Below are 56,482 nucleotides of genomic sequence, written 5' to 3'. Positions count from 1 at the left end.
TGCTCGAAGCCATTCGTCACCGCGTCGAATTGCACGAACTGGCCCCCGCCCAGCACAAAGCCGTGCTCGACGTGGCATTGGAAACCGGCCTGCCCACCTTTGATGCTGCGTACCTGTGGCTGGCGCGCTCGCTGCGCCTGCCTCTGGCCACCTTTGATTCTCACCAGATCGCTGCCGCCCAGCGCAGCGGCGTCCCGCTTCTTGATCTCTCCAGCCTCTGACGGACCACCACCATGCAACACCAGAAAATCCTCATCCTCGATTTCGGCTCGCAAGTCACCCAGCTCATCGCCCGGCGCGTGCGCGAGGCCCATGTGTACTGCGAGGTGCACCCCTGCGACGTGACCGACGAGTGGATCCGCGACTATGCCAAGGACGGCTCGCTCAAGGGCGTGATCCTGTCGGGCAGCCACGCCAGCGTGTACGAGGTGGATGACAAGGCGCCGGATGCGGTGTTTGAACTCGGCATCCCCGTGCTGGGCATCTGCTACGGCATGCAGACCATGGCCCAGCAGTTGGGCGGCAAGGTCGAGGGTTCCAACACCCGCGAATTTGGCTACGCCGAAGTGCGCGCCCATGGCCACACCGAACTGCTCAAGGGCATCGAAGACTTCGCCACGCCCGAAGGCCACGGCATGCTCAAGGTTTGGATGAGCCACGGCGACAAGGTCACTGCCTTGCCCCCGGGCTTCAAGGTGATGTGCTCCACACCCTCATGCCCCATCGCTGGCATGGCCGACGAAAGCCGCCACTACTACGCCGTGCAGTTCCACCCTGAAGTCACACACACCGTGCAGGGCCGCGCTTTGCTGGAGCGTTTTGTGCTGGGCATCTGCGGCACCCGTGCCGACTGGGTCATGGGCGACTACATCGAAGAGGCTGTGCAAAAGATCCGCGAGCAGGTGGGCGATGAGGAGGTGATCCTCGGCCTGTCGGGCGGCGTGGATTCGTCCGTGGCTGCCGCGCTGATCCACCGCGCCATTGGTGACCAGCTCACCTGCGTGTTTGTGGACCACGGCCTGCTGCGCCTGAACGAAGGCGACATGGTCATGGACATGTTCGAGGGCAAGCTGCACGCCAAGGTCATCCGCGTGGACGCCAGTGACCTGTTCCTGGGCAAGCTGGCCGGGGTGAGCGAGCCCGAGCAAAAACGCAAGATCATCGGCGGCCTGTTTGTGGACGTGTTCAAGGCCGAAGCCGCGAAGCTCAAGGCCGGCACCGGTGGCCACAAGGGCGCCACCTTTTTGGCCCAGGGCACGATCTACCCCGACGTGATCGAATCCGGCGGCGCGAAGAGCAAGAAGGCCGTCACCATCAAGAGCCACCACAACGTGGGCGGCCTGCCCGAGCAGTTGGGCCTGAAGCTGCTGGAACCCCTGCGCGATTTGTTCAAGGACGAAGTGCGCGAACTGGGCGTGGCCCTGGGCCTGCCGCCCGACATGGTCTACCGCCACCCCTTCCCCGGCCCCGGCCTGGGCGTGCGCATCCTGGGCGAGGTGAAGAAGGAATACGCCGACCTGCTGAGCCGTGCCGACGCGATCTTTATCGAAGAGCTACGCAACTTCCGTGACGAAGCCACCGGCAAGACCTGGTACGACCTCACCAGCCAGGCCTTCACCGTGTTCTTGCCCGTCAAGAGCGTGGGTGTGATGGGCGACGGCCGCACCTATGACTACGTGGTGGCTCTGCGCGCCGTGCAGACTAGCGACTTCATGACCGCCGACTGGGCTGAACTGCCTTATGCGCTGCTCAAGAAGGTGTCCGGCCGCATCATCAACGAAGTGCGCGGCATCAACCGCGTGACATACGACGTGAGCAGCAAGCCGCCAGCTACCATTGAGTGGGAATAAGCGTTCTCTGACGCCGTTAACCTGCTTGCCTTGACCCACAGGGGTGACAGGGAGACAAACGACACAGGCATTCTTGGCGGTGCATGCCCTCAAGGCCTGCCGTCATCTGATGGTGGCGCTTTTGGGCCTATTGGCTTCGGGTGACGAGCGGCGGTCCGCTCGCTCAGGCCCGGGCCTCACCGGTCACGGGGTCGTAAGCAACGCCCTCGTGGTCGATGATGCTGTTGGTGGTCGCGTCGTAGGTGGTTCTGCGATAGGTATCGGCGCCTTTGCCATCCAGGCCGATATAAGGGGCATGGGCGAAGACGGTGCGATTGTCTTGGGCCACGATGCCGTTGGCAGTCCACTTGTTGCTCATCAGCCAGTTTGAGGGATTGGCGCCTTCAGGGATCTCCACTTTTCCTTCCATCCGCATTTTGGCGAGCGTGGGGTCCATGTTGAAACCCTCGGCTGCCAATAGTTCGGCGGTATGTCCCTTGTAGTACGCCGCAGTCTCTGTGGGCATAGTGGACAGGTCGCTTTTGACCAGTGTGGAACCATCCGTGGGGAATTTCGACAATTCGCCGCTGCGGATCGCCGCGTAGTCGGCGGCGAACTCCGGGTTGTTCTTGAAGAACATGTAGCGGCTCACGACAGCCTCATCGCCTCCACCGAGTGAGGTCGAAATCATCCGTACGTAGTCTGGAACCTCGTAGTCTTCTGCCAGTGTGTCTCCCAGACCCTTTTCCCAGGCACGGAACTCCGTGAGGTTGTTGAAGGGCGCCTTGGCGGTGGATTCGGTGGCTTCGCCAGTCTCCGTGCCTGTCTTGTACAGGGCTGAGGTGGATTGATAGGGTTTGGTTGACGCCGTCGTTGTAGACGTGGCGCTCGCTGTACTGCTGCCAGCCGCACTCTCGGAGGAGAACTCTTTCAACGTGGTCTGGAGTTCTTTGAGGAACGCGAGAGCGTCGGTACCTCCCTGGCTTTGTGCCGTTCGCTCGGCAACCTTGGCCGCCAGTGTGCTGGAGACACCCAGCGAAGTCAGCATGTTGGTAGCTTTTGAGATATCGAGCATTGTGCGACTCCTTCTGAGGAACGATCATTCATCCGCTGGCAACGTGCCAGGGTGGTTATGCGGTTATTGGCCCTATGGTCCTCCAGCTGCCGTTCGCTGTCTTTTCAGTAAGCGCCATAAAACCGGGCCTGTTTGGCTTTTAGGGATGACATCTGGTGTGCACGCCTGCGTGCCGTGAATTGACGCCCCTGCGCGCAGGGCTTTGACATTGCGGTTCGCGCGTCGTGTGGAGCCGGGCAAAATATGCGGATTGGTGGGTGATGTTTTTAGCCAGGGGCGGCACCCATTGCGGCCTGGGAGCTTTTTCACTCCCTCGCGCCGACGGTCCGGCCTCCTTCCCTCGATTCCTGGCGCCTCCTTCCTGCCTCATCAACGCTGCTTTGCCGTGCGCGCGAGCTCTCATTCCATGAACATGACTTCCACAGATTTCTGGCCTGGTTGCGGGTTTTCTGCCCTGTTGCGCGATACGCGGGGATGGTTGGTACCGACCGATGAATACTTGTGTTGGCTGCTGGCCCGCCCAGAGTTGGCGTTGGTGCCCGAGTCCTGCGCGGCGGAGCGGGCATTGAACGCATCACTGGGTGTTACCCCTGCACGCAAGGTATCTGGAGAAGAACTTGCTGCTCTGCAGGACAGTGATGCCCGCGAGAACTACACCGTGTTCCTGCGCTTCCGAGATGGCTTGCTCGCTGCTGGCACGCTGGAGGCCTACTACCTGCAGCTCATGCGCAGTGGCTCGGTGAACGTGCCCGTCGTGTTCATTGACGCTGTGGTGCAGGCCCTGCTGCGCAACGTGCTGGACGACTGCAGCGACGCCTTCGAAGCCCGCGCTGCCGAGATGCTGTTTCGGCCGCAGCGCATCACCTTGCAAGACGGGCAAATGCTGGCAGGCGACCGGGCGACGCTCGACATGCTCAACGAGACCGCGGGCCTGGGCGAGGTGGGACGCTTGCTGTTGCAAAGCGGTGCACTGCAGCCCACGGCGCAGGTCAAGGTGCTGTCGGCCGACAATGCGGCGCAATATTGGCAGGAGAGTGACCGCCACCACTTTCTGCTCGACCTGACCCATGAGCTGACACAGGACCTGAGCCATGGCCTGACCTTCAAGATGACCCGCGCCCGCTCGGGCCTCAAGGCGCTGGCGCGGGTGCTGGAGCGCTGGGTCGCCCACCTGCTGGGTGTGCAGGTGTTGATCGAGCCTGTGCACGAGGTCACCGACAGCGCCTGGCGCTGGCATGTGGGGCTGGATGTGGAGTCCACCGCCATCCTCAACGACCTGTACCAGGACCGGCCCGTGGAGCCTGAGCGCATGGCGCGGCTGGTGAGCCTGTTCACGCTGACCTTTGCCAACCCGGCCGAGATGCGCGCCGATGTGGCGGGCAAGCCGGTGTATATGGGGTTGGCGACCAACGTCGAGGGTGTGGTGCGCATCAAGCCGCAGAATCTCTTGCTCAATCTGCCGCTGGCATCGCCTTCTTGATTGCTATTGAATCAATAGCTGCTAGCGCATGAAAAATATGCGCTAGCAGCTAATTTGATTCAAATTTCTCCCTGACGGATGACAACCAAGTGCCGTGCGCTCATCCAATGGTCATCAGGCTCGCATTGCCCCCTGCCGCCGCCGTGTTCACGCTCAACGCGCGTTCGATGAGCAGGCGCTCCAGTGGGATATCGGTCGCGCCGGGCTGGAGCGCAGTCACGCCCACGATGGGTCCGGTGCGGCGGGCCAGGGCGGTGCACACCGCATGCAGGGATGGGGCGTCGCCATGGTGCAGCACGGCGTCCAGCGCCTGCGTGCCGTCGTTCAGTGTGTTGTCCTGTAGCAGAACCTGCGCCTGCACCAGCGTGGGTAGCTGTGTGCGGAGGTGGGCCTGGGCCGTGGGCCACAGGGCGGTGCCGCCGCTGGCAAGCACGGCAGCCGTCTGTACCAGCAGGTCGTCCGTGCTTTGCGCCAGACACAGAACGCGGGCACGGGGCGCCAGGGTGTAGACGTTGCGTTCTCCGGTGGGGCCGGGCAGGGTGCGAGCGGTGCCGCTTTGAGTTTGCTGGGCGAAGCGCTGGCAGGTGGCGGTCAGCGCGGTATTGCCTTGTTCCAGCGCCCATTGCTCCAGCGTGGTCAGCGGTGCCAGCAGGCGCTCGCGCCGCTCAGTATCGGGTGTGCTGGTGCGGTCGGCCTCGGCAAAGGTGCGGGCCAGCGCATCGGCCGGGCGTTGCGACAGCAGGCGCAGCAGGTACAGCGGCCCGCCTGCCTTGGGCCCCGTGCCCGACAGGCCTTCGCCGCCAAAGGGCTGCACGCCCACCACGGCGCCGACCATGTTGCGGTTGACGTACACGTTGCCAGCATGGGCCCGGTTCACCACGCGGGCAATGGTTTCGTCGATGCGGGTGTGCACACCTTGCGTCAGGCCGTAGCCGGTGGCGTTGATCTGGTCGAGCAGGCGATCCAGGTCGTCGCGCGCGTAGCGCACCAGGTGCAGCACGGGGCCGAAGACTTCGCGCTCCAGCTCACCGATGTGGTTCAGTTCGATCAATGTGGGGGGAACGAAGGTGCCTTGTACGCCGGCGGCCGACACATGGTTCGGGTGCTGGAACACCCGATGGCCCTTGGCCTTGAAGTTCTCGATGTGTCGGACGATGCCCGCTTGTGCTTCGGCATCGATGACGGGGCCCACGTCCACATGCAGCGCTCCGGGGTTGCCCACGCGCAGTTCGCCCATGGCGCCCTGCAGCATCTCCACCACGCGGTCCGCAGCTTCTTCTTGCACGCACAGCACGCGCAGGGCGGAGCAGCGCTGGCCTGCGCTGTCAAAGGCGGACGACACCGCGTCGCCAACCACCTGCTCGACCAATGCGGATGAGTCCACGATCATCGCGTTCTGCCCACCGGTTTCTGCAATCAGCGGGATGGGGCGGCCTGCGGTATCCAAGCGCCCGGCCACGGTGCGCAGCAGGATGCGCGCCACTTCGGTGGAGCCGGTGAACATCACGCCCATCACGCGGGCGTCGCCAATCAGGCGGGCACCCACGGTCTCGCCCTGGCCGGGCAGCAGTTGCACGGCGGCACGGGGCACACCGGCCTGCCACAGCAGGCGCACTGCCTCGGCGGCGATCAGCGGGGTTTGTTCGGCGGGCTTGGCCAGCACGGGGTTGCCTGCGGCCAGCGCGGCCGCCACCTGGCCCATGAAGATGGCGAGCGGGAAGTTCCAGGGGCTGATGCAGGCCACGGGGCCAAGCGGGATATGGGTGGTGTTGTCGAAGGTGCTTTGCACCTGGGCCGCGTAGTAGCGCAGAAAGTCCACGGCCTCGCGCACCTCGGCCACGGCATTGCTGGCGCTTTTGCCCGCTTCGCGCATCAGCAAACCCAGCAGGGGCTGGATGCGCGCTTCCAGCAGGTGGGCGGTGCGCAGCAGGGCGGCGGCGCGCTCGGCGGGCGGCGTGGCGGCCCAAGGGGCTGTGGCGGCCTGGGCGTGCGCCAGGGCCTGGTCTACGTCGGCGGTGGTGGCTTCTTGCACCTGGCCCACCACATCGCTGTGGTCAGCAGGATTGCGCACGGGCTGGGTGGTGCCTGCGGGCAAGTCAGTAGCCAGCAGAGGCGCTGCCGTCCAGGCGTGGCTTGCCGTGGCTTGCAGGGTGGTGGCCAGCTCGGTCAGCGTGTTTTCGTTCGACAGATCCAGCCCGCGCGAGTTGCTGCGGTGCGCGCCATACAGGCCCTGGGGCGTGGCAATGCGGGGGTGGGGCAGGCCCGCGGTGCCTTCTGCCGCGGCTTGCTGGTCGACCACTTGCACGGGGCTGCGTACCAGCTCATCCAGCGCAATCGTTTCATCGGCAATGCGGTTCACAAACGAGGTGTTGGCGCCGTTTTCGAGCAAACGGCGCACCAGGTAGGCCAGCAGGGTTTCGTGGGTGCCCACAGGGGCGTAGATGCGGCAGGGGCGGCCGAGCTTGCCCGCGGTGATGGCACCCACCACCTGCTCGTACAGCGGCTCGCCCATGCCGTGTAGGCACTGAAATTCGTACTGCCCTGCGTAGTAGTTGCTGCCTGCCAGTTGGTAGATGGTGGCCACCGTCTCGGCGTTGTGCGTGGCGAACTGGGGGTACACGGCCTCGGGCGCGGCCAGCAGCTTCTTGGCGCAGGCGATGTACGAAATGTCGGTGTGCACCTTGCGGGTGTAGACGGGGTAGTCCTCCAGCCCATCGACCTGGGCGCGCTTGATTTCGCTGTCCCAGTAGGCGCCTTTGACCAGGCGTACCATCAGGCGGCGCTGGGAGCGGCGGGCCAGGTCGACCACGTAGTCGATGACGAAGGGGCAGCGCTTTTGGTAGGCCTGGATGACGAAGCCAATGCCGTTCCAGCCCGCCAGCGTGGGCTCGTGGCACAGGCGCTCCAGCAGGTCCAGCGACAGCTCCAGGCGGTCGGTTTCTTCGGCGTCGATGTTCAGGCCAATGTCGTACTGCTTGGCCAGCGCGGTCAGGCGCAACACCAGCGGGTACAGCTCGTCCATCACGCGGCCAAATTGCGCACGGCTGTAGCGCGGGTGCAAGGCCGAGAGCTTGATGGAGATGCCGGGCCCTTCGTAGATGCCGCGACCGGCAGAGGCCTTGCCAATGGCGTGGATGGCTTGCTCGTACGAGGCGTAGTAGTGCTTGGCGTCTTCGCTGGTCAGCGCGGCCTCACCCAGCATGTCGTACGAATAGCGAAAGCCCTCGGACTCCATCGTGCGGGCGTTGCGCAGCGCTTCGTCGATGGTTTCACCGGTCACAAACTGCTCGCCCATCATGCGCATGGCCATGTCCACGCCCTTGCGGATCAGGGGCTCGCCGCCCTTGCCGATCAGGCGGCTGAGCGAGTTGCCGAGGCTGCCTTCGCTGTGCGTGGCCACCAGCTTGCCGGTGATGAGCAGGCCCCAGGTGGCGGCGTTGACGAACAGCGACGGGCTCTTGCCCAGGTGGGCATCCCACTGGCCGTGGCTGATCTTGTCGCGGATCAGCGCATCGCGTGTGGCCTTGTCGGGGATGCGCAGCAGCGCCTCGGCCAGGCACATCAACGCCACGCCTTCTTGCGACGACAGAGAAAACTCCTGCAGCAGCCCCTGCACGATGCCTGCGCGCCCGGCGCTGGCCTTGCGTTCGCGCAGCGCCTTGGCAATGCGCAGCGCCAGTTGCTCGGCGGACGCCGCTTGATCGGCAGGCAGGCGGGCCTGGGCCAGCAGCGGGGCCAGGGCCTCGGGCTCGGGGCGGCGGGTGGCGGCGGTGATGGCGGCGCGCAGCGGGTTGTTCAGCGGTGTGCGGGGCGCGAAGTCTGCAAACGGGGCGGAGGGCTGCGTCATGGCGGTGTCTTTCAGGGATTTGGCGGGGCCCAACACGGTGGGAAGTGTTGGTTGGGCGTGTTATTGGCGATGATCCTTGGGTTGGTGGTGAATAAATGGTCGAAAATTGGCATATGTGCCGAATAAATCGCTAACAAAAATGCAAACAGAACCCGATCTGGACCGGATTGACCGCAAGATACTGTCAATCCTGCAGGAGGACGGCCGCATTGCCAACCTCAAGCTGGCCGAGGCGGTGGCCCTGTCGCCCACGGCCGTGCTGGCGCGGGTGCAGCGCCTCACGCGCGATGGCTTCATCCTGAGCTACGAGGCGCGCCTGAACCCTCTGAAGCTGGGCGCGGGCATGTTGGTGTTTGTGGAGGTGCTGCTGGACCGCACCACGCCCAACGTGTTCGACCAGTTCAAGGCCGCCGTGCAGGTGCACCCCGAGATCATGGAATGCCACATGGTGGCGGGCGGGTTTGACTACCTCCTCAAGACGCGATCGGCCGACATGAATGCCTACCGCGTGTTTGCGGGCAATGTGCTGTGGCAACTGCCCGGCGTGCGCGAGACGCGGACCTATGCGGTGATGGAAGAGGTCAAGCACACCAACCACCTGTACCTGCGCTGACTCCACACCATGCGCGTACACCCACCGGATTGGCGGTGCTGGCAGAAGCCCGCATAATTCTCGGCAGATCTGCTTGCATGAGGAGCCATACCATGACGACCGCTTTCCCCTATGCCGCCGCAGCCCTGGTGGCTGCCCTGTTCAGCCAGACGGCCGCTGCATCCTGCTACGTCGTCTATGGCCCTGACAAGGACATCGTGTACCGTGCTCCGGTGCCGCCGGTGGACATGTCACGGCAGATCCACGAAACCCTGCCCCTGGTGGCCCCGGGCTCGACCCTCGTGTTTTCGCCCGACAACTTTGGCTGCGAGCTCACCATCAACAAGCTGCCACTCACGGCCGTGTCCGCGCCCGGGGGCATGCGGCCTGCGCGCGCTGACCGGGGCTGAAACGGACAGTTCGCAGGTGTGCGGCCAGTGGGCGTGCCGCGCCTGAGACAATCGGGGGATGAGCGAACCGAAAGAACTATCCCCCTCGTTTGAACCCACCGAGCAGAATTCCCAAAGCGACCTGCCCGAAGGCTGGCTGCACGTGCAGTCCATGGACCTGGACGCCCAGGGCGTTGCCCGCAAGCCCGACGGCAAGGTGGTCTTTATCGATGGTGCCTTGCCATTCGAGCTGGTCACCGCCAACACCCACCGCAAGAAGAACAACTGGGAGCAGGCCAGCCTGGTAGCGATCCACCGCGAGTCGTCCCAGCGCGTGCGGCCGGATTGCCCCCACTTTGGCCTGCACGCAGGCGCCTGTGGCGGCTGCAAGATGCAGCACTTGCACGTGGGCGCCCAGGTGGCCGTCAAGCAGCGGGTGCTGGAAGACAACCTCTGGCACCTGGGCAAGGTCAAGGCCGAGACCATGCTGCGTCCCATCGAGGGGCCCGCCTGGGGCTACCGTTACCGCGCCCGCCTGGCGGTGCGCCACGTGATCAAGAAGGGCCAGGTCCTGGTGGGCTTTCATGAGCGCAAGAGCCGCTACATCGCCGACATGCAGACCTGCAAGATCTTGCCCCCGCATGTCGATGCCATGCTGATGCCCCTGCGCGCACTGATTGCCAGCCTGGATGCCCGCGACACCTGCCCACAGATCGAGCTGGCCTGCGGTGACACCGTGACTGCGCTGGTGCTGCGCCACCTGGAGCCGCTGAGCACCGATGACATCGCCCGGCTGCGCGCCTTTGCGGCGGAGCACCATGTGCAATGGTGGCTGCAGCCCAAGGGCCCGGACACGGTGAAGCTGCTGGACGAGGGCGGCGAGCAGCTGTCGTACGCACTGCCGGACTTCGGCATCACCATGCCTTTCAAGCCCACGGACTTCACCCAGGTGAACCCGCACATCAACCGCGTGCTGGTGAGCCGCGCGCTGCGCCTGCTGGATGTGCAACCGCACGAACGCGTGATCGACTGGTTCTGTGGCCTGGGCAACTTCACGCTGCCCCTGGCCACGCAGGCGCGCGAGGTGCTGGGCATCGAGGGCAGCGAGGCCCTGGTGGCCCGCTCGCGTGAGAACTATGCATTGAATCAGGCCCAAGCGCCGGACCACAAAGCGCTGGCAGCTACTGATTTTGTAGCGCGCAACCTGTTCGAGATGACACCGGAGATGCTGGTGGCCGACGGCGCTGCCGACAAGTGGCTGGTGGACCCGCCACGCGAAGGGGCGTTTGCGCTGGCCAAGGCGCTGGCGGACATTGAACAGGCCCGCATTGGCGCCGAGGGCGCTGGCCCCTTGCCTGCAGGGGCCGAAGGCTGGACGCCCCCGAAGCGCATTGTGTACGTGAGCTGCAACCCAGCCACCCTGGCGCGCGATGCCGGGCTGCTGGTGCATCTGGCCGGCTACCGGTGCACGGCGGCGGGCATGATCAACATGTTCCCGCACACGGCCCATGTGGAGAGCATGGCGGTGTTCGAGCGGGTCTGAGTCCGGTTGCCAGAAAGAGGCTTCAGGAAGGGGAGGGCGCAGCCCTCCGTCCCGCGGCCTTACCTCCACCGCGCAATATCAGCTGCGGTTGCGGCTGGCTGCGGGGTCGCGGGGTTCGGTTTCGATGTCGGGTGCGCGTTCGCTGCGTTCGGGCTTTTCCACCTTGCCCAGCACCGAGGGCGTGCCCTCGATCTTGTTCTCACGCATGTAGGCGTCCATGTCCTTCCAGCCCGCAAACACTGAGGCCTTGGAGGCCTTGGGGTTGAGGGTGTAGCAGTCTTCCAGCCCCCGCAGTGCGTGTCGGCAGGCACCGCCGATGGCCTTGGCCTCGGCATCGCGTTGGGCCACGCGCGGGTCGGGGCCCAGGCCCGGGATCTTGTCGCAGCCTGCAAGCAGCAACAGGCCCGCCAGAACCATCAGGCGCAATGCGGTGGAAGGGCTTTGTGGATACATGTACTTGCATTATCGGCACACTGGCCGCGCTATTGAGGCTTGATCCTGGGGCGCGACCCACAAAAAAGGCTCCCGAGGGAGCCTTTTGATGGAGGTCAAGGGACTGGCAGGGCTCAGTCGCGCTCGCCACCCATGATGCCCAGCAGGGCCAGCAGGCTCTGGAACACGTTGAAGATGTCCAGGTACAGGGCCAGCGTGGCGCTGATGTAGTTGGTTTCGCCGCCGTCCAGGATCTGCTTCAGGTCATACAGCATGTAGGCGCTGAAGATGCCGATGGCCAGCATCGAGATCACCATCATGCCCACACCAGAGCCGACGAACACGTTGATGATGCCGCCGACCATGAGCACCAGCGCGCCCACCATCAGCCACTTGCCCATGCCCGAGAGGTCGCGCTTGATGACGCTGGCCAGGCTGGCCATCACGAAGAACACACCGGCCGTGCCGGCAAAGGCCGTCATGATGAGGTCGGTGCCGTTCTTGAAGCCCAGCACCATGCCGATCATGCGCGACAGCATCAGGCCCATGAAGAACGTGAAAGCCAGCAGCACCGGCACGCCTGCGGCCGAGCGCTTGGTCTTTTCGATGGCGAACATGAAGCCGAACGCGCCGCCCAGGAACACGATCAGGCCCAGGCCGCCAGTCAGCGAGCGGGTGATGCCGGTGGCCACGCCGATCCAGGCGCCCAGCACCGTGGGGATCATGCTCAGGGCCAGCAGCCAGTAAGTATTGCGAAGCACCTTGTGGCGCTCTTCCTGCGAGATGCCATAGCCCGCAGAGTGGCCCAGGGTGGTGACTTGGTCATTCATCTTGTGTCTCTCCTTGTTGGCCTGCACGACGCAGACATCACAAATTCTAGTTGGTGATGCTTTTTTGCTTTGCAATGACCGCACCCGGTCACCTACTTTTGGTAAGGATACTTTCACCCTGGCTGAGGGCAACGGCGCCGGGGATGCCGGTATGCTCGGTTCTCTTTGCGTGCCGGGGCGGCCTGTGCGGCCCGGTTTCCTCTCCCACTTTCGGATCCTTTCATGAAAACCAAGCACGAACTCGAACTGGCCGACGTCAAGGCCGTGGCCGCCGCCGCTGAAGCCGAGGCCCTCAAGAACAACTGGGCCGTGACCATCGCCATCGTGGACGATGGCGGCCACCTGCTGTGGCTGCAGCGCCTGGACGGTGCCGCAGCCGTGTCATCGCACATCTCCCCTTCCAAGGCCCGCACGGCCGCTCTGGGCCGCCGCGAAAGCAAGGTCTACGAGGACGTGATCAACGGCGGCCGTACCTCGTTCCTGAGCGCGCCCACCATTGACGGCCTGCTCGAAGGCGGCGTGCCGATCATGAAGGACGGCCAGTGCCTGGGTGCCGTGGGCGTGAGCGGCGTGAAGTCCACCGAAGATGCACAGATCGCCCGCGCGGGCATTGCAGCCCTGGGCCTCTGATTCGGGGGCTCCCGGCAGGGAGTGTGGTTGCTATTATTTTGATAGCTTCGAGCGCATGTTCCACTAGCGCATGGGGCTGAAAACGCTTCAAAAGCCCTCTGGGAGCATGAAAAAACCGGCCTGTGGGCCGGTTTTTTGTTGGCAGGGTCGGGGGCGGCAAAAAAAGCCTGGCTACGCGGGAGCAAACCCGTTGGCTGGCAAAAACGACCCTTGCGAGCTTGTTGCAAGCCCGGGAGTCGCCCCACGATGAAACTATTTGGTCAGGATGAGCTTGCCCAGCTTGGTGGCCTGCAGGCGGTACACCGAGCCGTTGTGGCTGATGGCGACGGTCTTGTGCCCTTGCAGCAGCACGCTGCTGTCCAGCGCAGCAGTGGCGCAATGCGCGCCGGACGACGGGGCCTCGCCCGATGCAGAGGCATCTGCGGAGTCAGCCGGCGCAGCGCGGCGGAGCGGGGCGGAGGTCAGGGAGGCTTGCATGGAGTTTTCCTGGGTCATTGCAGTGCGTTTTGTTAATGATAACGATTCGCAATTACAAGTCAAGCGAACGGTGTGTTTCTTTTTGTTCTTGGTTCCGCCCTGCATCAGGTGCAAGGGCGAGGCTTTGAGCAGCGCCCTGGGCGCGGGGCAAAGGTCCGTGCGCCCTGGGCGCAGTGCAGGGGGCTGCGAGCCCGCTGCACGGGCCCTGCGTTCCCTGGCGCCCGCCAGCGCGCCCAAGACGGGTGGGCTGGCCAAGATGCGCAGGGACCGGGCCGGTGACTTTCGCCGTGTCTTTACTGGCCCTGCGGGTCGGTCACAAACCCGATCTTGCGCACGCCAGCGCGTTGCGCGGCCGCCATGGCCTGGGCCACGAATTCGTAGCGCACGTTCTTGTCGCCACGGATGTGGAGGTCCGGCTGGGGCTCCTTGGCGGCCTCGGCCTGCAGGCGGGGGAAGAGTTCTTCTTCCGACACCTGGGACTCGTTCCAGAAGAACTTGCCATCGGCCGACACCGACAGGCGCACGGTCTCGGGCTTGACGTTCTCGGGCTGGTTGGTGGCGCGGGGCAGGTCCACGTTCACCGCGTGTTTCATCACCGGCACGGTGATGATGAAGATGATGAGCAGCACCAGCATGACGTCCACCAGGGGCGTCATGTTGATCTCGTTCATCACGTCATCGGTGTCGTCTTGGGTTCCAAAGGCCATGGCTTAGCCGCCTTTCTTCATGGGCAGCACCTTGCCGGGCTCGCCAGCGTTCACGCGGGCGCCGGTCACAAAGTAGGCGTGCAGGTCATGGGCAAAGCTGTTCAGGCCATTCAGGATGGACTTGTTGCCGCGCACCAGCGCGTTGTAGCCCAGCACCGCCGGGATGGCCACGGCCAGGCCCAGGGCGGTCATGATCAGCGCCTCGCCGATGGGGCCGGCCACCTTGTCGATGGTGGACTGGCCCGAGGTGCCGATGGCCAGCAGCGCATGGTAGATGCCCCACACGGTGCCGAACAGGCCGATGAACGGGGCGGTGGAGCCCACCGACGCCAGGATGGCCAGGCCCGAGGACAGGCGGGCGGTGAACTCGTCGATGCAGTTGCGCAGGCAGCGGGTCACCCAGTCACTCACGTCCAGGCTGTCGTGCAGGTGGGCCTTGGTGTTGCGGTGGTGGGCGGTGGCTTCGCGGCCTTCCAGCGCCAGGTGGCGGAAGGGGTTGGTCGGGTCGGCGCCCAGCTTGGTCAGGCCCGCGGCAAAGTCCTCGCTGTGCCAGAAGTCCTGGGCGGCGCGGGCGTGTTTTTTGAACTTGATGATGTCCAGTGCCTTGATGAGGATGACGATCCACGAGGCCAGCGACATGGCCAGCAGCAGGATGGCGACGGCGCGGGTGACAAAGTCACCCTGGATCCAGACGTTGGCGATGCCGAATTGCGATTCCATGAAAACTCCCTGAGCGGTGATTGGTTTATTCGAGAACAAAGTTGACGGGGACGAGGTTCCACATGGCCTCGGGCACGCCGTTGCGTTTGCCGGGCACAAAGCGCCAGCGCATCACGGCGTCCTGGGCCTGGCGGTCCAGCCGGTCAAAGCCGCTGGACTTGTTGACTTCGACCTTTTGCGGCACGCCATCGGTGCCGATGAGCACCCTGAGCACCACCTTGCCTTGCTCGCCCATGCGTTTGCTGATGGCGGGGTAGCTGGGCTTGGGGTTGTTGAGATAGGCCGCGTCGCTGGACGGCAGCTCGATCTTGGGTGGTGCGGGTGGTGCCGGTGGCGCAGGCGCGGGGGCCGGGGGCGCCACAGGGGCCTCGATGGGCGGTGCGGGCGGCTGGGGCGTGGTGATGCCGGTGGGGGCATTGGGCGCTGGCGTGGGGTCGGCAATGGCGACGGGCATCGGTGCCGGGCGCGGCGCGGCCTTGGGCGCTGGCTTGGGAGGGGGTGGTGGTGCCGGTGGCGGCGGGGTGACCTTGGGCGGGGCGGGCGGCGCGATGAATTCGCTGAGCAGTTCGGCCGGCACGATCACCTCGGCCGCTTTGCGCACCAGGCCGGACTGCAGGGCCCAGATGCCCGCCACATGCAGCGCCACCACGGAGCCGACGATCACGGCATTGCGGCTCACACCGCCAGGGGGGGCGAAACGATCAGGGTGAGACATAAATAGAAAGGAAGGGCAGCGCCGCCCCTTGCATAGGGCGGACGTTGCCGGGTAAACCCGGATTATTTGCGAAAGATCCACCAGGCCGAACCTGCGACCAGGATCAGGCTGCCTGCGAGGGTAGAGAGGAGTTCCATGACTTGCTTTCCAGGATGGAGCTGGCAAGCTGGATCGTCTGCGGCGCCGCATCGTTGCGCAAGGCGGCTACCGGGTTCGAGACACTGCACTGCGCCACCACGTCGCGGGCGCAGCTTTCGCAGCATCCGCATTGGGTGGCCACGCCCAGTTCGAACTGGATCTCATCGAAGCTCATGCCGGCACGGGCATGGCGGGCAATCTCACGGTCCGAAACCCGGCGGCAAACACAGACGATCATGGCGGCAGGCAGTGTGGCTGGCTGTTGAAAGGATGATTGAGATTATAAATACGAATCTATCGCATTTGCAATAAATCATTCCCGCCGACAGGGGGAAGGCACACCTGCCCGTGTGGAGCTGCCGACACCCCGGGCCTCAGATCGCGCCCGCTGCGGGCTCGTCGTGGCCGTCCAACAGCGCGGAAGTCGCTTCGGCAAGGGTGGCGCAGCCGGTCAAGGCCATGGCAACCTCCAATTCGTCGCGCAGCAGGCGCAGCACATGGGCCACGCCCGCAGCGCCTGCATTGGCCAGGCCCCACACGGCGGGGCGCCCCACCAGCACGGCGGAGGCGCCCTGCGCCATGGCCTTGAGCACATCGGTGCCGCGCCGGATGCCGCCGTCCACCAGCACCGGCACCTTGCCCTGCACAGCCTTCACCACACGAGGCAGCGCGGTGGCGGTGGCAGGGGCCGTGTCCAGCGTGCGCCCGCCATGGTTGGACACGATAAGGCCCGCAGCGCCCAGCGACACGGCCTGGCGCGCGTCGGCGGGGTGCAGCACACCCTTGAGCAGCACCGGCAGCCGGGTGATGGACTGCAGCCACGCGATGTCGTCCCACGTGGGCGCATGGTGGAGCAGGCCGTCGAACAGGGCGCTCTGGCCGGGGCCCAATGCGGAAGGGGCGGGTGCCTGCAGGCCTGCCAGGTTGACCGGGCCCACGCTGGGCGGCAGCCGAAAGCCCGCACGCCGTTCGCGGTCGCGCACGCCGCTGGTGGGGGCATCCACCGTGAGCACCAGGGCCTCGTAGCCAGCCGCTTCGGCACGCTGCACCAGTGCCTGGGTGAAGCCACGGTCGGGTTGCAGGTAGAGCTGAAACCACAGCGGGCCGCGCCCCGGGTCGGGCAGTACGGCCTGGGCCACGCTCTCCAGCGACACGCTGGCCTGGGTGCTGAGCACCACGCCCGCGCCCAGCGCCGCTGCGGCATAGGTCATGGCCAGTTCGCCGTCGGGGTGCGCCAGGCGCTGGAAGGCCACGGGTGCGAGCAGGATGGGGTGCGCCAGCGTGCGGCCCAGCAGGGGCACGCGGGTGTGCCCACCCGCCAGCGGCCGCAGCACGCGGGGCCACAGCGGCAGGGCGTCCCAGGCGCTGCGGTTGGCGTGCAGACTGATCTCGTCGGCCGCGCCGCCGCTGAAGTACGCCCAGGCGTTGTCGTCCAACTGCGTGCGTGCGTGTTGCTCGTGGTCGGCCAGGGTGACCAGGCCCGGGGGGATGGTGTGGCGTGCAGGAAATTGGGTCATACAAACAAAAATAGCACCAAGCGCTAGTGGATCATGCGCTGGGTGCTATCAAAATAATAGTTCTTGCGGGGTGTCTCATACCCCCGGTCGCAGCCGTGGGGTAGGGGTCTGCGGTTCACACATCGGCCCACATGCGAAGCAGGTTGTGGTACGTGCCCGACAGCGCGATGGCCGACGGGTCGGTGTCGCCGTGGGTCTGGCGCAGCTTGAGCAGGGCCATGTCCATGTCGAACAGCAACTGGCGTTGCTCCAGCCCGCGCACCATGCTCTCCACCCAGAAGAAGCTGCTCACGCGGTGCCCGCGCGTGACCGGCGCGACCTGGTGCACGGTGCTGCTGGGGTACAGGATCATGTCGCCCGCAGGCAGCTTGATGCGCTTCTCACCCAGGGCTTCGGCAATCACCAGCTCGCCACCGTCGTAGTCGTCGGGCGGCGTGAGGAACAACGTGCACGACAGGTCGCTGCGCACCCAGCAGCTGTCGGCGCGGGAGTGCATGACGGCGCTGTCCACATGGTTGCCATAGTAGTTGGCGCCATCGCCATACTTGTTGAACAGCGGGTTGTAGATGCGGCGCGGCAGTGCGGCCGAAAAGAAGAGGGCGTTGCGATTCAACGCGGCCTTGACCAGGCCCTGGAGCTGGGCGGACAGCTCGCTGGCTTGTGCGAGCTGCAGGTTGTTTTTCTGGTGCACCGCCTGGCCGCCCGCGCTGCGGGTGCCGTCCACCCAGGGGGCGTCGGCCGCCCAGAGCTTTTGCCGGAAGAACGCGACCTCGTCGGCGGTGAGAACGTCTTGGATGTGCAGGAACATGGAGCCATTGTGAACCGGCCCCGGGCAGTGCCGGGGCCGGTTCATTCGAGGGACTTCAGAGGTGCGTCAGAAGCGTGTCTTCAGCGTCAGCTGCACAGCGCGCGGGGCGCCGGGCGTGTAGAAGCCGCGGTACAGGCCTTCGGCATACGTGCGGTCGAACAGGTTGCTCACGTTCAGTTTCAGCGAGGTCTTGTCGTCAAACGCGTACTCGGCCATGGCGTCCACTACGGCAAAGCCGCTGGCGTACACGGCGCGCGAGCCCTCGGGGTTCTGCTTGGCGCGGTATGTCAGGCCAGCACCAACACGCAGCTTGGAGGTGACGGCGTAGGTGCTCCACACGCTGCCGCTGTGCTTGGGCGTGAGGCCGGGTCGATCACCCTGCACCTGCGCGCCGCCGCCGTTGGCGGCCAGCACCACGTTGCTCTTGTCGATCTTGGCCGATGGGATCCAGGTGTGGTTGAAGAACAGTTCCCACTTCGGCGTCAGGCGGCCCGCCAGGTTGAACTCCATGCCGGTGGCGTGGCGCTTGCCCGAGAGCAGTTCTTGCGCGGCAGCGGTGTCGGGGTCGGTGTTGCGCTCGTTGTACTTCTGGCTGTAGAAGGCGGCCACACCCAGCAGGGCGCGGCGCTCGAACAGCTCGAACTTGCCGCCGACTTCGATGTTGCGGCTCTTTTCTGGATCGGTGTTGGCGGTGCGCGCCGTGGTGGTGCCGGGGTTGCCAAACTGGTAGGTGTCGCCCGAGGTGTTGTACGAAGTGCCGTACGACAGGTAGTACGAGGTCAGCTCGTCAGGCTGGAAGATCATGCCCACGCGGGGGCTGAACAGGCTGTCGGAGCGCGAGTTGCTCAGGCTGCCTGCGGCGTTGTGGTACGCGGCGCGGAAGTTGTCGTAGCGCAGGCCGCCGACCAGCTTGAGCGTGTCGCTCAGCGAGACCGTGTCCTGGAAGTACAGGCCCAGGTTGCGCGATGTGAACGTGTTCCACTGCACCGGCGCACGGCCGTCGGCCACCCACGCGCCGTCGTTGGGCGTGCCCACCGTGGTGGTGGGGCGGGTGGTGGTGTTGGCGTAGTTCTGGTTGCGCTTGGCGTCGTCGTCGTAGTAGTCCACGCCGGTCAGCACCGCGTGCTTCTTGCCACCCCAGTTGTAGGTGTTGCTGTAGTCGCTTTGCACCTGCAGCACATTGCTCTCGCCCACGCGGCCCTTGGAGCCACGGGTCAGCACGGTGTTGCTGTTGATCTGGTCCAGCGTGATGGCGCTGTTCTGGAAGCCGATGGTGCTGGCCAGCAGGTCGCGCTCGTACTTGCCGTAGCGCAGGCGCGTGGTCAGCTCGCCGCTGTCGTCAAAGCGGTGGATGTGGCCCAGCGTGACGTACTGCGATGTGGTGTCGTTGTGGTCGCTGGCCAGGCCGTAGTACTTGCCGGCTTCCAGCGGCATGTTGATCTTGCCGTCGGCCGAGAGGCGCCAGGGGTGGTTGTAGAGCGGGCGGCCCTTGGATTCGAGGTAGTACAGCCCGACGGAGAACTCGTCGCGCGTGCCGATGCCCCAGGCAAAGGTGGGTGCAATGCCGCGCTTGTCCTGCTTGGCTCCGTAGTTGTCGTACTCCTGCACCATGGCGTTCAGGCGGAAGGCCGAGTTCTCGCCCGTCACCCAGTTGAAGTCGCCCGTGGCGCGGTGGTACTTGCCGGTGCCCAGCGTGTAGCCGGCTTCGTGCTGGTCGATCAGCAGCGGGTACTTGTTGACCTGGTTGACCACGCCGCCGGTCGATCCCTTGCCGAACAGCATGGAGGCCGAGCCCTTGAGCACTTCGATGCGGTCGTTGTTGAAGGTGTCGCGCTCGATCAACGGGGCGTCCTTCATGCCGTCCACATAGATGTCGCCCGCCAGGCCCAGCGAGAAGCCGCGCAGGCGCACGTCTTCTTCACCAGTCTCGCCGGACTGGAAGGTCACGCCCGCCGTGGTGCGCAGCACTTCGCGGAAGTCGTCCTGGTTGCGGTCGTTCATCAGCTTTTCGGTGAACACCGTCACGGACTGGGGGATGTCCTTGATGTCCTGCTTGCCCTTGCCCACGGTGGTTTTCTTGATGAGCAGGGTGTCCTTGCCCTGGACTTCAGCGGCTTCCTTCACCGTCACGGTGGACAGGGTGGTCTCGGACGTGCCGGTCTGCGCCATGGCGCCCATCGAGGCGGCCAGCATCAGCGCGCCCAGTGGCAGCAAAGCTCTGTCGGATTGCGAAGCCTGGGGCGACAGGGTGGCGGGAGAAGCAACGAATGCGGGAGAAGAACGCAGCATGCCGCTGCGGCGCTGGGCGCGAGATTTAGCCAAGAGGGCCTCCGTCAATAGGGGTGTGCAGGTGGCGCGCAGGGGCACCAAGAGCAGGCGAGAGGCAGTGGCTAGATCAACATGGCTGTGCGTCGTCGTGCAGCTTTATGTTACATCAAATGCGGGTCATTCTCATTTGCATTGATGCGGGCGCGCCACACTTCGACAGGGTATGGGCGTAAAAAAACCGGCAGAGCCGGTTCTTTTACGGGTGCGACGCGGGTCGCAAAGCGCCAGGGCTTACTTGACGTGCTTGCCGATCAGGCCAGCCAGTTCAAACATGGAGACCTGGGGCTTGCCGAACAGCTCCTTGAGCTTGGCGTCGGCGTTGATGTTGCGCTTGTTGGTGGCGTCCTGCAGGTTGTTGGCCTTGATGTAGACCCACAGCTTGCTGATGATCTCCGTGCGCGGCAGAGGTGCCGAGCCCACCACAGCGGCCAGCGCGGGGCTGGGCGTGAGCGCCTTCATGAAAGCGGCGTTAGGGGTCCGCTTCTTGGCGGGTGCAGCGGCCTTCTTGGCTGCTGGGGCTGTGGTTGCCGGAGCTTTTTTTGCAGTTGCCATGTTGGGTTGTCCTTGTTGGGAATAAATTTTTACCAGCGAAAACGACGCTTTCCCACTGGCAGGCTGATGCTAATGGGAAAAAAACGCGTTTCCAAGGGAGAAACGGCTTTTTTTGCCTCGATTTGTAGCGGTGGCGCCGCGCACCCCGCAGCAATAGGCCGCCAAGGCGCGCCAGGCTTGACAAAGACGCGGTAGAGGGCGGGTTTCAAGTGCGGTTCCCGGGGGCATCTTCTGGGTGCGGCGTTGGGCACCGCGTCTGGGGTGGCTGCTGCTGCAGCACAATCTTGCACAACAGATTTGCCGCTCAACGAACGCGGCTCGCCCGCAGGCGTGTGCCGCAGCGAGGGGGCGTTCGGTGTGGGGTCCGTGCTCGCCTCTGCCGTTGGTGCGGGTTTGATTGTTGAAACCGTCTGATTGACTGAAAGGATCTTGGAATGGCTGCAGCTTCGCCTCTTCCCCTCACGCCGTTTGCCACCTGCGACTTTTGTGACGTCCACAAGGGCGACACCAGCGGTGCGTTCCGCGTGCTGCCCCCGGTGTTCCAGAGCTTTGGGGGCGTTGCCGCGTTTGCGGGCCCCGTCACCACCGTCAAGTGCCACGAGGACAACACCCAGGTCAAGGCGGCTGTCGAGTCAGCAGGCGAGGGCCGGGTGCTGGTGGTGGATGGCGGCGGTTCTCTGCGCCGGGCCCTGGTGGGCGGCAACCTGGCGGCAGCCGCCGCCCGCAATGGCTGGGCCGGCATCGTGGTGGACGGCTGTGTGCGTGACGTGGCCGAGCTGAACGCGGAAGCCGTCGGCATCCGCGCGCTGGCGCTGATGCCGCTGCCCACCGAGCGACGTGGCGAGGGGCAACGCGATGTGGCTGTGTCGATCCAGGGCGTGCCTGTGCGCCCCGGCGACTGGCTGTATGCCGATGCCGATGGCATCGTGGTCAGTGCGCAGCCCTTGCACGCCTGAGTCCGGCCTTCTCTGGTTCTGCCCAGTCTGTCCAGTCCCCGTGGTGGGATGGTGAAGACGGTTGCCGAAGGGCCAGTCAGTCGGCGCTGCCGCTCCGCCGCCCTACGCGCAGTGCCGCGCGCGAGGGCAGGGTGGCCAGCAATACGCTGGCCAGGGCAATGACAAAGGCGACCAGTTGCAGGCCCGTCAATACCTCGCCCAAAAACAGCACGCCCACCAGTGCAGCACTCACCGGCAGCATGACCGAGAAAACACCGCCTTGCGCAGCGGGCACGGCCTTGAGCCCGGTCATCCACAGCCACACCGTCCACATGCAGGCGGCCAGCGCATAAAACAGCAGCAATAGCCAGGTGCCCCATCCCACCGAGGCAAACGGGAAGTCCAGCGCCAGGTACAGGCCAAACGGTGTCGTCAGCACAAAGCCCCACAGGTTGATGAGCGAGGTGATGCGCTTGGGCCCCAGGCTGCCGGTCAGCTTCTTGCCGATCACCGTGTAGGCGGCCTCGCAAATCACTGCCCCCAGCAGCAGCATTTGGCCCCACCAGGCATGGTTTGCAGTGTTTTTGGCTCTAAGCGCAGGTTCCATATGCGCTGCGTGCTCTGGTTTTGATAGTGAGAACAGGGCAATGCCAATCACCGCACAGAGCACCGCCATCCAGGTGCGAGGCGCCACCCGTTCACCCAGAAATGCCCATCCCATCAATGCCACGGCTGCAGGAATGGCTGCCATGGTCACCCCTGCGGAGACAGCGTCGGTCAGGCTCACGCCATAGATCATGCAGATGGTGAACAGAAAGTTGCCCAGAAAGGACTCCAGGAACAGCAGCCGTTTGGTCTGCGGCGTCAGTGGCGGCTCGTTGTCGGGCTTCTTGAGCCAGTGCAGCATCGCGATGCCCCCGATGCCAAAGCGCATCCAGGCCAGCAAGAGCACGGGCAGCACGGCTGCCAGGGGTTTGGAGAGTGCCACATAACTGCCCACCAGCGACATGCTGAGGGCCAGGCACACATAGGCGAAAGGGCGGCTGGGAGCGGGCGTATTCACTAGACTGGGGCGCTGTTCAATCAAAAACGACTGCGCATCATGCCCGAGCCTTCTTTGCCTGCTGGCACCCCACGCCATGTGTTTGTATACGGCACCTTGCGCCGCGGTGGGTCGAACGACATCACGCGCTTGTTGCCTGCGCCACACTGGGTGGGTTTTGCGCATGTGCCGGGAGTGTTGTTTCACCTGGGGGCTTATCCGGGCATGACGCTGGGTGGCGATCAGCCGGTGCATGGCGAGGTGTACGCCATCGAGCCTGCGCTGGAGGAGGTTCTGGATGCCATTGAAGGGTTGACCGGAGATCACCCCACCGACGAATACCTCAAGCGCGAGATCGTGGTGACAGTTGAGGGCCAACGGCTGTCTTGTCTGGTGTACGAGATCCATCCCCGATACACAGAGGGCGCACGCCGGATCGAACATGGCGACTGGCTCAGGGCAGTTGGCACTGCACCTCCCTGAAATATCACAATACGAAAGTTAAATTTCTTGATGCGGAATGCGATAGATGTTGCATTGCCGCAATTTTTCTCGATATGAGAAATCAATTTCTGTATTGAGAAATCACGTGGTTAAGTGGTTGTTTTGAAAGAAGAAAATTTATCTCTTCTATAAGACATAAGAGCTTGCACAAGTCTTATAGAAGACTTAAAGTTGTCTTCAAGGGCGGCACACAGCAGCCCGGCGTTTTCAACCAACCCCTGGAGTGATCTCATGCCCCAATCCCTCAACGAACAACTGAGCCGCGAACAGCAAATTGCCGCCCTGGAAAAAGACTGGGCGACCAACCCCCGCTGGAAGGGTGTGAAGCGCGGTTACTCCGCTGCCGACGTGGTGCGTCTGCGTGGTTCGCTGCCTATCGAGCACACGCTGGCCAAGCGCGGCGCTGAAAAGCTGTGGGACAAGATCAACGGCGGCGCCAAGAAGGGCTATGTGAACGCATTCGGCGCGATCTCCGCCGGCCAGGCCATGCAGCAGGCCAAGGCAGGCCTCGAAGCCGTGTACCTGTCGGGCTGGCAAGTGGCCGCTGACGGCAACACGTCCGAGACCATGTACCCCGACCAGTCGCTGTACGCCTACGACTCGGTGCCCACCATGGTTCGCCGCATCAACAACACCTTCAAGCGCGCCGACGAAATCCAGTGGGGCCGTGGCATCAACCCCGGCGACAAGGAATTCATCGACTACTTCCTGCCCATCGTGGCGGACGCGGAAGCCGGTTTCGGCGGCGTGCTGAACGCCTTCGAACTCATGAAGAACATGATTCAGTCGGGCGCTGCTGGCGTTCACTTCGAAGACCAGCTGGCCGCTGTCAAGAAGTGCGGCCACATGGGTGGCAAGGTGCTGGTGCCTACGCAGGAAGCCTGCGAAAAGCTGATCTCCGCACGTTTTGCTGCTGACGTGATGGGCGTGTCCACCATCGTGCTGGCCCGCACCGACGCCGAAGCCGCCAACCTGATCACGTCCGACCACGACGCCAACGACAAGCCCTTCCTGACCGGCGAGCGCACGCAAGAAGGCTTCTACCGCGTGAAGAACGGCCTGGAACAAGCCATCAGCCGCGGCGTGGCCTACGCTCCCTATGCCGACCTGGTGTGGTGCGAAACCGGCGTGCCAGACATCGGCTTCGCCCGTGAATTTGCGCAAGCTGTGCACGCAGCCTGCCCTGGCAAGCTGCTGTCGTACAACTGCTCGCCCTCGTTCAACTGGAAGAAGAACCTCAACGACAAGCAGATTGCGTCGTTCCAGGAAGACCTGTCGGCTCTGGGCTACAAGTACCAGTTCATCACGCTGGCCGGTATCCACATCAACTGGTTCAACACCTTCCAGTTCGCCCATGCCTACGCCCAGGGCGAAGGCATGAAGCACTACACCGAAATGGTGCAGGAACCTGAATTCGCAGCACGCGAAAAGGGCTACACCTTCGTGTCGCACCAGCAGGAAGTGGGCGCAGGCTACTTCGACGACGTGACCACGGTGATCCAGGGCGGCTCGTCCTCTGTGAAGGCCCTGACGGGTTCGACCGAAGAAGAGCAGTTCCACTGAGATGGAGTTTCAGCCTCTGCCTATCGGCAGGGGGAAGCTGGAAGCCCGGGCGACCCCCGGGCTTTTTTGTTGTGAACTGGCGTCATGAAAAGGTGCTGTCCTTCCAGCGCGAATGCAGAATTGGGTGCTTTTGTTCCTCCGACTGATATAACCACCAAGCGCCACTCCCCATTTCGAGTTACATCGAACCAAAGCGAAGCAGAGCTGCGCTAGAGGGTGCTTTTGCAAGCGTGTATGACCCGTTGATCCTGGCGGCTTTTAATCGAAAGATATTGCGGATGACCCCGAGTGAGGTAGTGGAAAAAGCGGAGACCCTTCGGGCGCAGGGATGTGTCGTGTTGCCGGGGTTGTTCCCGTTGAGTCAAGTCGAGTGGGCCAGGGCGTTGGTCTTGGGCAACCTTGGTTTTCTGAAGCAAACACGTCCCCATCCATCGGCGCGTCATCTTGCAGGTTTTCATCGGTATCCGGATCTGGAGCCGCTTCACACCTGGATCTCTGGAAACGCACAGATACTGGAAGTGCTGGGTGCGGCATCAGGCGCGGGAAGGCCGCGATCAATCGGTCTGAGCGACATCACCGTCAACCGATCACAAGCGTGGCATGTGGATTTGCTGAGGGGGAAATATCAGCATCACCTCACTACAGATTTGTGTTGGGGGACCGATGGCGGCGGCGTGTACAAAGCGCTGGTGTACTTGCAGGCTGGCAAAAACCTGAAGGTCGTACCCGGTGCCCATGTGGTTCCGCGTTCACTCGACAAGGACTCCGCCAGCGAGCCCGCTGACTCAGCGCTGATTCAGTCCCTCGTTGTGGAGGCAGGAGACGTGATCTTGATGGATATCAGGCTGCCACATTGCGGCTCGTCGGAGGAAGAGCTGGCCAGGACCGTGTACCTTGGGGGCGCTCAGAAAATCTTGCTCTCCACAGTGCTGGGTGCGCACCACCGGTCGCTGACAAGGGCAATGGAGATTGGTAATTTTGCAAGGCTGCAGGATTGGGATGCGGCGCATCCGTGAAACATGCCGAAGATCTTGCAGCTGCACCTGTTATAGCGATGGGCACGGATGTTGATCGCCTGCGGTCTTCGGGCACTTCTGGCTGACGGGTGAGAAATGCTGTTGACCAGTATTTTTCTCAGTCCGTCAGGGCTGTCTGATGGGGAGCCCTTGCCACCGCTGATCCTTGAAAACATCCGGTCGTTCCAGAGGAGACATCCCCGAATCCCTCACAAGTTGTTTGGGCAGGAAGAGCTGACGGCATTCATCGAGCAAAAATTCTCTTCGGAGGTAGTGAACGCTTTTGTGCAGCTGAAGCCTTTGGCGTACAAGGCGGACTTGGCTCGTTACTGCGTCATGTATGAACATGGCGGTGTCTACGCAGATCTCTCGTATTTTTTTTTGCGTTCACTGCCCGTTGACGCACATCGTGTAATCGTGTTCCGCGATTTCATGTGGTCGTCGCCGTGGGATACAAGCAATGGCGTGTTTTCCGCTCCCCCTAAACACAAGGTCTTCGAAGCTGCCATCCAGATGATCTGCGCTAACGTGCGTCGCGGCTACTATGGGAATACACCGCTGTGTCCCACGGGGCCAGCGCTTTTTGGCAAGGCGTTGGCCATGGTGTGCGAGCCCCAAGATCTTGTCACGGGTGTAGCGGGTCTGGTCGGCAAAGACCTGGTCGCGAGAGCAGCCCGAGACATTGATCTCCCTACCGATGAAAAGGCGCATTGTTTGATCTTGCGTGATGGGATCGTTGCCGTTAAAAGAAAGCGGATGGGGTCGCCAGGTCTGTTGGACTTCGGGGTTGCCGGTGGTAGTGGGTATTCCGACCTGTGGCGACGGCGCGATATTTACGCCACCGATGTAGATGCGTCAGCTGGATTCGACGTTGGACGCAGTGCGCAGGATGAGAAGTTTCGCGGCGACCATGGAGTGTCCATGCCTTGGAGTGTTGCCGACTGGTTCGACACCGCGCCCAGGGCGTCCCCTGGGTTCTTGCACCGACTGATCGCTAAGTTGCGGCGTTGAGTGAAGGAGGCTTGATATTTGCTCTCGCCTGCAGGTGGTTATGTGCGTGGCATTCGCGGTGTGCTCTGGTGCGGGGGGGGGGGCGGATTCTGGGTCGCGGCACCTATCGGGCCAAAACGCGGGGGGATCGCAAACTCATCGCTGTCGAGTGTGCCGAAATCCGACGAGGCGACTGTTGCTCCACGCCCGGATGGTCTTTGCCAGATTCGCGCGCGGTGTTGACGACACATTACTCTGTAGCACAAACGCCATTCGAGAGAGGTAAATGCGCAGCGTTTGGATGCAGATTTCTAGTCGAGGGTAAAATGAAGCACTGTTTCATTGAATAAGAGCGAGAAAGGCAATCTGGTTATGACACCGCGAACTACATCGGAGATGTTGACCGGCCGTTGAGGCCGGCTGTTCGCGCCTGCACGAGATTGCACACACCTCCAAAAAGCGCGGACCTGTTCCGCGCTTTTTTGTTTCCTGGGCCTGGCGCGTGCCCGCACCCATTGCACTGATTGAAAAGAAAGAGTTACTCCCATGATTCACATCACGCTTCCTGACGGTTCGCAGCGCGAATTTCCGGGCCCTGTCACGGTGGCCGAAGTGGCTGCCTCTATTGGCTCGGGTCTGGCAAAAGCTGCTTTGGCGGGGAAGATCGGTGACAAGGTGGTAGACACCAGCTACCAGATCACGGCCGACAGTCCGCTGTCCATCATCACTGCCAAGGATGCAGACGGTCTCGAGGTGATCCGGCACTCTACTGCGCACTTGTTGGCTTATGCCGTCAAGGAGCTGTTTCCTGACGCGCAGGTCACCATCGGCCCGGTGATCGAAAACGGTTTCTATTACGACTTTGCCTACAAACGCCCCTTCACGCCTGAAGACCTGGTGGCGATTGAAAAGCGCATGGCCGAACTGGCATCCAAGGACGAGCCGGTGGTGCGCCGCGTGCTGCCGCGTGACGAGGCCGTGGCGTATTTCAAGGGCCTGGGTGAGCACTACAAGGCCGAAATCATTGCCAGCATCCCCAGCAACGAAGACGTGAGCCTGTACCGCGAAGGCAATTTCGAAGACCTGTGCCGCGGCCCCCACGTGCCCAGCACCGGCAAGCTCAAGTTCTTCAAACTCATGAAGGTGGCAGGCGCCTACTGGCGTGGCGATCATCGTAATGAGATGCTTCAGCGGGTCTATGGCACGGCCTGGGCCACCAAGGATGAGCTGCAGCAGTATTTGACGATGCTGGAGGAGGCAGAAAAGCGCGACCACCGCAAACTCGGCCGCGAGCTGGATCTGTTCCACATCGACGAACACTCGCCTGGCACAGTGTTCTGGCACCCCAAGGGCTGGACGGTGTGGCAGGAGGTGGAGCAGTACATGCGCCGCGTGTACCGCGACAACGGCTACCAGGAGGTCAAGGGGCCGCAGATCCTGGACCAGGGCCTGTGGGAGAAAACCGGGCACTGGGACAAATACCGCGAGAACATGTTCGTCACGGAATCGGAAAAGCGCGACTACGCGCTCAAGCCGATGAACTGCCCTGGGCACATCATCATTTTCAAGCAAGGTATCAAGAGCTACCGCGACCTGCCTTTGCGGTTTGGTGAGTTCGGCCAATGCCACCGCAACGAGCCGACCGGGGGGCTGCACGGCATCATGCGCGTGCGTGCTTTCACACAGGACGACGGCCACATCTTCTGTACCGAAGACCAGATCCAGTCCGAAGTCGTGGCGTTCACCACGTTGCTGCAGAAGGTTTACAAGGACTTCGGGTTCACGGACATCATCTACAAGCTGTCCACACGGCCTGAGAAGCGAATCGGTAGTGAGGAAAGCTGGGACCGCGCCGAGAACGCCTTGGCTGAGGGTCTAAGGGCATCCGGTTGCGAATTTGAATACCTGCCCGGAGAGGGCGCCTTTTACGGTCCCAAGATCGAATACACGCTCAAGGACGCGCTGGGGCGCCCCTGGCAGTGCGGCACGATTCAGGTGGATCCGAATATGCCCGAGCGCTTGGACGCAGAGTTTGTGGGCGAAGATGGCGCCCGCCATCGGCCCATCATGCTGCATCGCGCCATCGTTGGAAGCTTGGAGCGCTTCATTGGCATTCTGATCGAGCAGCACGCGGGTGCCTTGCCTACATGGCTCGCTCCCGTGCAGGTCTCGGTGCTGAACATCACTGACGCTCAGTCCGATTACTGTCGTGAAATCGCAGCAAAACTGCAAAAAGCGCTGCCCAATCAAGGCCTTAGGGTGGCCCTGGATCTGCGCAATGAGAAGATTACGTATAAAATACGGGAGCATTCGATGCAAAAGCTGCCCTACATCCTCGTCGCAGGCGACAAGGAAAAGGCAGCCGGCGCCGTTGCAGTGCGAGCCCGGGGTAATCGTGATCTCGGCGTGATGTCTGTGGATGCGTTCATTGAATTGATCGCTAGTGACATCGCCACCAAAGCCTGATTTTGAACACAAAACTGCTTTGCCGCTCGCGGACTGTGCGGAAGTAGCTACTTTATTTGTAGCATTTTGATTCAAGGAAGATAGCCATCGCTACTGAATTTCGTGATCGTCGCCACCGGGAAGAGCGCAAGCACCGCCTGAACCGTGAAATCATGGCCCCGGAAGTCCGCCTTTCCGGGCCAGACAACGAGCCTTTGGGGGTTGTCAGCCTCATGGAGGCCTTGCGCATGGCCGGTGAGCTGGACGTGGATCTGGTGGAAATCGCCGCTACGGCGAATCCGCCGGTATGCCGCCTCATGGACTACGGCAAGTTCAAGTACCAAGAGCAAAAGCGTGCGGCAGAAGCCAAAGCCAAGCAGACGGTCATTGAGATCAAGGAAGTCAAGTTCCGCCCCGGGACGGACGATGGCGACTACAACATCAAGATGCGCAACATTCGCCGCTTTTTGGCGGAAGGTGACAAGTGCAAGATCACGCTGCGGTTCCGCGGTCGTGAAATCACGCACCAGGAACTCGGCTTGGCCTTGCTGAACCGGATTCGTGACGAGTTGGCTGACAGCATCATCATTGAGCAGTTTCCTAAGTTGGAAGGCCGCCAGATGATCATGATGATTGCTCCGGGCAAGAAGAAGCCCGCGGCCAAGCCAGCGGCTGAAGGCGCGGCCCCTGCAACGGGTGCGGCGGCGTAGGTTTGCCAATCAGTGTCAGATTTTGAGCGCCACGCCCGAAGGGGCGGGGTGTTTGAAAAGGTGGGGCTTTCGAGCACTGCCGACCGGAAGGTGAAAGCCTTTCGATAAAAGTGGCTCGGGGCCAACAAGTTTGCAGATCGGTTTGCAAACGCCTCACGAGCACAACGAAAAAGGAGCATTCACATGCCCAAAATGAAGACCAAGAGCAGCGCGAAAAAACGTTTCCGCGTTCGTCCAGGTGGTACCGTCAAGCGCGGTCAAGCCTTCAAACGTCACATCTTGACCAAGAAGACCACCAAGAACAAGCGCCATCTGCGTGGTGCGGTTGCTGTGCACGAGACCAATATGGGCTCGATTTCACAGATGCTGCCCGGCATGGGCGTTTAATTTACTGACGAACAAGGAGTACATACATGCCTCGCGTCAAACGTGGTGTAACGGCCCGTGCCCGTCACAAGAAAGTTCTCGCCCTTGCCAAGGGTTTCCGTGGTCGCCGCGGTAACGTCTTCCGTATCGCCAAACAGGCGGTAATGAAGGCTGGGCAATATGCCTACCGTGACCGCCGCACCAAGAAGCGCGTGTTCCGCCAGTTGTGGATCGCCCGTATCAACGCCGCTGCCCGTGAACTGGGCCTGACCTACAGCCAGTTCGCCAACGGCCTGAAGAAGGCATCCATCGAGATCGACCGCAAGATGCTGGCCGACCTCGCAGTGCACGACAAGGCTGCCTTTGGCAGCATCGTGGAGCAAGTCAAGGCCAAGCTGGCTGCTTGAGTTCACGATGAGCGGCTATCGTTCTGATAGCTGCTTGCGCAATAACAGCAAGGGCTAGGGCTTGAAAAGGCACTAGCCCTTGTTCATTTTCAAGAGTCGATATGAACGAGTTGGATTCCCTGGTCGAGAGCGCGACGCAACTGTTTGCCCAAAGCGCAACCCCTGCTGACCTCGAAAACGCCAAGGCGCAGTTTCTGGGCAAGTCAGGTCGCGTGACCGAGCTCATGAAGGGCATGGCGCAGCTGTCCGTCGAGGAAAAGAAATCCCGCGGCGCAGCCATCAACGTTGCCAAGCAGGCCATCGAGGCTGCGCTGACCGCTCGCCGCCAAGCTCTGGCCGATGCCGAACTTCAATTGCAGCTCAAGGCCGAAGCACTGGACGTGAGCCTGCCAGGCCGTCAGCGCGGGCAGGGTGGTTTGCACCCGGTGTCGCTCACGCTTGAACGCATCCAGGGCATCTTCGGTTCCATGGGTTTTGACGTCGCCGAAGGTCCTGAGATCGAGACCGACTGGTTCAACTTCACTGCACTGAATACGCCGGAAGACCATCCTGCGCGGTCCATGCATGACACGTTCTATGTGGAGGGCGGCACTGCCACCGCTCCCAACCTGCTGCGCACACACACCAGCCCCATGCAGATCCGCCATGCAGTCCAGCATGTCAAAAAGCATCGGGCTGCGCTCGATGCCGGTCAGGCGATGCCCGAGATCCGCGTCATTGCCCCCGGCCGTACCTACCGCGTGGACAGCGACGCCACGCACTCGCCCATGTTTCACCAGTGCGAAGGTCTCTGGATTGGTGAGAACGTGAGTTTCAAGGACCTGAAAGTCATCTTCACGGATTTCTGCCGCACGTTCTTCGAGAGCGACGATCTCGTGTTGCGCTTTCGCCCCAGTTTCTTCCCGTTCACAGAGCCCAGCGCCGAGATCGATATCCAGTTCCAGACGGGCCCGCTGGCAGGCCGTTGGCTCGAAGTGGCTGGCTCGGGCCAGGTGCACCCCAACGTGGTGCGCAACATGGGTCTTGACCCTGAGAAGTACATCGGCTTTGCATTCGGCATGGGACCCGACCGCCTGACTATGCTGCGCTATGGCGTCAATGACCTGCGCCTGTTCTTTGACGGCGACATCCGCTTCCTGTCGCAGTTCCAGTAAAGCCCGCCGACTTCGCGCCGCGCGCGTGCCCTGTGGCCGTGCTGCGCACCTTCCGTACAAGAGTGTCCGACTATGCAATTTCCTGAATCCTGGTTGCGTGAGTTCTGCAACCCCCCTTTGACGACGGCCGAGCTGGCCGAAACGCTGACGATGGCCGGTCTGGAGGTGGAAGAGCTGCGCCCCGTGGCCCCGCCTTTCACCAAGATCGTGGTGGGTGAGATCAAGGAGGCGGTACAGCACCCAGACGCCGACCGCCTGCGTGTGTGCCAGGTGGACGTGGGGCAGGGCGCCCTGCTGAACATCGTTTGTGGTGCGCCCAATGCCCGCGTGGGTATCAAGGTGCCTTGCGCACTGGTGGGTGCCGAGCTCCCGCCGGGTGACGATGGCAAACCTTTCCTCATCAAGGTGGGCAAACTGCGCGGCGTGGAAAGCCAAGGCATGTTGTGCTCCGCCCGTGAGCTCAAACTGTCAGAGGACCATGGCGGTCTGCTCGAGCTCGACGCCTCTGCACCCGTGGGCCAGGACATCCGCGAACACCTGAACCTGGACGACACGCTGTTCACGCTCAAGCTCACGCCCAATCTTGCCCATTGCCTGAGCGTCTATGGCATCGCGCGGGAAGTGTCCGCATTGACGGGTACGCCGCTGAAAAATCCATCGTTCCCTGCCGTGGCCGCAAAGCTGGCGGACAAACTGCCCGTCAAAGTGAGCGCGCCTGACCTGTGTGGCCGTTTCTCCGGCCGCATCGTGCGCAACGTGAATACGCGGGCTGCCACGCCTCAGTGGATGCTCGATCGCCTGGCACGCTGCGGCCAGCGTGGTGTGTCGCCGCTGGTAGACATTTCCAACTATGTGATGTTTGAGTTGGGGCGTCCTTCGCATATTTTTGACCTGGACAAGATCCATGGTGGCCTGGACGTGCGCTGGGGAAAGCCGGGTGAGCAGCTGAAGCTGCTCAATGGCAACACCATCACGGTGGATGACAAGGTGGGCGTGATCGCCGATGACAGCCAGGTGGAATCGCTGGCGGGCATCATGGGCGGAGACGCCACGGCGGTGTCTGATGACACCCGGAACATCTATATCGAGGCGGCTTTCTGGTGGCCCAAGGCGGTGGCAGGCCGTTCGCGCCGCTTCAACTTCTCGACGGATGCCGGCCATCGTTTTGAGCGCGGCGTGGATCCGAGCCTGACGGTGGAGCACATCGAGCGCATTACCCAACTCGTCATCGATATCTGCGGTACGGCCGATACGGCATGCGGCCCTATGGACGACCAAGTGGTGAACTTGCCAGTGCCACAGCCTGTCACGCTGCGCGTGGCGCGTGCTGCCAAGGTCATCGGCATGCCGCTGACGCAGGTGCAATGCGCCGACGCGCTGACCCGCCTGGGCCTGCCGGTGGTGCAGGGCGACGGTGCGCTCACGGTCACGCCGCCGTCGTTCCGTTTCGATATCACCATCGAGGAAGACCTGATCGAAGAAGTGGCCCGTATGGTGGGCTACAACAACCTTCCGACCACTCCACCGCTGGCACCCATTACGCCCAAGCTAGCGCTCGAGGCCACGCGCAGCCCGTTTGCGGTGCGCCGTTCGCTGGCAGCCCTGGGGTATCAGGAAACGATCAATTTCAGCTTTGTGGAAGAGCGTTGGGAGCACGAGTTGGCCGCCAACCCGCAACCCATCAAGCTGCTCAATCCGATCGCAAGTCAGATGAGCGTGATGCGCTCGACTTTATTGGGTTCTCTGCTACAAGTTTTGAAGTTCAACCTGGACCGCAAGGCCGAGCGGGTGCGCGTCTTCGAACTGGGCCGTGTGTTCCTGCGCGACGGCGGCGTGCGCAACACCGACACCACGGTCGAAGGCTTTCACCAGCCCATGCGCGTGTCGGGACTGGCGTATGGTCCGAACGACATGCTGCAGTGGGGGCGCATGGATCAGGCCATCGACTTCTTTGATGTGAAGGGGGACGTGGAAGCGCTTCTGGCCCCCCTGCGCGCAACGTTCGAGCCCGGCACCCACCCTGCCATGCACCCTGGCCGTTGCGCCCGCGTGCTGGTCGATGGGCGTGCTATTGGCTTCGTGGGCGAATTGCATCCACAGTGGCGCCAGTCGTGGGACCTGCCTCAGGCACCTGTGATGTTCGAACTGGAGCTTGACGCCGTGCTGCAGCGTGTGGTGCCTCAGTTCAAGCCGGTGACCAAACACCAGGCTGTCGAGCGCGATTTGGCCGTGGTGGTGGCAGAGCGCGTGACGCACGCCGACATCATGGGTGCGGTAGAGCAGGCCGTTCCGGGTGGCATGCTCCGCTCTGCCGCGCTATTTGACGTGTATCGGCCCAAGGCGCTGCGGGCGGGCGAAGAGGCGCCTGCGGGTGGCTTGGCCCCCGGCGAGAAGAGCCTGGCCGTGCGCCTCACTCTGGGGCGCGATGAAGCCACGCTCACTGAGGCAGAAATCGACGCAGCGATGCAATCCGTGATCACTCAGTTGACGCAGCGCACGGGCGCCCGTCTGCGGGTGTGATGATGTCCAAGGGGAGTGACGAGCCATGATCGAATTCGCAGTTGAAAGCCTGGAAACACCGGCACTGACCAAGGCGCAGTTGGCGGATCTGTTGTTCGATCAGATCGGCTTGAACAAGCGCGAGTCCAAGGACATGATCGATGCCTTCTTCGACTTGATTGCCCAAAGCCTTGTCGAAGGCAAGGACGTGAAGCTTTCGGGGTTTGGTAACTTTCAGATCCGGACCAAGGCTCCCCGTCCCGGGCGCAATCCCCGCACGGGCGAGGCCATACCCATCAAGGCGCGTCGCGTGGTGACTTTCCATGCCAGCAGCAAGCTCAAGGAGCAGATTCAGACGGCCGCTGTTGCGTGAGTTTGTGCTGTTTTTGTTGCCAAGATGTTCTTGGTGGCTGGCGGTGCAGGCTGGTCTGCAGTACGCTTGAAAGCTTTCCCGTTTGAACACGCATCTCATGGGCACCACCCTCCCTTCCATTCCCGCCAAGCGATACTTCACGATTGGTGAGGTTGCGGAGCTGTGCGGCGTCAAACCGCATGTTTTGCGTTACTGGGAGCAGGAGTTCACGCAGCTGCGGCCCATGAAGCGGCGTGGCAACCGGCGTTATTACCAGCACCATGAGGTGCTGATGATTCGCCGCATCCGTGATCTGCTGTACGACCAGGGCTTCACCATCAGTGGAGCGCGCAATCGCCTGCAAGAGCTTGCACATGCTGCGCGAGAAGTTGTTGGGTCGGACGAGGCTTCTCTGCCGCAGGACGCAGAGCCACCCAGCATGCTGGTGGACAGCGCGCGCGACCTTTCTATCGTTGCTGCGGGCTTCTCCCTGGATTCCAACGCAGTGCGCCAAGAATTATTTGAAATTCGTGCGCTACTTTCTCTGAACTGAGCTTTTTTCTGCATATAATCTAAGTCTTGTCGGCGTGTAGCGCAGCCTGGTAGCGCACTTGCATGGGGTGCAAGGGGTCGCGAGTTCGAATCCCGCCACGCCGACCATTGATAGCAAAAGCCCAGAGCCGAAAGGTTCTGGGCTTTTTTGCTTTTCTCCTCCGCTGGTTTCAACGGCGTCAGCGTTGCGGTTCGGTGGTGGCGCATCGCTCCCTGCACACACTGTGCTTGCGTGCCGTGCGTGCGGCGACGTCAGGCGCCCTTGCCGGTGGCATCGGCAGTGCAGTGATGACGGGGCCTGGGAGGGGCGCAACAACACGCCCACGATGGGCATGGAGACCTTCATGATTGATGGCTTGGTAGCCGGACGGCTTTACGGTGAGGCGGAGCGCCGCACTGACAAAGCGGGCAAGGCCTACACACTGGCGAAGGTGAGAGCCAGCACGGCAGAGGGCGAAGTGCTTTTCATCAACGTCATCGCCTTTGACGAGGGTCTCTGCGCGTCGCTTCACCAGTTGCGCGACGGTGATTCGGTGGCGCTTTCCGGCAGCTTGAATCCTCGTGTCTGGACGGACAAACAAGGCAACGCGAGGCCCGCGCTGGATATGGTGGCACACCGGCTGATCAGCCTGCCGCTCTCTGGCATCGAGCAGTAGGCATATGCGGCGCAAGCTGTGTCATGGGATGACACGCAGAGCAGGGCGCGCCCACAAGCGCACCCGGACCAGGCGCTGTACCTAGCCTGTCTTGCGAGGGCTGCCTTTGGGTGTGGGCGCGAAGCCCAATGCTTTGAGCTCATCCTCGCTCATGTGTAGCTCTGTCAATTCGGGCTGGCGCGCCTCGATGGCTCGGCGCCGCTCGAAATTGGTGGGAGGACCTTTTTCTTCCTGGCGGCGATCCTTGCCGGTGCGGCGGTCCATGCTGCCTCTGCGTTCGACACTCATGATGGTGCTGGTAGTGGAGGTGTGAGACTTTGGTGTGCGGCCTGTCGCCAGTTGACCGGGCAACCTGTGGTGGCAAGCTGAAGCGCACAGTCTGCATCAGTTGCCGATGTTTGCAAACACCTAAGCTGCCATCTGCGGATGGAACACACGCGCGACACCATTGTTGACGATGGCGGTGGGCGCACCAAGTGGCGGCCCATCCTGTTGGCAGCGCTGTATCGCATGTCCCGGCAGTGGGTTGATCTGCGCCACCCACTGGTCGCACCGCCAGTTTTTGTTGTCCGGCGGTGGGCTGGGCTGTTGCTCCGGAGCGGCCAATGAAAAACCCCTGCACCTTGCGATACAGGGGTTTTCATTTGGTGCCGGAGAGATGAATCGAACACCCGACCTTCTCATTACGAACTCCAGCACTAACTGCTTCCAATTGTTGCCAATTACTGTCTTCACTCTAGACGGTGCGATTTTAGCAGCCCGCAACAATCGGGATTTATGCCGAAATTTGGCAGCAACTGTGACATAGCTGTGACGCGATGGGTGTGGGCTAATCTGCCGCAGCGTGTTGCTTGAAGCAACGCGAAGACATTGGTCGCCTCGTCTGATCTCCTAGACTGGTGGACTATCGGAGCCGTCGAATGTCCCAACAACATACAACACCATCTGAGTCCGAGCACAACAGGACCGCCCAGCAATGGGCCTGGCAATTCCTTCGCCGCAATCCTGAGTACGTCGCTGCCTACGAGTTGATCTCATCGCTGACGCAAGAGCAGTTCGATCAACTCAGTTGTTTAGTTGCGCTGCGCAAGGGATTACTCCCAAGCGAGGACCTGCTCGATGAGTCTGTTATCTGTACGCTAGACCTCCGATTTTTCGACGATAAATACCTTGAAGATGTGGATGATCCAGGCGAAACGGTTGAAGAGTATCGCGCTAAAGCTGCCGGGATGATGGAAACGGACGAGCAGCTAGAACTCATCGTTTCCCAGCGCTTCTGGCTGGAAACCTACTGCCTGCGCAGTTGGATTGACCCAATAAAAAACACGGAGCTAGATGCCGAGACTGCCGCTGGCATTTGGGCTCACCATCCATTCATCGAATGGGGGCTTGCGAGTGCGCCTTGGCTTCCTTTGTTGGATGGAGTGGACCCTGATAACTTTCGTCCCATGCATCGGTCTGGCCGCAGCTTCAATGCCAGTTCAAAGCGTGTTGAAACGAAGGGGCCAATGGTGAAGGGGGCCGATGGGAACATGTTCATCCGTAGTGCCACGGTTTGGGGGCACGGCTACGAATTACCTGTCTTGGGCATTTCCGAGGTCGATGTGAGGTTTGATCTGAACTTACCTTTGAAATTTCAGATCGCACGCGCCAAAGAAGAACTACAAAAGCATCAAAAGTTGCTTCGCAACGCCAAGATGCTGAGTTCGTATCCAGGTCAAGCTGACAGACACGGTATCTATCAAGAGTACCTTTTGATCCTTGATCGGTTGAAAGAGGGCGCTACGCTGACTAGCCTCACTTTGGAACTGAAGCCCGTAAGGGAGAAAAAGGTGAGGCGGCGCAGAGGAAAAAACACTGAGCCTGTGCCGGTGAGTGTGATTTTCGACCCAGCGAACCCACTGCACGACAAAGAGAAGATCACGGAATCAGTGCGCCAAAAGATGGTCAGAGCCCGCAGATTGCAGGATCGAGACTACAAGGCACTGGCCTTCTTGTAGATACCTGCGCTTTCGTTCTCCGTAGACCATGCTGGCGCGTGTCGTCACGTTGTCACGGGCAAACACGAGGGCACGATTCCTGAATTGCTCAGCCTGGTGGCAGCGCGACCCGCTGCATCACGAACTCAAGGTGCTGTGCGCAATGGTTGCGCGCACGACCCATAGAGCAACTCGATTCACCGCTCACTTCTGGCGGCTGAAATCGTTCGTGTGACGCAAAACTTACCCTAGTTTGCGTCACTGTTTCCGTGCTCGAAAGCTGGAAAAGTTTGGGTGTCAGCAAGTGCTGATCAACAACTTTTTTAAGGAGTACGGTGTGAAGAATTTCCCGGCGATTTCGCCTGCAACCCATCTTTCCGGTCGCTGCCGCACGGCAGGCCGTTCCGCATTTTTTTCGTTCCTTCAGGAAACCAACCAGCGCGCCAAGCCAGCCACGGCCAGCGCCACGGCTTTCGCGCAAATGCCTCCCGCAATCACTTGGCTGACCGTCGCCCAGATGGCAGTCAAGTATCCGGCCTGGAGCGAGAACTCGCTGCGCGCACTGATCTTTGCTTCTAAAGACCGTGTTGCCGCAGTTCGCAAAGGTACCCAGAACATCATCCCCGGCAATGGTTTGGCGGCGGCAATTCGCCGCGTTGGTCGTCGCGTCCTCATCAACGAGAAAGAGTTTTTGGACTGGGTCGATCAGCAGGGCATCAAGGAACGTCAAGCACGCTGCTAAGCAGAGCACTGTAAAGACTCATTGAGCGCGGAAATCAATCAACAACACAAATCGCTTTCTTGCACCTGCCAAGGGCAATCCTAACTATGAAAAACACCACCGTAAAGAACGTCCAAGCTTCTCGGGCCACTAAGCCTCCTGTTTCGCGTACTCCCAGCAGACCCAGCACCTCGCACATTGCTGCCTGCGAACTTCCTCCGAGTGTCAAACATGTCTACCAAGCCGTTGACGCGAATGGCAATGAGCTCGGATCAGTCGTCGTGGAGGCACTTGATGCCAAGGGCCGCCAGTTTTACAGCCGCCTTGATCTCATGCAAATCGCACAGGGCCGCAACGACGAAATCGCCCGCTTGGCAGTGCAGGCCGGCATGCATGACTACCTTTCCACAAAGCGTTTGCGCGAGCTTGGCGCCGCTTTCCTGCAACACATCGGATCAGCCATTCATTTGGTTGACCGCGATGGCTTTGGTCAGGTCAAAGATCAGGGCATTGAGTACCGCTTCTACGTGCATCGCGGGGTGATTCACACCTTGGGCACGAAACCTTCGATCAAGGTTGCATGCGTGCCAAGCAGCGAGCAAAAATTGATGCCACCGTCGTGTGAGCTGCAAACGTGGAATGACCACATTGGAAAGCACCTCAAAGGCAATCCAATTATGTTGATTGCGGTGCTCGCGGCCCTTGCGTCAGCGATGCACCGCGCCTTCAATTTGCCCCGGTTGATCTTGATGATCGTTGGCCAAAGTAGCCAAGGCAAAACTACGGTACAGCAAATTGCTCAGTCGGCGCGCGAACAGGCGCGTGAGATCGAAAACTGCGCTGGCACGGCCAACGGCATTCGTGCTCGTTTGGAACAATACCAAGACTGTCCGGCTTTTCTTGACGAACTCCACCTTGCGGAGAACTTGGACGGTTTGGTGAAGCTGATTTTCCTTGTTGGTAATAGCGCTAGCCGCAAAACTAGTGCTGCCGATCAAAAGGCGCATGAAGCGCCACCATTGACCTGCGGACTTATTGCCGCGTCAGAGAAAACTCTGGCGGAGATCGTCGCCACTTCGAGAACCACACTCACTGAAGGCATCTCTGCACGGCTGCTAGAGGTGGTCGTTTCTGGGAAAAACGGAATCTTCCACAAGATTCCAGAGGGGCTTACTCCTAAGCAATTCTCTGATCAGCTGAAAACAGCGTGCGAGGCATATTACGGCCCGCTCTGGGATGCTTGGGTTTCCGGCTTGTCCCGCAATCACGAAAAAATCTCAGTTCGTCTCCCGGCGAAGTTGCAGGAGGTTGAGGCGGAATTGTGCTCCGAATTTGAGATTACGGATCGTGTTACTACACGCATGGTCCGCGGTCTAGCTGTCTGGGTTTGTGCTGGTCACGCGGCTCTCAAGATGAAACTGCTACAAGTTACTCGCTCCGAAATCATCGACGCGGCAAAGCTGGTTTTGAAAGAGCATGTGACACGCCAGAAGCATGGCACGACACCTGTCGGTGAAAAAGTGATCATGTCGGTACGCAACTTGATCGACCGTAACGCCAACCGCTTTCACTCGCTGTCAATGTTTGGCAGGACCGAGCAAAGCGGGATTTACGGGTATACCAAAGGTGATGGTGAAGACCGCCTGTTTTTGTTTTTGCCTGGGGTTTTTGAAGAGCTTGTGGGCGCTCAATTCGGCACGCAAATGGCCTGCCAGAAGTTGCTTGATGCTGGGTACCTGTTTGCAGATTCGGAAGGTTTTCAGCGTCAGTTTCGTCTTCCCCAGAGTGGTCAGGCGAAGGGTATGCGCAAGCGCTTCTACGCAGTCAAAGCATCCATCTGCTACGAATCCCTCGCTGAACCAACGTAGACGGTTGTCACGTTGTCACACCAATTTCTGAGCCATACGAATAAGTCAGCGCCGAGGTCGTTAGTAGTGCCGGATCAGCGGCAACAGTCCACTTTTGCGCTCTCTTCAGTAATACGCAACAAACCACGAATACATTCAATCTTGGAAAACGATGATGAAATCTTCAACACATCCTCGCAAGCATCAGCCCATCCCTACCAGCAACCCCCTCTGGTCTTCCAACTCACCAGCGCCAGCGCCAGCAAAACGCGCATCAGTGGCTGTTAGCCGTGCGCACAAGCTCACCGCTGCCAAACGGGCAGTGCAAGAGCAACCAGCCACGGCGGTTAAGCCGACCATGCGCTATCCGCTGGCAACCACGATGGTCAAACCGGCATTGGAATGGAAACCATTCTTTTCATGTCTGATCGATACCGTTGCGGTGCTGATTGATGTGGAGCACAAGTCCCTTCGGAAGATTGCGCAAAACAACCCCAATATCACCTGGAACGGCAACTACCAGCTTGAAGTCCATTCCCCGTTGTTTGCCAAGATCAAAGCCCGTGTCTTCAGCCGTGAAAAGGGCGGGAAGCTGATGATCGAGGCGTCCCTTCCCAAGTTCTTGACTGGCCAGAACATAGTTGGCTTGGAAGAGCTTTTCGAGCCCTGCAAACAACTGATATTTGCAGTCCTTGAGCAGATGAGAATCGAGCCCACAGAAGCAGAACGCCGCAAAATCCACCGCGGAAAATTCGAGATGAAGCGCGTGGACCATGCTCTGCACTGCGACTGCGCAACGCCCGAGCGCGCGGCTGCCGTGATGGCTGCAATCCGCAGCCTGATGTACGCAAAAGCCAAGGACCCCGGTTCCTATGGTGATGAAACCGTCTACGCTGGCCAGCACAGCAACCGTTGGACGTTCAGGATCTATCGCAAGGATTTTGAGATCAAGAAGCGCGGCCGTGGCCTGCCCGCTAACGTCTACTGTCGGGACTATCTGACTGCCAAAGTGCAAAACTGTGCGCGCATGGAACTCGTGTTGCGGGCACCTGAACTCAAGCGCCTTGGTCTGAACGACCCGCTGGCATGGAACGTTGAAGCTGCCCGCCAGCGGATGCAAGTGTGGATCGACCGTCTCTCAACCGCAGGCGGTGTGGTGCCCAACATCGAACATCTCAGCGACCTCACGAGCACTCAACAAATGAAACTGCTCTTGTGGCTTAGCGGACACCGGACGGCATTCACCAACAGTCGCAGCACGTTCGTCGCCACGCGCAAAACTATCTTGGCAAAAACCGGCATTGATATTCGCGGAGAGCCCAGCGTCGAACTTCAGCGTCGTGCCATGCAAACTATTCGTGAGGTTTTGCTCCAGGGTACCGGCTTCAAAAGCTATGCCCACAAGTGGGCTGCCCTTTGCGAAGGTGCTGATGCTGGAGACGCAAACGGCAATAAATGACAAGCGACTCGTTCAGCGCTCCAGTCATCGCCAATATCACAATATGGAATCAATTAAACGCAATTTGGCGCACTTTCGATGGCTGGCGTTGCGACACCACATGCCACCATCAAAAGTCGCTCAAAACGGCCATTTTGGCGATCTCCGGTGCCGTCTATGACACCGAAATCGACGGCAGACCATCACGGCCAGCGCAAATCGCTTCTCTTGTTGGTAGTCACTAACATAAGTGACTTTTTGCCACAACCGCTACTGCTGAAACAGCGACTGCAACCAATGCGATGCCACGCAAAATATTTGTGTCGAACGCTCGTGCTCGGACCGTAAGCCCCTGAGAAAACTAGCGCTGCGTTTGTCCCCAGTCTCGCGCAAGCTCATACACCTCCGGCATCCAAGCTTCCCTGCTGGAAAACACCACAACCATCCTGTCGTTGTTGTGGTGCCAGCCAATGCGCTGGCCACCCCATCCAGTGGCCCATGCCGTACCCGGCGCGGTGGTATTTTCCGTCCAGATCAGGTAGCCATAGCCACCGAACATCCGGCCATGCTTGCGCGCCGCAGGGTTGCGGTCATTGCCGATCTGCTTGACCATCGCGGACTTCACGAAGTCTCCGAAGCAATCCGACTTCTTGGACGACTCCTTGACCCATACGGCAAACCGCATCCAGTCTTCCATGCGCAGCCGCATGCCGGAGTCCCCCAGCCCATTCTTGGCAGGGTCTTGCGAGTACAGCCCCGGATGCGCTGCCCCCATGGGGTTGAGCACCTGTTCTTGAATCCACTGGCTCAGCGGCATGCCCGTCGCGCGGCTGACCATGAGGCCGAGCGTCATGGGGTCAGTGGACTTGTACGCGAAGGCCTCGCCGGGCTTGTAATCCGAGAAAGCACCGCGCGCAGCCTTAGCAACGCGATCCGTCGCTATCAATTCTGCAAGGTTCAGCAGGCCCTGGTTCCAGTCCTTGGTCTGCTCTGGCGTCCAGATCGTGCTGTCGCCGTTTTGCTCTGCTGCACCCGATGCCATGCGCAGCAGATCGTGCACCGTCGCATTGCCCAGCGCCTTACCCTGCAGTTCTGGCAGCACGTCGCCGGCCTTGGACTTCAGAGTGAGCTTGCCCGCGCAAATGGCTTGTCCCGTTGCCATGGCCGTGACCGTCTTACCCATGGACATGCCGAAGAACAGGGATTCAGAGTCGGCCGGGGCGTTGAACGCGGAGTACACGATGGTGTTTCCATCCATTAGCGCGAAGGCTTTGGCGGGCCGTTGGCCGACCAGGGCACGCGCACGATCCACTAGGGCTTTTTCACCGGCCGATACCGGGCGGGTGTTGATCGCGCTCGGATTCGGGCTGGGCTGCGTGATCTGGAACCAACGCGGTCCGGTCTTGGCCAGCAGCCATTCGTCGGGCGCTGCGGCACCGCCATCAGCCACCGGAGTGACTTGCGCCATGGCCCCAGCGCAGAAAGTCAGGGCCGCAGCCGCCAGCAGCCGCAAGGTGTGTTTGGTGGTGAGCTTCATTGGATGCCTTTTAGAAATGCCAGAACGTCTTTCACGGCTTGCTCGCGGGCCTTGTCGTTGCTTTCCACCGTGATCCAGGAGGTCTGCTTGCATTTCGGCATGTAGGCGTTCCATTCCTTGTCGTCGGTGAACGTCTTCCCCGAGACTTTGTCGTGCGCTGGCCCCCAACTACTGCGGTCGTTGGCGCCATAGGGCATGCGCACATCCATAGAGCAGAGATTGAAGTTGCCCTCGTTGTACTTCTTCCAGGGCTGGTTGAGCCGGTCAAAGACGTGCGTCGCACCGGCATAGACCTTGTAGCTGACCGGGTGGCCTGCCGCTGCGTACTCGTCGGCCAACTCCATACACGGCTTGGCTGGGGTCATATCGTCTTTCTCGCCCAGCACCATCAAGACCGGAGCCGGTAGCTTGCTGTGCTGATCCACGCGGTAGCGCATGTTGCAGCCGGGATAGACCGCCACGCCACCAGCCCACTTCACATTGGCGGGAAGCACGTGCTGCTGGTAAGTCGGCCATGCCGCATCAAGCAAGGCCTGCCCGCCGCGCGACCAGCCCATGTGGAAGATGCGGCTGCTGTCTATCTGAGGATGGGTCGCCAGCAGCTTGAGTGCATACAGGGCATCCGTGGTGTTGGCCATGGTGTTCCAGGTCAACTGCTTGGTGGGGCCGGTCACGCGGTCCTCGCCGCGTGGCTTGAAACTGTCCACCACGAACACGGCATAGCCAGCGTTGTTCAGTGCTCTGGCCCATACATCGAAGTACACGCCGCTGACACCCTCGCTGCCGTGGGAGAAGACCACCGCAGGTATCTTGTCATCCGCCCGCTGGGGCGGCATCAGCAGGTCGCCGTAGACCGTGACCTCGGGACCCAAGCGGCCACGGATGAGGGCCCATCGGTGGTCGGGTGTGGAGGACGTGAACTCGATGCGGCCGGTTTGACCGCCGCTAAGGTCAGCGAGGGGGGCCGCTGCGATTCCGCTTGCAAAACACGCGGCCATGGTCGCCGCAGTGGATGATCGAATCCAAACTCTTGTCGTCATTCTTGACCTTTGTTTTGTTGTCGCAGACGTGTTGGTTTGGCTCAGGGCAGCGAGAGGCCCCGACTGTCTTGGCTCAGCCCCATCTTCTGGAACTGCGCTGCGCTGAAGCTGGACATGGCATTGCTTTGGCAGCGCAGTTCAGCGATGCGTTTGCCGCTCTGCTCCACCAGAATTCCCCGGCGTGAAGAATCGCCGCCTTCACCGGCATAGACCACATAGCGGTAGTTGCCCTTGTCGAACGACACAAAGCTCACCGGCCCACCATCTGGCGCTGTCTGTGCACCGTACTGGAAGGCTGCAGCCGCAGCGGCACCGGCGCTTGGATACTCCATCTCTGGTACGCCCTCCGATGGCGCGAGCCGGTACACCAACTGCTCTACGGTCCCGCCATGGCTACTGCAGACCGAGGCGCGCTTCTTTCCGGTAGAGCAAGCAAAAATCGGAGTCTCTGAACCCGTGCACAGATGCGGCACGTTGACACTGGGAGCAGTGGCGACAACAACGGCAGGTGCCTGTGCTGTGGCTGGCTGCACGACCGGAGCGGCAACGGATGCAACGGGTGGCGCAACGCTCGGTGCCTCTTGCGAGACTGCCGCCGGTTCGGGTGGCGGCGAGTCTGCGGTTTTTGCCTCGACGGCTTTCGGTGCCGCACCTGTCATCTGGTCGAACTCAGCTTCGCTTTTGTCAAACACCCTCAGCATCGCCAGATCATGGAACAGGCCCATGAACGGTAGATGACCTGTGAGCTTGACCAGAACCTCCTTGCTGTCTTCTGTGCGCTGCACGGTGTAGGTCACGTTGCCTTTGACCGTGTTGCCATCTAGCGCGGCGCCCTGCGGCTCATAGGTGCCACGCAGGTGATTGAGCATCCGCTGATCGGTGGGGATTGCGTCTTTTGGCATCGCCGTGGTCAAAACCGCAGAACATGTGTTCTTGCCCGTTGCCTCATCAGTGCTGGCCGTGGTGATGGCCTCCACGGTGACTTTGGTGTCCTTGCTGGTGAACTGCACCCGGCGCTGCCGCTCCGGGCTCATGCTGGCGTGTTCCTTGTCAAAGCTCTGCTGGTAAATCTGCTGGACGAGTGACACTGTGGCCGGGTCCGCACATGAGGGAGTCTTGTCGCCACAGCCCGCCAATATGGCTGCAAGGGCTGCGGTCAACGTCACTGCAAAACTTCTCCGATGGCTCATTTTTTCTTCCAGAAGGTTGTAAGTAGTTGCGCCTCTCAAGGAACATTTTGGCATGCAATGCCCCTTTTAAGACGTTTCCTCAATAGGCACATTTCGAGAGCCTGCGGGGCATGTCACGGACTGCTCCACAGAAAAAAGACGCCGCCAACGAATCGCCGGTTCAGCGCCGCCGCAAAGTGCGGCACATACCGAATACCATCACCCAAGCTATTGGCAAAAACCTGCGGCACTTCCGTGAGCAACGCGGGATGACACAACTGGAACTGGCGATGACGGCCGAGGTGGAGCGCACACGCATCTCGAAGCTGGAACTTGGTTTGGTGAATCCCAGTGTCTTGACCGTGGCTACGATCTGCCACGTACTGGGCATCACGCTGGCTGATCTATTCGCCGATATTCGACTTGCGCATCCCCCGACCACGGAAGGAGGACCACTACGCAGAGCCAATCAAGCTGTGCTCGACAAAAAGCCGCAGGCCCGCCAGAGTGCCAAAGGGAGGCCCAAGGCCGGTACCACATAAGTGCCAGAACAGTCAGCCGCTGGCATTCATGACCACTGTCAGTCGCATCACGTCCGCCAGGGCCGGGTCACGCGCCGCAGCAAACCACAGGTTGGTCGTGCGTGAACCCAATGCACCATGGATCGCGCTGAAGACCGCTACGCAGTGTTGCAACTGCAGTCTGTGACTATCGCCGCGCAGCACCACGATAGCCGTCGCCAGATGCCCTGACTGCTCGTGCTGCGCAATGGCATCGCAGCAGTCATTGATCATGGTCCGCAAATCACGGCTGCGGCCCGTGGCGACAAAGCTCCAAGGCGTGTGCCCCCATTCGGCCAGTGCACGACGCAGATCACCCCAGTCCAAAGCAGGCATGGCGTCTGGCTCTGTCGCCGCCAACAAATCGTGGTGGACTTGCGCAAAACAGCCTGCCACATGAGAGGGTATGCCGGACAGCGCCAGCATCTTCAGCCATTGGCGCCGATTGACCGTCATGGCGTCCTTCGCACGCGCACCGCAGCCTGCAGATGCACCTCTTCTGGGTGCCAGGCCAGCGATTCGTAGAGCCAAGTCACCGGACGCGGTCTGCCGGTCTTCTCGGACTTGGCCGGTCGCTTCGGGACGGCATGGCCTTTAAGCCGCAGCCGTGCGTTGTGCGCCGCGAAGACGGGGCCGTCCGTGGCCGGATCGAGCAACAGCACAGTATCGGCCTGGTGCCGCTGGTCCACGAAGGCCCCTTCCGCCCCTACCGCTAGGGTCCAATGCTTGGTGCGAGCATGCCGCACAGAATGCAGCACAAGCGCCACCAGCGAGCCTTGCATCAACCAGTCGAGTGCATAGGCATCCACTGCGTCGTGGGGGCTGTACTTCGCCGTGAGTTCCAGGGGCAAGCCAAGGCTCGCGAAGCGCTCCACCCAATCCGAAGCATAGACTCCGGAGAAAAATGTGTCGCCGAACGCTCTCCAGACTGCGGCTGCTACTCCGTGCTTTCTGTAACTCATGTTGGCTAGCGCACTCGGCTTTGCAAGCGTTGTGATGCTGAGAATTGCCGCGATGACATGCACTCCACAGGCACTATCGAGTTGTGACTGCTGCACGAACGGTTGTACCGGCTCGGCACGCTGAGTCTTAACCGTGAGGGAGTGTCCGGTGATCAAAGCTGGATGTACTCGCTGGAACCGATAGGACACAGCCGGTAGATTCGTTGGTATTGCTTTGGGCATTTTCAATAATCCGAGGGGCGCAGCAGCGTGGTCACACTGCGGTCGGCTTCCGTGATGATCCAGAGCGTGGGCAAGGATGAACGTTTTTCCCTCGGCGTAGCTGCCAGACGCTCAGCGTCCACCAGCCGATAGCAACTCAGAATCCGCAGGCGTCGGTTCACGGCAAACTCGTTTTCTGCACGGTCGCCTTCGCACAGATCGCCCCAATCACCATGCACGTGGCGGCTGATCAAAGCTGCTGCGCTGAAGCCGGTTTCTTGAAGCAACTCCAAAGCTCCGGGCGTGGCCGCGACCTGGCCCAGTGGAAACCGGGCGGTGTTGGAATAGATGATCGTCGAGGTGGTCGGTGCAGGAGCCGCTGCATTGGTTGTGAACGTGGCTGTTGTGGTCATGAAAATCTCCTTGGGTGGGGAACGAAACAAAAGGGTGAAAACAAACGGGCGTGCGAAGTCCTCCGCAAACAGGTACCGGATAGAAAACGCGGGTGAGAGAAATCAGTGCGGCCGCAGAAAAGCAGCCGACGAGAGACGGGGCCTCACTGAGAGGCTGGCAACGAAACTTGCGCCTGGCAGAGCGCTATCAAAAAATCAGTGTCCGAGGCGTAGGGCTGCTCGATCCACTCGGCAAACTGGTCGGTGGCAGACAGCCAGCCGCTGAGCGATGACGGCATCACAGCTTCAGTGCCATCGCCATCGAGCAAGCCCCAGGTGTGCAACCGGCGCGATGCCAAGGCATCTCGCACAGCGTGAACCGGAATCTCGCACAGCATCGCCAGTACATCGCAGGCATGCGTGGAGTCACGCAAAGGAATGACCGGCAAGATCGCACTGCCGAAGCGCCGGACGCAGTAAGACCACCGTAGCCACTGGGACTCGAATGGCGTGAAGTTCAGCAGCCGAGCCAGCGTCTCCAGATTCGTACCGATGCATGACTCCACTGGCGCTGGTGATGGCTCCAAGGCAGCCAGCCGAGTTGCTAGTTCTAACGGGGCCGCTGGGGATGACAAGGCAACTGGATAACAGTCACCGTCCACCATCAAAAATGCAGGCAGATCACCATCGAAAATGGGCTGCCGTGGGTAACCAAGTTCACGCCACCATATCTGTTCGATAGCGCGACTTTCTCGGATCAGGTCTTGGCCGTCCAACAAGCGGGGCAGTAATACCCCAATGCGATACAGGAGGCAGCTCATGTGATGGCTGCGGAAGGCTGCATTGCCTAGGGCATAGGCTGCTCCGTTGCGACAGCACGGGTCAAGTTCGGTGGCATCCCTTTCCGCGCTGCCTGAGATCAGGTCATTGGTCATGGGTTTCTCCCGGGTGAAATCACACCAGTTGGCCCATTCGGAGGCTACCTCAATTCAGATTTTCGAAGGCCCAAATCAGACTCGCTGTCGGCCGCTCAAGCCCAGTGAACCCGGGGCATGGCAGAGTACAAATCAGTTGTGGCGAGGTGGTCTAAAGTCGGCTGAACAGAATATTCAAGCGCTGTTTGGTGGTGCGCAAAAGGGCCGAAATTGTCGAAAAATCGGTCAAAACGCGCTGAAAACAACCACAAAACCGTCAAAAGTCGATCTTTATGCAAATAACCAATAAATTATCTCAATTATATATCATTTTAAATATAACAAGTCGAATTGGCACGATTGAATGCATAAATTGGCTATTTTGCCGTCAATAAAGCGCTTTTAAGTCACAAGCGGCGGTCCTAAATTCAGCCATCTGACGCGGCCTGCACGGATAAACACCTGAATCGCTTAAAGTTACACAGTCACCGAAAAAAGACGCATTAAATCCCGTTCTCGCGGGTACTGCGTAGGCTTCCCTAAAAGCCTTGTGACTACTCGACAGAAATTCCAAAAATTAAATCTAAGGCAGCATTGCTATCCACGGCTAAAACTCGCTTGCGATTAGTCACATCCATCAAGTCCAAGCGCTTAATCTCCTTACCTACAAGCCGGATCACCTCTATGCGCCCGAAGTCCATGGCGTGTTTGGCGGCGAACTGCGCGAGGCCTTTGGCTTTGGCGTAGCTATCTGCCAGAGCGGGGGAGTGTGGTTCCAGAATGTCTACCGTGTGCCCAGCGCCATCAGTGCGCACCACCAGAAAATCTGGGTACATCGGTAGCACCTCACCACCCATTTCATAAGGCAACGACAGCGCCCAGGGCTTGCGTGACACGTTGCGCAGCCAGCCAACCACATCGGGTCGCGCTATTTCTGCTTCGATAACCGTGTGCTCCCAAGTGTTTAGTTTCGCCACAAAATGCCCGGTGGCATCGACGTACAGGTGTTCGTCGTAGCTTCGGAACTCCGGGTCCTTGGTATCTACGGCAAGCATCATTTCTGCGGGTGGCAAGAATGACAGCGCCTCCGGGTCTTTTGCAATTTCATTGACCTTGTTGTATTCCTCCTGCTCCGCAGTGGTCAAATTTTTAATGGCCGCTTTGTGTTGCTTCAGCAATGCCTCGCAGCGGGCACCACAGACTGACTCCAGCGTTTTCCACGTTTTTTCGTCTTGAAGCATCAGAAACAGTTCCAGCCGCGAACGGTTGGGCATTTCGTCGGCCTCGTCCTGGTCATAGTGCGTCTGCCAGTAGTCCAGATGAAGGCCTTCGCCCAAACGCTGCCCGGCACGGCTGAACAGGTCGTCAATGTTCTTTTCGTCCAGAGGCACCGTGATGGTCTGGCCTTGGATTTCCTTCCATGTCCCTTGCTCAACAACTACGGCGTTTAGTGTGATCTGGCCGGAACCTTTCACCTTTGCATCAAAGTTGGGATCGTCTCTTTTCAGCCGGGCAAGCTCGGCATCCAGTGTTTCAATAACCAGCTTCTTTGACCCGTCCCACGCGGTCATATCCACCTCGTGCATAGTGGACAGCAGGCGTGATAGCGCCATCAGGCGGCGCGTATTGGACACCTTGCGTACGCGCTCCACGCGGTAGGTCGGCAGCCCACTCAATGCATCAAAAGCAGCCGCCATGCTGGCATCGCGCTTGAAGGTCACCATCTTCGCTCCGTCTTCCACGTCGGTGGGCGGTAGCTCCATCGGGTCGCCTTGCTTTAGGTGGTTGACTACGCGGGTCAAACCTTCTTTGTCATAGTGCGGCAGGTACAGGGAAACTGAATTCAATATTTCACTGCCCTCGATACGGCGTGCCAACGGCGTACGCACCATACGCCCGATAAGCTGAGCAATCAGGGTGTCGTCCTGTGCTGTGCGGAAGGACATCATCACTTCGGCCCTGGGGCAATCCCAACCAGTAGTGAGCGCCATTTTGAACAGCACAAACTTGATATTTGTTTCTTCCTGAATGCGCGACGGATCAATCTTGCGGATCAGCACACCATGTGCAGAAAGGGGCGCGTCGTGTTCAAAGCAATGCGCAATCTCGGCGGTGTCAATCGGCCCTGTTTCCTTTTCGATTGTGGCAATTACCTCGTCTAGATTGGTACGTGATACACCGTCGCTACTGCCGTCTTGCACCTGGATGATCAGCGCGGGCTGAATCGTAGGTAAACCTTGAGTCTGTGCGTACTCATGCCACTGCGCGCCCATCGCGCGCCACTGCAGAACGGCGGCACGCAACATGGTTGTGTCGGTAGGAAAATCTTCTGTCGGATGAAACACCATGATGCGGTCCTTCAGCAGACCTGATGCACGTACGTCTAGTGGATTTACTTCGCATTTGCGCGGCGTGCGGTTGCTTTGTCCGTCAATCAACTGTTGAAAACGCTTCGGAGTGGCAGAAACACCCAAAATAAGGTCAATAGCCGGAATTTCGCCCTCCGAACCTTTGACAAATTTCTGCAGCACAGTTTGTCGGGTACTTTCATCCGTACGGGACACCTTGGTGCCTCGATGTGCTTCGTCGATGATCAGATAGAAACGGTCTGCTTTGGTTTTGGCTGTGTTGCTAATAGTTTCCCAGATCGTGTAAGTGCGCTTATCACCTCGACCTGAAGTAAGGAGTTTGTCTTTGCCCAGCTTCTGTGTATTGATGAAATACACCTTGCCACCGACGAAAGTTTCACGGTCGAAGTCTGCATCCACAATGACTAGATCGCTATTGCTCAACTTTGTTGACGCGGACGCAATCCGTTTCTTGGATTGCTCGTTCAACACAGGCTGATCTGACAGCCACAGAAACACTGCGTCTGGCTCCGCTGTGAATCGGTCAGAGCCGGTCAGAATCTCCTCTATCAGTGCCGCAGTGATCACCGTTTTTCCCGAGCCAGTAGGTGCGGCGAGAATCACGGCTTGGTGGTCGCCACCACCCGAAACTTCACCTTTTGCGCGCCCTAGTTGATCAATGAGTCGATCGACGGCAGCATCTTGAAAGCCCTTGAGTTCGATTTTCATTAGACAGATTTTTCGGACAGGTTAATGCGGAAATTTTCGAGATAGTCTTTATAAAGTTGCACAACTCTCAAATCGGGCCACTCACTCCGCAGCTTGTACACCGTGTCCTGCGAGTTGGTGACGATAAAGATGTGGGTCAGGTCAGTGCGGCTCTCAACGTGGCGCGCAAAATCCTTGAAGCGAGTCTCCTGCATGAGCACCACGAACGGGCAGCCATCGGGTAAAAGCCACGGTGCATGCGCATCAGGGGCGCTGGGGCGTGGGCCGCATGCACCGGCCATCATCCACAGAATGGGCAGAACAGCAGCAAACTGCCGACCCATCTGAATTTCCTGCGGGTCAAGAAAATCGAGGCGGAAGTATTCGAGATTGGCGGCGAAGCCCTGTGCCATCGGGCGCTTCTCGTCTTCAGCCACTTCTTGCGGCCCCAGTGCTTCGACAATCTGCGCTTTGAGTGCGGTGAACGCTCGACTTTCGGTCGTAACCACGCACAGGTCATTGATGTGATCTGCTTCGCTCAACGCATCTAGCCACGCAGGTGCTTGGCGCACATCCCACAGCACTGACACGGGAACGTCGTCGCTCAAAAACCAAGGACCATCGTCAATCTTGCTCTGGACAACACCGGGCAGCAGTGCGGCAACTTGTTTGCGTTGTGCCAGTGGCAGATTGCGGCCTTCGGCAAAACCCAGTTGGCGAATAGTGCGCGGCTTCTCGCGTGTAATCTGCTTGCCGGTGAGGTAGTCGCCCGGTAAAGGTGTGCCGTCATCGCGCTTGCCCAACATGGTGAACTTTGAACGAGGCCAGGTAACCGAACGGCAAATGCCGTGCTGCTCCCATTCGTCCTGCCCTGGTTGGAAGCCCTGCGCCGTCAGGGTGCGGTTTTCTTCCTCTGATACTTCGTTGTTGGTCACTAGAATGCACTGGCGCTGCCCGCCATCGGTGGCGTTGAGCAGGTTGACAGCGTTGAGCGTAGTTGCACTGCCCGCGAAAAAATCCACCAGCAGCGCATTGGGTTGGCTGCTTACCACGGCGGCGACGGCATCGCGCACGGCATAGATAGATTTTGGAAAGGCAAAGCGCCCACCTTCGCCCAGAATGTTGCGCAACAGACTGGAGCCGTAAGTTCCAGCATCGTGCGTGGCTCGATGCCAAACCGTCTTGATGGAGCGTTGTTGGCCTTCGGTGTATTCCACAGTGACAGCCCCGCTATCCGCATTGCGCCCCACGATGCGAATGGTGCCTTCCTCGATTTGCCTGCGGGCTTTTTCCCCGAGGTAGAGCACAGTCCAAGTCTTGCGTGCTTCGTCGTAGCCACCAAGGCGTACAAAGCCTTGTGCGTGCAGTTGCCGCAGCGTGGGCGGGCTGACGCGCCAATTGCCCAAGGTGTGATCGGTGCGAAACGGCCATGCCACGGTGTTGTCAACTACCGTTTGGTCCGGCACTTCACCCAGCGGCAACGGATCGCCAATGCTCACAATGGCCCGGCGCACTGGGTCGATGTGGATGGGAAAGAACAGCCCCGGCCGGTCCTCACGTTTGGAATTGGTGCCGCCACGCAACAACCATTCCCATCGTGGCGTTTGAAAGCGTTTGCTGTCCGCCCGCTCCGGTGACAGCAGATCGTCTGCGGCTGGTGGAACCGTGGCCTCCGGCATAAAGACGAACAGCGCGTATTCCTCGGCCCGCGACAAGCCGCCTTGCGCTACCCCCTTTTGGTTGATCACGATGGTTGCCATCTGCACGGTGGCGTCGGGAAATTCCTGCTCCAACAAGCAGCCGAGGTGATGAACCTCGTGCTCGTCGATGGTCACGATCAGCACGCCCGTAGCAGGGTTCAGCAAGCGTTTCGCAAGGCGCAAGCGCTTGGCCATGAAGGTCAACCACTTGCTGTGCTGCCACTGGTCGTTTTTGTCGACGTAATCGTTGTTGTACTTCCAATCCCGCGCGCCTGTGTTGTAGGGCGGGTCGATATAGATGCAATCTACTTTGCCCTCATAAGGAAACACCAGCAGTTGCAGTGCGTGGTAGTTGTCTGCCTCGATCAAGACGTGATGCGGAGCCGCGGGGTCACCGTTGGTGACGGCATCTACTGGTGTGAGCGATGGGTAAATCGTTTCGCCCATGCTGCGAACGACAACCAATTGTTGGACTGGGAAAGACTCGCGGGTGCCCGCTGTTGCTATTGCCTTGACGGTCTTCTCAAGCTCACACAGCGCCTCACCTTCTTTGACCGACACCACGCGCCAGATTTCTGACAGATTGCCGGTCTTCAGGGCTACTCGTTCGCCGCGCTTGATCCTCTTACCGAAGAGAGGGACTACCTCTGGCTGGTGTTCCTCAAAGACCAAGCCAAAGCGAGTATGTTTCTTGAGCTTTGCGACCTCCTCCCCGATGGCTTGCCGTAGCGCTGGGTCAGCAATTTCAGCAATTTTTTCTTCGATGCGTGCCATTTGCTAAGCTGATGGAATTATCCAAATAAATGTTCGAGCATACCCCGCTGTGCATGCACTTTTGCGTCCCTCGGTGGTAGACATGCGGTCCTACTCCCTCTAACGCGAGCCACCAGCAGTAAAGATCGACCTGACAGTCCCACTGCTTCGCGTAGAGTGATGCCCGCATAGATTCACGGCATCGCCAGCGAGATGAACAGCCGAAGCCTGTCATGTCGAATGGCGCGTCGATTCTGGAGGCACATAGGTCATGTCTAATCGTGCATTGTTCAGGTGCTCGACCTGTACCACTCCCTTGAGTTAGTCATCACCTTTTCGGGTTGCAGCGCCATCACATCACGTACAGCTGCCTGGCGACACCCCCTCGGAACAGGCAGTCATGAACCCCAGCATTCTCACGACCATGGCTCGGTTTTGCAGCTCCGCCTGTTGCAAACAGCAGCTGCCAAGTCTTCTCGAAGGACAAAGATTGCCGGGCCACCTTCAACACAACCGGGTGTACGGCGGGCCGATTGCCCCCTGCGGGAAATGTGGCAAGCCAGTCACTATCAGTCAGCCCCACGGGGCTTGGATCAAGGGAAAAGTGACTGCAGACATTCAGAGCGGTGATGATGCGCCGCCTGACTGGTTTGACGTGCTTACAGTGGTGTGCGACGGCTGCATAGGGAATGGCGCAGCGGGACAAGTGGAGCAGTTGGAGTCAGACATGCTCACTGGGACGAAAGGCGAAGTAGTAACACCCGACAGAGTTTCCGCATGAAAGCTACAGATGTTTGGGCATCAGGATGTTGGTGCGTGGCAGCGCTGAAGCTGTGCGACGAGCGCATCGAATGTGAGGCAGATGACGGCGTTCGATTTCCAGAACAGTGGATGTTTGTGGTTTGGCGCCCTATGACACAGCCGCTCCCTTTCGTGAGGCCGGACGGATGGGGGTTATCCATTGGCCACCCCAAACAACAATTGGCCGAGATGATTCCTCCGAACGATACGGTCTACATCCTGCAGGATCGTGAATGCCTATGGTCGGCATGGCTGAGTATCCCGCTGGTGTGCGAACGGTACGAGCCCTGGCTGACCGCCGCCATTGAAACCGCGCAGGCCCAACAGCGCTCGGCCGAGCAAAGCCGCTGGGCTCAGTGGTACGGCAATGAGCAGGGCAGATTTCAGAAATTTATCAGCCAAGTCATCTCCACCAAATCAACATAATTTATTGCTGGACCTGACAGTGTCCTTGGCAATAATGACCAATACCAAGATGGAGGAGATGAAGTGGCAAAGAGACGCAAATCAAGCCCGCTGGAGGACATGCTCGATCTGGTGGCTATGCTGCCATGGTGGGCCGGTGTAGCTCTGGGAGTCGCGGGGTATCTGATTTTGCATTGGTTGGCCGCGCCGATTTCGGCGACAGGCGTTCAGCCTGGCCAAGTGGCTGGGTTGATGCAACAAGCTGTCATCAAAGGGCTGGCGACCGCTGGTCAGTACATCGTCCCGATCATCTGTTTTGCGGGGGCAGCACTTTCTGCATGGCGGCGCAAGCAGCGCCAGTCATTGGTCAGTGATGTGGCTCAAGCGCAAAGCGTGAATGCACTGGATGGAATGAGCTGGCGAGAGTTTGAATTGCTGGTCGGTGAGGCGTTCAGGTTGCAGGGTTTCCGTGTCTCAGAAACTGGTGGTGGCGGACCGGATGGCGGAGTGGACATCGCCCTGACTAAGGGCACAGAAAAGTTCTTGGTTCAGTGCAAGCAATGGAAGGCATTCAAAGTCGGTGTGAACGTGGTCCGGGAACTGTATGGCGTGATGGCTGCCGGGGGTGCAACTGGCGGATTCGTTGTCACTTCCGGGCGCTTTACTGCTGAGGCCAAAGCCTTTGCCGAAGGCCGCAATGTGCAGTTGGTCGATGGTCCCAGGCTTTTTTCTATGATCCAGCAGGCGAAGCAATCCATGTCTGCTGCAGTCAAGCTGCCAGAAAACAAGCCAGCAATCGCCCAACCGGGAGCCGCTGTCGAGACAGCTTGTCCGCAGTGTGGTGCGGGTATGGTCATGAGAACGGCACGCAAGGGCGCTAACGCTGGTGGGGCATTTTGGGGCTGTTCAAATTTTCCGAGTTGTCGTGGTATTCGGAAGGCCGTTTAGTTGGTGTATGGGACCAATTTTTTGAGGATCTTATGAGCGAAATCGACGGAACAAACTGCACACGTGTGACTGTGAATAAACACGGTCTATTGTGTTATGTCACTATTAAAGACGATGAGATCGACAAGCTGCCAAATTACATTGCAGAGAACGAAGAAGAGGGTTTCATCGTTACTACTGAGCGTGGCGTGTGGACTGAATAATTGGTAAAAATGTCATTTTGCTTGGCAGCCGACAACCTGAGATAATAGAAAAACAT

Annotated in this window: 53 protein-coding genes and 1 tRNA gene (1 of these 54 cut by a window edge); 30 read left to right on the top strand and 24 right to left on the bottom strand. The window is 60.4% G+C overall.

The window, feature by feature from the left end:
• Both ASD75_RS14005 and guaA read left to right on the top strand, forming a co-directional pair.
• Positions 1-221: the 3' portion of a type II toxin-antitoxin system VapC family toxin gene (locus tag ASD75_RS14005; RefSeq protein ID WP_056063857.1), read on the top strand. 214 nt of this gene lie to the left of the window's left edge; 221 of the gene's 435 nt are visible here — the last part of the coding sequence; the start codon falls outside the window, past its left edge; the stop codon is at positions 219-221.
• A 12-nt stretch (positions 222-233) separates the two neighbouring features.
• Positions 234-1,850 (top strand): glutamine-hydrolyzing GMP synthase, encoded by a 1,617-nt coding sequence (guaA, locus tag ASD75_RS14000; protein WP_056746477.1) that lies wholly within the window; start codon positions 234-236, stop codon positions 1,848-1,850.
• Between the two features lie 163 nt (positions 1,851-2,013).
• Here the strand turns inward: guaA and ASD75_RS13995 are convergent, their stop codons facing one another.
• Positions 2,014-2,904, bottom strand: coding sequence for a hypothetical protein (locus tag ASD75_RS13995; RefSeq protein ID WP_056746475.1), 891 nt, complete (start codon positions 2,902-2,904; stop codon positions 2,014-2,016).
• A gap of 412 nt (positions 2,905-3,316) precedes the next feature.
• Here ASD75_RS13995 and ASD75_RS13990 point away from each other — a divergent pair, with 412 nt between their 5' ends.
• Positions 3,317-4,384, top strand: coding sequence for a DUF6352 family protein (locus tag ASD75_RS13990; protein ID WP_056746731.1), 1,068 nt, complete (start codon positions 3,317-3,319; stop codon positions 4,382-4,384).
• Positions 4,385-4,484: 100 nt separating this feature from the next.
• Here ASD75_RS13990 and putA read toward each other — a convergent pair whose 3' ends face one another.
• Complete coding sequence (gene putA, locus ASD75_RS13985) at positions 4,485-8,231, bottom strand: trifunctional transcriptional regulator/proline dehydrogenase/L-glutamate gamma-semialdehyde dehydrogenase (protein WP_056746473.1); 3,747 nt, start codon at positions 8,229-8,231, stop codon at positions 4,485-4,487.
• Positions 8,232-8,370: 139 nt separating this feature from the next.
• On the opposite strand from putA, the gene ASD75_RS13980 reads away from it, so the two are divergent.
• The 3 genes from ASD75_RS13980 (at position 8,371) to rlmD (ending at position 10,755) form a co-directional block, all read left to right on the top strand.
• Complete coding sequence (locus ASD75_RS13980) at positions 8,371-8,844, top strand: Lrp/AsnC ligand binding domain-containing protein (protein WP_056746471.1); 474 nt, start codon at positions 8,371-8,373, stop codon at positions 8,842-8,844.
• A 92-nt stretch (positions 8,845-8,936) separates the two neighbouring features.
• A complete protein-coding gene (locus ASD75_RS13975) occupies positions 8,937-9,233 on the top strand; it encodes a hypothetical protein (RefSeq protein WP_099730513.1) in 297 nt (98 codons plus the stop codon).
• A gap of 58 nt (positions 9,234-9,291) precedes the next feature.
• Positions 9,292-10,755 (top strand): 23S rRNA (uracil(1939)-C(5))-methyltransferase RlmD, encoded by a 1,464-nt coding sequence (gene rlmD / locus ASD75_RS13970; RefSeq protein WP_056746468.1) that lies wholly within the window; start codon positions 9,292-9,294, stop codon positions 10,753-10,755.
• 78 nt (positions 10,756-10,833) lie between these two features.
• On the opposite strand, the gene ASD75_RS13965 is transcribed toward rlmD, so the two are convergent.
• Positions 10,834-11,208 carry a hypothetical protein gene (locus ASD75_RS13965; protein ID WP_056063836.1) on the bottom strand — a complete coding sequence of 125 codons (375 nt, stop codon included), beginning with the start codon at positions 11,206-11,208 and terminating at the stop codon, positions 10,834-10,836.
• Between the two features lie 113 nt (positions 11,209-11,321).
• Positions 11,322-12,017, bottom strand: a complete 696-nt coding sequence (locus tag ASD75_RS13960) for a Bax inhibitor-1/YccA family protein (protein WP_015014565.1) — start codon at positions 12,015-12,017, stop codon at positions 11,322-11,324.
• A 222-nt stretch (positions 12,018-12,239) separates the two neighbouring features.
• On the opposite strand from ASD75_RS13960, the gene ASD75_RS13955 reads away from it, so the two are divergent.
• Entirely contained in the window at positions 12,240-12,647 is a 408-nt protein-coding gene (locus tag ASD75_RS13955) for a heme-binding protein (protein WP_056746465.1), read from the top strand.
• A gap of 252 nt (positions 12,648-12,899) precedes the next feature.
• Here ASD75_RS13955 and hemP read toward each other — a convergent pair whose 3' ends face one another.
• The 9 genes from hemP to ASD75_RS13910 form a co-directional block, all read right to left on the bottom strand.
• Entirely contained in the window at positions 12,900-13,124 is a 225-nt protein-coding gene (gene hemP, locus ASD75_RS13950; RefSeq protein WP_056746730.1) for a hemin uptake protein HemP, read from the bottom strand.
• Between the two features lie 293 nt (positions 13,125-13,417).
• The gene (locus ASD75_RS13945; protein ID WP_015014562.1) at positions 13,418-13,831 is read right to left on the bottom strand and encodes a biopolymer transporter ExbD; all 414 of its coding nucleotides are present in this window, start codon (positions 13,829-13,831) and stop codon (positions 13,418-13,420) included.
• Positions 13,832-13,834: 3 nt separating this feature from the next.
• Positions 13,835-14,551, bottom strand: coding sequence for a MotA/TolQ/ExbB proton channel family protein (locus ASD75_RS13940; RefSeq protein ID WP_056063831.1), 717 nt, complete (start codon positions 14,549-14,551; stop codon positions 13,835-13,837).
• A 25-nt stretch (positions 14,552-14,576) separates the two neighbouring features.
• Complete coding sequence (locus ASD75_RS13935; RefSeq protein WP_056063828.1) at positions 14,577-15,266, bottom strand: energy transducer TonB; 690 nt, start codon at positions 15,264-15,266, stop codon at positions 14,577-14,579.
• Positions 15,267-15,369: 103 nt separating this feature from the next.
• Positions 15,370-15,642 carry a bacterioferritin-associated ferredoxin gene (locus ASD75_RS13930; RefSeq protein ID WP_056063825.1) on the bottom strand — a complete coding sequence of 91 codons (273 nt, stop codon included), beginning with the start codon at positions 15,640-15,642 and terminating at the stop codon, positions 15,370-15,372.
• Positions 15,643-15,778: 136 nt separating this feature from the next.
• Positions 15,779-16,921 (bottom strand): alpha-hydroxy acid oxidase, encoded by a 1,143-nt coding sequence (locus ASD75_RS13925; RefSeq protein WP_056746463.1) that lies wholly within the window; start codon positions 16,919-16,921, stop codon positions 15,779-15,781.
• 115 nt (positions 16,922-17,036) lie between these two features.
• A complete protein-coding gene (locus tag ASD75_RS13920; RefSeq protein WP_056746460.1) occupies positions 17,037-17,729 on the bottom strand; it encodes a Fe2+-dependent dioxygenase in 693 nt (230 codons plus the stop codon).
• 66 nt (positions 17,730-17,795) lie between these two features.
• The gene (locus ASD75_RS13915) at positions 17,796-20,018 is read right to left on the bottom strand and encodes a TonB-dependent siderophore receptor (RefSeq protein WP_056063815.1); all 2,223 of its coding nucleotides are present in this window, start codon (positions 20,016-20,018) and stop codon (positions 17,796-17,798) included.
• A gap of 270 nt (positions 20,019-20,288) precedes the next feature.
• On the bottom strand, positions 20,289-20,609 hold the full coding sequence (locus tag ASD75_RS13910; RefSeq protein ID WP_015014555.1) for an SWIB/MDM2 domain-containing protein: 321 nt from the start codon (positions 20,607-20,609) through the stop codon (positions 20,289-20,291).
• A 434-nt stretch (positions 20,610-21,043) separates the two neighbouring features.
• On the opposite strand from ASD75_RS13910, the gene rraA reads away from it, so the two are divergent.
• Positions 21,044-21,565, top strand: a complete 522-nt coding sequence (gene rraA, locus ASD75_RS13905) for a ribonuclease E activity regulator RraA (protein ID WP_056746458.1) — start codon at positions 21,044-21,046, stop codon at positions 21,563-21,565.
• Between the two features lie 76 nt (positions 21,566-21,641).
• On the opposite strand, the gene ASD75_RS13900 is transcribed toward rraA, so the two are convergent.
• Complete coding sequence (locus ASD75_RS13900) at positions 21,642-22,607, bottom strand: DMT family transporter (RefSeq protein ID WP_200947600.1); 966 nt, start codon at positions 22,605-22,607, stop codon at positions 21,642-21,644.
• Positions 22,608-22,646: 39 nt separating this feature from the next.
• Between ASD75_RS13900 and ASD75_RS13895 the strand changes: the two genes are divergently transcribed.
• The 14 genes from ASD75_RS13895 to ASD75_RS13830 all read left to right on the top strand — a co-directional run bounded on the left by ASD75_RS13895 (position 22,647) and on the right by ASD75_RS13830 (position 35,800).
• Positions 22,647-23,069 (top strand): gamma-glutamylcyclotransferase, encoded by a 423-nt coding sequence (locus ASD75_RS13895; RefSeq protein ID WP_056746456.1) that lies wholly within the window; start codon positions 22,647-22,649, stop codon positions 23,067-23,069.
• Positions 23,070-23,321: 252 nt separating this feature from the next.
• The gene (aceA, locus tag ASD75_RS13890) at positions 23,322-24,653 is read left to right on the top strand and encodes an isocitrate lyase (RefSeq protein WP_055402695.1); all 1,332 of its coding nucleotides are present in this window, start codon (positions 23,322-23,324) and stop codon (positions 24,651-24,653) included.
• A gap of 230 nt (positions 24,654-24,883) precedes the next feature.
• A complete protein-coding gene (locus ASD75_RS23735) occupies positions 24,884-25,669 on the top strand; it encodes a hypothetical protein (RefSeq protein ID WP_156401019.1) in 786 nt (261 codons plus the stop codon).
• Positions 25,670-25,765: 96 nt separating this feature from the next.
• Positions 25,766-26,680: a glycosyltransferase family 32 protein gene (locus ASD75_RS13880; protein ID WP_082565023.1), complete on the top strand. Its 915-nt coding sequence runs from the start codon at positions 25,766-25,768 to the stop codon at positions 26,678-26,680.
• A 525-nt stretch (positions 26,681-27,205) separates the two neighbouring features.
• Positions 27,206-29,125 (top strand): threonine--tRNA ligase, encoded by a 1,920-nt coding sequence (gene thrS, locus ASD75_RS13875; protein ID WP_056746450.1) that lies wholly within the window; start codon positions 27,206-27,208, stop codon positions 29,123-29,125.
• A gap of 80 nt (positions 29,126-29,205) precedes the next feature.
• The gene (infC, locus tag ASD75_RS13870; protein WP_082565022.1) at positions 29,206-29,814 is read left to right on the top strand and encodes a translation initiation factor IF-3; all 609 of its coding nucleotides are present in this window, start codon (positions 29,206-29,208) and stop codon (positions 29,812-29,814) included.
• 183 nt (positions 29,815-29,997) lie between these two features.
• Positions 29,998-30,201 carry a 50S ribosomal protein L35 gene (rpmI, locus tag ASD75_RS13865; protein ID WP_008904041.1) on the top strand — a complete coding sequence of 68 codons (204 nt, stop codon included), beginning with the start codon at positions 29,998-30,000 and terminating at the stop codon, positions 30,199-30,201.
• Positions 30,202-30,227: 26 nt separating this feature from the next.
• Complete coding sequence (gene rplT, locus ASD75_RS13860; RefSeq protein ID WP_005795139.1) at positions 30,228-30,587, top strand: 50S ribosomal protein L20; 360 nt, start codon at positions 30,228-30,230, stop codon at positions 30,585-30,587.
• Positions 30,588-30,688: 101 nt separating this feature from the next.
• Positions 30,689-31,741: a phenylalanine--tRNA ligase subunit alpha gene (pheS, locus tag ASD75_RS13855; RefSeq protein WP_056063795.1), complete on the top strand. Its 1,053-nt coding sequence runs from the start codon at positions 30,689-30,691 to the stop codon at positions 31,739-31,741.
• 72 nt (positions 31,742-31,813) lie between these two features.
• Positions 31,814-34,261, top strand: coding sequence for a phenylalanine--tRNA ligase subunit beta (gene pheT / locus ASD75_RS13850; protein WP_056746445.1), 2,448 nt, complete (start codon positions 31,814-31,816; stop codon positions 34,259-34,261).
• A 25-nt stretch (positions 34,262-34,286) separates the two neighbouring features.
• The gene (locus tag ASD75_RS13845; RefSeq protein WP_056063789.1) at positions 34,287-34,613 is read left to right on the top strand and encodes an integration host factor subunit alpha; all 327 of its coding nucleotides are present in this window, start codon (positions 34,287-34,289) and stop codon (positions 34,611-34,613) included.
• A gap of 97 nt (positions 34,614-34,710) precedes the next feature.
• On the top strand, positions 34,711-35,145 hold the full coding sequence (locus tag ASD75_RS13840; protein ID WP_056746443.1) for a MerR family transcriptional regulator: 435 nt from the start codon (positions 34,711-34,713) through the stop codon (positions 35,143-35,145).
• A gap of 30 nt (positions 35,146-35,175) precedes the next feature.
• Positions 35,176-35,252, top strand: a tRNA-Pro gene (locus ASD75_RS13835).
• Between the two features lie 236 nt (positions 35,253-35,488).
• Entirely contained in the window at positions 35,489-35,800 is a 312-nt protein-coding gene (locus ASD75_RS13830) for a single-stranded DNA-binding protein (protein ID WP_056746726.1), read from the top strand.
• 81 nt (positions 35,801-35,881) lie between these two features.
• On the opposite strand, the gene ASD75_RS13825 is transcribed toward ASD75_RS13830, so the two are convergent.
• On the bottom strand, positions 35,882-36,064 hold the full coding sequence (locus ASD75_RS13825) for a hypothetical protein (RefSeq protein WP_056746441.1): 183 nt from the start codon (positions 36,062-36,064) through the stop codon (positions 35,882-35,884).
• Between the two features lie 656 nt (positions 36,065-36,720).
• Here ASD75_RS13825 and ASD75_RS13815 point away from each other — a divergent pair.
• The 4 genes from ASD75_RS13815 (at position 36,721) to ASD75_RS13800 (ending at position 41,806) form a co-directional block, all read left to right on the top strand.
• Positions 36,721-37,800, top strand: coding sequence for a hypothetical protein (locus tag ASD75_RS13815; RefSeq protein WP_056746437.1), 1,080 nt, complete (start codon positions 36,721-36,723; stop codon positions 37,798-37,800).
• A gap of 283 nt (positions 37,801-38,083) precedes the next feature.
• Positions 38,084-38,521 carry a hypothetical protein gene (locus tag ASD75_RS23925; RefSeq protein ID WP_200947599.1) on the top strand — a complete coding sequence of 146 codons (438 nt, stop codon included), beginning with the start codon at positions 38,084-38,086 and terminating at the stop codon, positions 38,519-38,521.
• An 86-nt stretch (positions 38,522-38,607) separates the two neighbouring features.
• A complete protein-coding gene (locus tag ASD75_RS13805; protein ID WP_082565021.1) occupies positions 38,608-40,368 on the top strand; it encodes a DUF927 domain-containing protein in 1,761 nt (586 codons plus the stop codon).
• 154 nt (positions 40,369-40,522) lie between these two features.
• Positions 40,523-41,806: a phage/plasmid replication protein, II/X family gene (locus tag ASD75_RS13800; RefSeq protein ID WP_162251092.1), complete on the top strand. Its 1,284-nt coding sequence runs from the start codon at positions 40,523-40,525 to the stop codon at positions 41,804-41,806.
• A gap of 340 nt (positions 41,807-42,146) precedes the next feature.
• Here the strand turns inward: ASD75_RS13800 and ASD75_RS13795 are convergent, their stop codons facing one another.
• The 3 genes from ASD75_RS13795 to ASD75_RS13785 form a co-directional block, all read right to left on the bottom strand.
• Positions 42,147-43,322 carry a serine hydrolase gene (locus ASD75_RS13795; RefSeq protein WP_056746431.1) on the bottom strand — a complete coding sequence of 392 codons (1,176 nt, stop codon included), beginning with the start codon at positions 43,320-43,322 and terminating at the stop codon, positions 42,147-42,149.
• On the bottom strand, positions 43,319-44,320 hold the full coding sequence (locus ASD75_RS13790) for a dienelactone hydrolase family protein (RefSeq protein ID WP_235511624.1): 1,002 nt from the start codon (positions 44,318-44,320) through the stop codon (positions 43,319-43,321). The genes ASD75_RS13795 and ASD75_RS13790 overlap by 4 nt, the downstream gene beginning before the upstream one ends.
• A gap of 83 nt (positions 44,321-44,403) precedes the next feature.
• Entirely contained in the window at positions 44,404-45,606 is a 1,203-nt protein-coding gene (locus ASD75_RS13785; protein WP_235511623.1) for a hypothetical protein, read from the bottom strand.
• Positions 45,607-45,662: 56 nt separating this feature from the next.
• Here ASD75_RS13785 and ASD75_RS13780 point away from each other — a divergent pair, with 56 nt between their 5' ends.
• Positions 45,663-46,073 (top strand): helix-turn-helix domain-containing protein, encoded by a 411-nt coding sequence (locus ASD75_RS13780; RefSeq protein ID WP_082565019.1) that lies wholly within the window; start codon positions 45,663-45,665, stop codon positions 46,071-46,073.
• Positions 46,074-46,085: 12 nt separating this feature from the next.
• Here the strand turns inward: ASD75_RS13780 and ASD75_RS13775 are convergent, their stop codons facing one another.
• From ASD75_RS13775 to ASD75_RS13750, 6 genes are all read right to left on the bottom strand, one after another.
• Positions 46,086-46,547, bottom strand: a complete 462-nt coding sequence (locus ASD75_RS13775) for a hypothetical protein (RefSeq protein WP_056746425.1) — start codon at positions 46,545-46,547, stop codon at positions 46,086-46,088.
• A complete protein-coding gene (locus tag ASD75_RS13770; protein ID WP_056746723.1) occupies positions 46,544-47,209 on the bottom strand; it encodes a hypothetical protein in 666 nt (221 codons plus the stop codon). Before ASD75_RS13770 ends, ASD75_RS13775 begins: the two co-directional genes overlap by 4 nt.
• A gap of 68 nt (positions 47,210-47,277) precedes the next feature.
• Positions 47,278-47,667, bottom strand: a complete 390-nt coding sequence (locus tag ASD75_RS13765; protein ID WP_235511622.1) for a type I restriction endonuclease subunit M — start codon at positions 47,665-47,667, stop codon at positions 47,278-47,280.
• Positions 47,668-47,810: 143 nt separating this feature from the next.
• A complete protein-coding gene (locus tag ASD75_RS23730; RefSeq protein WP_156401018.1) occupies positions 47,811-48,581 on the bottom strand; it encodes a hypothetical protein in 771 nt (256 codons plus the stop codon).
• A 533-nt stretch (positions 48,582-49,114) separates the two neighbouring features.
• The gene (locus ASD75_RS13755; RefSeq protein WP_056746423.1) at positions 49,115-51,637 is read right to left on the bottom strand and encodes a DEAD/DEAH box helicase; all 2,523 of its coding nucleotides are present in this window, start codon (positions 51,635-51,637) and stop codon (positions 49,115-49,117) included.
• Entirely contained in the window at positions 51,637-54,090 is a 2,454-nt protein-coding gene (locus ASD75_RS13750; RefSeq protein WP_056746422.1) for a site-specific DNA-methyltransferase, read from the bottom strand. Before ASD75_RS13750 ends, ASD75_RS13755 begins: the two co-directional genes overlap by 1 nt.
• Before the next feature lie 756 nt (positions 54,091-54,846).
• On the opposite strand from ASD75_RS13750, the gene ASD75_RS13745 reads away from it, so the two are divergent.
• From ASD75_RS13745 to ASD75_RS23725, 3 genes are all read left to right on the top strand, one after another.
• Positions 54,847-55,296 carry a hypothetical protein gene (locus ASD75_RS13745; RefSeq protein ID WP_156401017.1) on the top strand — a complete coding sequence of 150 codons (450 nt, stop codon included), beginning with the start codon at positions 54,847-54,849 and terminating at the stop codon, positions 55,294-55,296.
• A gap of 63 nt (positions 55,297-55,359) precedes the next feature.
• Positions 55,360-56,223 carry a restriction endonuclease gene (locus tag ASD75_RS13740; protein WP_056746419.1) on the top strand — a complete coding sequence of 288 codons (864 nt, stop codon included), beginning with the start codon at positions 55,360-55,362 and terminating at the stop codon, positions 56,221-56,223.
• 32 nt (positions 56,224-56,255) lie between these two features.
• Positions 56,256-56,426 (top strand): hypothetical protein, encoded by a 171-nt coding sequence (locus ASD75_RS23725; RefSeq protein WP_156401016.1) that lies wholly within the window; start codon positions 56,256-56,258, stop codon positions 56,424-56,426.
• Positions 56,427-56,482 lie beyond the last annotated feature (56 nt).

Origin of the sequence: Acidovorax sp. Root568 (genome assembly GCF_001427445.1) — a bacterium.
Taxonomy (GTDB): domain Bacteria; phylum Pseudomonadota; class Gammaproteobacteria; order Burkholderiales; family Burkholderiaceae_C; genus Acidovorax; species Acidovorax delafieldii.
The sequence above is the reverse complement of the archived record's forward strand: the minus strand, read 5'-3'. Positions and strand labels throughout refer to the sequence as shown.

Excerpts from the sequence above, each read along its gene's own strand:
- guaA (WP_056746477.1), top strand. The coding sequence starts at position 234 with ATGCAACACCAGAAAATCCTCATCCTCGATTTCGGCTCGCAAGTCACC.
- ASD75_RS13995 (WP_056746475.1), bottom strand. The coding sequence starts at position 2,904 with ATGCTCGATATCTCAAAAGCTACCAACATGCTGACTTCGCTGGGTGTC.
- ASD75_RS13990 (WP_056746731.1), top strand. The coding sequence starts at position 3,317 with ATGACTTCCACAGATTTCTGGCCTGGTTGCGGGTTTTCTGCCCTGTTG.
- putA (WP_056746473.1), bottom strand. The coding sequence starts at position 8,231 with ATGACGCAGCCCTCCGCCCCGTTTGCAGACTTCGCGCCCCGCACACCG.
- ASD75_RS13980 (WP_056746471.1), top strand. The coding sequence starts at position 8,371 with ATGCAAACAGAACCCGATCTGGACCGGATTGACCGCAAGATACTGTCA.
- ASD75_RS13975 (WP_099730513.1), top strand. The coding sequence starts at position 8,937 with ATGACGACCGCTTTCCCCTATGCCGCCGCAGCCCTGGTGGCTGCCCTG.
- rlmD (WP_056746468.1), top strand. The coding sequence starts at position 9,292 with ATGAGCGAACCGAAAGAACTATCCCCCTCGTTTGAACCCACCGAGCAG.
- ASD75_RS13965 (WP_056063836.1), bottom strand. The coding sequence starts at position 11,208 with ATGTATCCACAAAGCCCTTCCACCGCATTGCGCCTGATGGTTCTGGCG.
- ASD75_RS13960 (WP_015014565.1), bottom strand. The coding sequence starts at position 12,017 with ATGAATGACCAAGTCACCACCCTGGGCCACTCTGCGGGCTATGGCATC.
- ASD75_RS13955 (WP_056746465.1), top strand. The coding sequence starts at position 12,240 with ATGAAAACCAAGCACGAACTCGAACTGGCCGACGTCAAGGCCGTGGCC.
- hemP (WP_056746730.1), bottom strand. The coding sequence starts at position 13,124 with ATGCAAGCCTCCCTGACCTCCGCCCCGCTCCGCCGCGCTGCGCCGGCT.
- ASD75_RS13945 (WP_015014562.1), bottom strand. The coding sequence starts at position 13,831 with ATGGCCTTTGGAACCCAAGACGACACCGATGACGTGATGAACGAGATC.
- ASD75_RS13940 (WP_056063831.1), bottom strand. The coding sequence starts at position 14,551 with ATGGAATCGCAATTCGGCATCGCCAACGTCTGGATCCAGGGTGACTTT.
- ASD75_RS13935 (WP_056063828.1), bottom strand. The coding sequence starts at position 15,266 with ATGTCTCACCCTGATCGTTTCGCCCCCCCTGGCGGTGTGAGCCGCAAT.
- ASD75_RS13930 (WP_056063825.1), bottom strand. The coding sequence starts at position 15,642 with ATGATCGTCTGTGTTTGCCGCCGGGTTTCGGACCGTGAGATTGCCCGC.
- ASD75_RS13925 (WP_056746463.1), bottom strand. The coding sequence starts at position 16,921 with ATGACCCAATTTCCTGCACGCCACACCATCCCCCCGGGCCTGGTCACC.
- ASD75_RS13920 (WP_056746460.1), bottom strand. The coding sequence starts at position 17,729 with ATGTTCCTGCACATCCAAGACGTTCTCACCGCCGACGAGGTCGCGTTC.
- ASD75_RS13915 (WP_056063815.1), bottom strand. The coding sequence starts at position 20,018 with ATGCTGCGTTCTTCTCCCGCATTCGTTGCTTCTCCCGCCACCCTGTCG.
- ASD75_RS13910 (WP_015014555.1), bottom strand. The coding sequence starts at position 20,609 with ATGGCAACTGCAAAAAAAGCTCCGGCAACCACAGCCCCAGCAGCCAAG.
- rraA (WP_056746458.1), top strand. The coding sequence starts at position 21,044 with ATGGCTGCAGCTTCGCCTCTTCCCCTCACGCCGTTTGCCACCTGCGAC.
- ASD75_RS13895 (WP_056746456.1), top strand. The coding sequence starts at position 22,647 with ATGCCCGAGCCTTCTTTGCCTGCTGGCACCCCACGCCATGTGTTTGTA.
- aceA (WP_055402695.1), top strand. The coding sequence starts at position 23,322 with ATGCCCCAATCCCTCAACGAACAACTGAGCCGCGAACAGCAAATTGCC.
- ASD75_RS13880 (WP_082565023.1), top strand. The coding sequence starts at position 25,766 with ATGCTGTTGACCAGTATTTTTCTCAGTCCGTCAGGGCTGTCTGATGGG.
- thrS (WP_056746450.1), top strand. The coding sequence starts at position 27,206 with ATGATTCACATCACGCTTCCTGACGGTTCGCAGCGCGAATTTCCGGGC.
- rpmI (WP_008904041.1), top strand. The coding sequence starts at position 29,998 with ATGCCCAAAATGAAGACCAAGAGCAGCGCGAAAAAACGTTTCCGCGTT.
- rplT (WP_005795139.1), top strand. The coding sequence starts at position 30,228 with ATGCCTCGCGTCAAACGTGGTGTAACGGCCCGTGCCCGTCACAAGAAA.
- pheS (WP_056063795.1), top strand. The coding sequence starts at position 30,689 with ATGAACGAGTTGGATTCCCTGGTCGAGAGCGCGACGCAACTGTTTGCC.
- pheT (WP_056746445.1), top strand. The coding sequence starts at position 31,814 with ATGCAATTTCCTGAATCCTGGTTGCGTGAGTTCTGCAACCCCCCTTTG.
- ASD75_RS13845 (WP_056063789.1), top strand. The coding sequence starts at position 34,287 with ATGATCGAATTCGCAGTTGAAAGCCTGGAAACACCGGCACTGACCAAG.
- ASD75_RS13840 (WP_056746443.1), top strand. The coding sequence starts at position 34,711 with ATGGGCACCACCCTCCCTTCCATTCCCGCCAAGCGATACTTCACGATT.
- ASD75_RS13830 (WP_056746726.1), top strand. The coding sequence starts at position 35,489 with ATGATTGATGGCTTGGTAGCCGGACGGCTTTACGGTGAGGCGGAGCGC.
- ASD75_RS13825 (WP_056746441.1), bottom strand. The coding sequence starts at position 36,064 with ATGGACCGCCGCACCGGCAAGGATCGCCGCCAGGAAGAAAAAGGTCCT.
- ASD75_RS13815 (WP_056746437.1), top strand. The coding sequence starts at position 36,721 with ATGTCCCAACAACATACAACACCATCTGAGTCCGAGCACAACAGGACC.
- ASD75_RS13805 (WP_082565021.1), top strand. The coding sequence starts at position 38,608 with ATGAAAAACACCACCGTAAAGAACGTCCAAGCTTCTCGGGCCACTAAG.
- ASD75_RS13800 (WP_162251092.1), top strand. The coding sequence starts at position 40,523 with ATGAAATCTTCAACACATCCTCGCAAGCATCAGCCCATCCCTACCAGC.
- ASD75_RS13795 (WP_056746431.1), bottom strand. The coding sequence starts at position 43,322 with ATGAAGCTCACCACCAAACACACCTTGCGGCTGCTGGCGGCTGCGGCC.
- ASD75_RS13790 (WP_235511624.1), bottom strand. The coding sequence starts at position 44,320 with ATGGCCGCGTGTTTTGCAAGCGGAATCGCAGCGGCCCCCCTCGCTGAC.
- ASD75_RS13785 (WP_235511623.1), bottom strand. The coding sequence starts at position 45,606 with ATGCCAAAATGTTCCTTGAGAGGCGCAACTACTTACAACCTTCTGGAA.
- ASD75_RS13780 (WP_082565019.1), top strand. The coding sequence starts at position 45,663 with ATGTCACGGACTGCTCCACAGAAAAAAGACGCCGCCAACGAATCGCCG.
- ASD75_RS13775 (WP_056746425.1), bottom strand. The coding sequence starts at position 46,547 with ATGACGGTCAATCGGCGCCAATGGCTGAAGATGCTGGCGCTGTCCGGC.
- ASD75_RS13765 (WP_235511622.1), bottom strand. The coding sequence starts at position 47,667 with ATGACCACAACAGCCACGTTCACAACCAATGCAGCGGCTCCTGCACCG.
- ASD75_RS23730 (WP_156401018.1), bottom strand. The coding sequence starts at position 48,581 with ATGACCAATGACCTGATCTCAGGCAGCGCGGAAAGGGATGCCACCGAA.
- ASD75_RS13755 (WP_056746423.1), bottom strand. The coding sequence starts at position 51,637 with ATGAAAATCGAACTCAAGGGCTTTCAAGATGCTGCCGTCGATCGACTC.
- ASD75_RS13750 (WP_056746422.1), bottom strand. The coding sequence starts at position 54,090 with ATGGCACGCATCGAAGAAAAAATTGCTGAAATTGCTGACCCAGCGCTA.
- ASD75_RS13745 (WP_156401017.1), top strand. The coding sequence starts at position 54,847 with ATGAAAGCTACAGATGTTTGGGCATCAGGATGTTGGTGCGTGGCAGCG.
- ASD75_RS23725 (WP_156401016.1), top strand. The coding sequence starts at position 56,256 with ATGAGCGAAATCGACGGAACAAACTGCACACGTGTGACTGTGAATAAA.